This window comes from Candidatus Desulfosporosinus nitrosoreducens (assembly GCF_030954495.1).
Taxonomy (GTDB): domain Bacteria; phylum Bacillota; class Desulfitobacteriia; order Desulfitobacteriales; family Desulfitobacteriaceae; genus Desulfosporosinus; species Desulfosporosinus nitrosoreducens.
Genome location: NZ_JAVHUW010000043.1, coordinates 1 through 57,671, shown reverse-complemented (window position 1 = coordinate 57,671; position 57,671 = coordinate 1). Strand labels below are relative to the sequence as shown.

The window sequence follows — 57,671 nt, the reverse complement described above, 5'->3', positions numbered from 1 at the left end:
GCTGAGGTCAAAGGTTTTGGTGGTGATCGGCGGTTTGGTTAACGATGCGGTCAAGAATTATACCGGGGCCGACTATTGGGTTACGGATTGCGCCAGGGGAGCGGATCTCTGTATGCGGATCATGGACGGCTGCCCTCGTAAACAAGAGATTGCTTATTTATAAGAAAGGAATTAACTGAGTTGGGAACAATCATTGTAGCTTGTCAGACAATAAGGGATGAAGTAAACCTGGCAATATCCGAAACCGGGGTTAATTATCCTGTGCTTTGGATCGAATCCGGATTGCATAATTTTCCGGACCGCTTAGGCCGGAAGATCCAGAAGGTTATTGAGGGAATCGAAAATATTGAAACCATTCTCCTGGCTTTCGGCAATTGCGGCAACAGCCTCTTGGGCATAAAATCCTCGCAGGCTCAATTGATCATCCCCAGGGTGGATGACTGTATATCCCTGCTTTTAGGTTCCTACGAACGCAGGCAGAACCTGCACCAGGAAATTGGCACTTATTTTTTGACGAAAGGCTGGTTGGAAAACGAACAGAATTTATTGTCCGAATATGAACGCTGTATTTCCAGATATGGCCAGGATAAAGCTCTCAAGGTTATGAAGATGATGCTCAACAATTATCATCGTTTAATGGTGATTGATACCCAAGCCTATCAGTTTGAAGGGGTCCTGACAAAAACAAAGAATTTGGCGGATGCTTTAGGGCTGAATCACGAGAAAATTGCAGGATCACTGAGACTATTAAAAAAACTTTTTCTGGGTCAATGGGATGAAGAGTTTGCGATCATCCCCTGTGGTGAAGAGGTAACCTTAGAGCATTTGATTCTGAATAATGATGAGCTGCCCAATAACAATCAAGCGTTGTTCAGTTATTCTTAAGGAGATTAAAGGAATGAATATTTTGCTTTTCGGCGGATTCCTAGGTTCGGGCAAAACGTCGCTTATCCTGCAGGCGGCAAAACAGCTTGTTGAAACCGGAGAAGAGGGATTTTCGTCGCGGCAGTCGGAGAGCGGCAAACCGTCCCTGGTAATTATCGAGAACGAAGTGGGAGAAACGGGCATCGATGATAAAATTCTCCAAGCAGAAGGATTGAAAGTACGGGAGCTCTTTGCCGGCTGCATTTGCTGCACGCTGAACGCGGAGCTTGCCAAGTGTCTTCAGGAAATTCGCGAGGAATTGTCTCCTCACTGGGTGATTATTGAGACTACGGGCATGGCCTTCCCTGCTAAAGTCGTGGAAACGATCACTAAATATGTCCAGGGCATTGACAGTCTGAAAACCATTGTGGTGGCCGATGCCGAGCGCTGGGACGAACTTGTTGCCGTCATGCCCGGGTTGATCGAAGGGCAAATTTCTAAGGCAGACATTATCCTCTTAAACAAGACCGATTGTTTGGAACCCGGACAGGTTGACAACGTCGCCAAAAGCGTCAGGAAAATAAATTCCTCAGCCCGTTTCTACGCTATATCCGCGCAGCAGGGGGTTGATCCGCAAATTTGGCGGGAGGCGGTGGTGGGAAAATGAATGAAGGACAAGACGATCTCTTGCCGATGCATTCGCAGTTCCACTTGTCTGAAGACCCGGAGAAATATCCCGAGCCGGCTATCTTTTCGGAAACTCGTACTGTGGTGTTTCCGGCAATGGTACCCGCAGAGAGAGTTCAACAAGCTCTCACTCAATGGATCGCGGAGATTAGAGATTGGGCTAAGGGTAAGCGCTACTTAGTTGGACATCTTAAAATCTTTGTTGGCGGTCAGGAGAATTTATGGTTATCTTCTACGGGTAGGAGCATCAATCTTAAACCATCGTCCGGATGGAGTCATTGGCTCACAGACAAAATCAACTTAAATGTGACGGCGATTATTTTTGGTCCGTCGCAGGAAGTTTTGACTGAAGAGGCACAGCTCAGGCTCCAGGCAGGTTTTAAGAGGATAGAATCCGAGGCTGGAGGTGCTGAAGGATCGATTAAATAATGCTCTGAGTTCGGGAAAAGCATTATTTATCAACAGACGGTATAGTATGGGGGGAAACTATGAGAGAGTCAGAAATCCGGGAAATCCCGTTGCCTGAGATTACTTTAAATGAAGTGTTTCAAACAGAAGGGGCAGATTACAGTCAGCGTCCTCCGCATCCTAGGGCCGTGAAATTACACCGCCAAATGATAGAGGAAGCCGCAAGTTTAGTGCGGCCTGCTTCAATTTGGGTAGACGTTGATGTGACTGGTGCAGGTGTGGGAGAGCTTTTCCTGGAGGATGGTTTTAAGTTTTCCAGCAAGCTCCTTGCCAAGATAGCTGGAAAAGCAGAAAAGATGCTCTTAATTGCGATAACCATCGGTACCGAAATTGAGGATCGGTTGACCCGGTATAAGAAAGCGGGAAAATTATCCGAAGCTTATGCCTTAGATGCCTGCGCGACAACCTACATCACCAAGGTTAGTACGACAGCAGTGAGTCGGGTACAAGAGGCTTATCAGCGTGAAGGCCTGAAAACAACCTTTCCTATGGGTCCCGGACACTCCTATTGGAAGGGGCTTGAAGATATGAGGGTTATCTTTCATTTTCTTCGGGCGGAGAAAATCAGTATTTACCTAAGCGGCTCCAACCTCATCGTTCCAAGTAAATCGGTAGCGATGGTTATGGGAGTGGGCCGTGAACTTCCGGATTTTAAGGGAAAAACCCATTGCAATTTCTGTAACTTACAGGCCACCTGTTCCCTGAGCCAGGCAGTAATGTAAGGATATTTTCTTTTACTCCGTCATGTATACACGTGTTTATAAGGTATAAGAAGGCTGGAAATGGTCGTCGCTATCAATAACAGAACCAGGGGCGTTTACAAGAAGGCCTGACAAGATAGCGGGCATGCATGTCTTCAATCCAGTTCCGGTTATGGAATTAATAGAAATAGTTAAGGGCCTTTCAACCTCGCAAAAGACAATAGAAGCTCTCAAAGAAGTTGCCCAAATGAATAAGAGAGGAGTCGTAGTCAACGATACTCCCGGCTTTATCGTAAATCGGCTGTTAGTTCTGCTTTGTAATGAAGCCATAAAGATGATGGAAAGGGAGGTGGCCTCTTCGGAAGGCCCAATATGATTATGAAGGTGGAGAATAATTCCAGAAATAATCGGCATGTCTAAGATTCGTCAGCGTTGACGAATCTTAGACATGCCGATTATTTTCCTATTTTTTTCCTGATTTAAAAAATTCTTCACAAACCTTGGCTATTTTTATAAGATGTTAAGAAATGGCCCTGGATAAACCCGCGGCCTCCCTATAATAATGGTTATCTAAGTCTTTTTGCGATTAGATATGTGTCTGACGGCGGTTCCCAGAAGACCTGTTTCTCCTTTTAGTTCTGCCATCATTTCTTTATGTTGGCGTTCATTTTGCTCCAAATGACTTTTTGGGACTTCACCTATAATTTGGATGTTTCGGTACATGTTTTCTAAGGGCAACAAATTTTTCTTTATTTCTTTTTCCAAAGAATCGAAACGAGCTTCTTGTTTATAGAAACGAGTGTTTGATTGTTTCAAGGCTTCTAAAATTGCTTCTTCCACAAATTATCACACTCCATGTCTTTAGTATGCCATAGCCGGCCCGTATCGGGTTGGCAGTGAGATACAATATTTTAGAGAGGATGATTCATTAACTTTAGTTCAAAAATCTTTGGAATTATATTAATTATTTACTCTAAGTCAGACTATTTTTGAGTGGTCTGATTTTTGCGTTAGGCAAATACCAAGAAAAATCTAATAAGTTCAATACCCATCCGGAAGATAGCGATTAAGGTCTGATTGTTCGGCAGCAGCGATCAAATAGGGTGTGAGATGTGACAGCAAATTATAAATGCCCTAAAGATCAACAAACGCTATCCGTAAATATGCGCATGAAATTTATAAAATACAGGGGGCGGTAGCGTTTTTTCTTATAAATAAAGCACATATCGGACTGAATTTGAAAATCATCCAACAAAAGCAGCTTGACTTTAGAGTTTTCCTGTAGCCCCAAGGAGCCGATAAAGGCTTCAGGAATTATGGTAATTCCGAGATTTAATTCCACTAATTGCAGGGCGGTTTCATAGGTGTCGATGGTATAAAAGCGGTCCTTTGTTATGGAATCCCTCAAGGAGTTGATGATCGCTTCCCGGTAAATTCCTTGACGGCGCAGGATGATCCGCTCATCCGCCAGCTGGTTGAGCAAAATTTTATCTTGGTTCGCCAAAGGATGATTGCAGGATACAAGGGCGACGGAACCTACGTTGGAAAGCACTTTATATTGAATCGCTGAGGCTTCAAGGATGGACTTTATTCTGCTGTTCGTAGAAATTAAAGCAAAATCAACTTTGTCGTTAAGCAGGTATTCAATAATTTCCAAGGCGCCGTTTTCCATAATTTCAATTTGGATATCGGGGGAAACTTGGGCGAATTCCATGATTTTCTTAGGCACAATATCCAGCCTGGCCACAGAAACCACACCGAGCTTAATAAGTCCGGCGCCCGGATTGTTTATTTCAGAAATACCTGCTTCAAAATCCTTAACATCTGCAAGAATTGCTTTAGCTAAGGGTAAAACCTGTTTGCCTTCCGCAGTCAAAACGATTTTCCTGCCCTGCTTTTCAAATAGAGGAAAGCCGATTTCCTTTTGCAATTCTTTAATTTGCTCGCTTATGGTGGATTCACACATAAAAAGTCTGGCCGCGGTTTCTCTAATTGTTCCATAAGTAACTACGGATTCAAAATAGCGCAGCTGCCGTAGCTCCATCGTATCACATCCTTAATTGATCGTTATCACCGAACAATCATACCCCAATCGCTGATTATCACCTCAGATTACCTATAGTATAATTCGTTTAAAGAACATTGTGAATAGACGATCAAAGAACGGTTGGTTATCTGAGCTGAAGGAAATGGATGGTGCGCAATCCGATAACAGCCGGGCAGCCGGGCGGCAGGGTGCGGAGTGCCGGCAGTGTACGCAAGAGTCGTTGTATCAGCTGATTGCTTGAAAGATCTTACAAGGAGGGAATCCAATGGCGTGGAGGATAATTCCTTTGGAACTGGGCCGTCTCGCTGTCTTGCCCAAGATCTTGGTGTGGGATAAAAATTCGAACCATGAAGGGGAGACAGGGAGAATCCAAGTCCCCTTAATTGGCTGGCTGCTCCTCAATGAACAAACGGGAGAGAAGATCCTGGTTGACAGCGGAGGTGGCGAGGATGAGGAGTTTGGGACGAAATACCATAACCCGCTGACCTGTAACCCGGAAAATCATTTGGAAGCGGCTCTAAGGAAACACGCTACAACGGTCAATGAAATAAAGACCGTGATTTTGACGCATCTTCATTGGGATCATGCTTATGGAGTCTTAAAATTGCCTCAGGCTAAAGTAATAGTACAAAAAGCGGAACTGCAATACGCTGTGGCTCCGGATCATGAATTTATCAGGACCTATGAACTGGATCTTCCAGACCGGATTCCCTATTTCCTGCGCTACTTCAAGCAAATCCAAACGGTTTCCGGTGATGTGGAATTGACAGCCGGAATCAGGTTATTATTCCTGCCCGGGCATTCCGCAGGCTCACAGGGCGTGCTGATTGACACGAAGGAGGGCAGCTATATCATACCTGGCGACTTGGTCAATATTAAGAGGAATTGGGAAGAAAGCCTGCCCCCCGGAATTTACAATGATCTGGAGGCTTGTTACGCAAGTATGCAAAAGCTGCGGGAGATTGCCGATGAAAATAAGGCCAGAGTATTGTTTGACCACGATTTTGCAGCCTTTGAACAATTTGCACAGGTACGTTAGAGACGGTGAAGAGAAAATGGTCTTAAAGTTATAAAGTTATAAAGTTATAGAGTTATACCTGGTATTTCGCTGATAGGAACCTAGGATTACTATTGGCGGATTTATAGGACTAAGACGAGTTGTCTTATTAATTTATAGATTAGAAGTAAGCCTTGCTAAGTCAGCTCTCCTATTTGCCTGGCCGACAAAGATGAGAGCTCTGGTTAATGCGTAGTTCACCACGGTAAAGGATCAATCCGGGATTATCAACGCCAAAAATTTAATAAGGTGTGCTTATTCAAATGTACTGGAGGTTAGTTTATGAACATCCAAGCTGAAGGTAAAACAGTAGCCCAGATATCCCAGTACCTTAAACTGTCTAGTACGCATTATTTTGTAATTGTTTGCGCAGCCTTGGGTTTTTTTGTCGATTCCCTCGATTTGTATATCGTATCCTATGCCATGCCCTATATGGTTACTGAGTGGAAGATTGACGCGGTGACAAACGGGGTGTTAGCTTCAGCCAGTATTTGGGGAGCGTTAATTGGCTCGTTGTTATGGGGACCTATTTCAGACAAGATAGGACGAAAATGGTCGCTCTCTCTATCCATCTTGGGTTTTTCACTGCTTACCGGCGCAATTTATCTGACAACGAATACAACACAATTTATGGTGATCCGGTTTTTATCCGGCATCTTCCTGGGCGGCACGATACCGGTCGCAGGTGTGTTTGCCTCGGAAATCGCTCCCTTTGCGGTCCGGGGGAAATTAACGTCTGTGTTGGGGGTTTTTTATCCCGTCGGTTTATTGGGTGCTTCGCTGGTATCGCTTTTTATCGCGCCTGCTTTTGGCTGGAGGGCTATGTTTATCGTGGGCGCCTTGCCCGTCATCTTAGCGGTTGTCGCTGTCAAATTGCCCGAGTCGCCGCTTTGGCTGGCAGCCCGGGGGCGCCGGGAAGAGGCGGTTGCGGTATTAAAGCGGTTAGGCGCCGGTGAGGAAGACCTCGCTCGCTTAATCTTTGAAAAAGCAAGGGAGGCCCAAGAGAAAAAAAGGCAGAAAGTACCTGCGGCCTTGCTCTTTGGACCTAAATACGGAAAACGCTTTGCCTTTACAGCTTCTTTCTATTTCTTTACGAATTTAGCCTACTTTGGCTTTGCCATGTGGCTGCCTTCCCTTCTAAATACCGTCTATAAAATACCGAAGACGGAAACCTTCAAGCTCACTTTAGTAGTAGCCTGTGTGGCCATCTTAGGCAGGGCGTATTCGGCCTGGGCTGTGGAAAAGTTTGGACGCAAAGCGGTTGCTTATGTGGGTTATGGTATCGCCGGGGCCGCTTCGCTGATCCTGATCTTTGTCCATAATGTAACTCTTTTAGTGGCCATAATTATTATCATGCCTTTCTTCTATGAGCAAGGCGCAGGACTCACAGTATCCTGGGTTCCGGAATTCTATCCGCCTGAAATAAGGGCCACGGCCAATTCCTGGTCAAACTCTGCGGGAAAAATCAGTTCGGCCTTCGCTCCGATCCTCTTTGGCTTTATTATTTCAACGGGTGCAGTTTTTGGAATTTATTTAGTGATGGCGGGATGTTTCTGGCTCTTATGCCTGTTGTCTAAAACCATAGGTATTGAAACAAAAGGCAAAACACTGGAAGAAATTGAAGCAGCCTAGCCTTTTCCGCCTGGGCGCGGAGAAAAGCATTAACGCAATTCAGATAGAAGTTCAGTTGTTTCCGGGGGCATTGTGTAATGTCCCCGGGCTAAGCTAAAAAATTTGCCTTGTGCTATCTCTGCTTACTGCAGGCCCGGTAGGGTGTTGCGTAAATAACAATTTAAGATATTTGTAACGAAAGGATGACCTGAAAATGAAGAGGAAAGCTTTAACAGAGAAAATCGCCGTCATAGGCGTCGATGGTTTTGAGCCGAGGCTGGCTAAAAAGTTCCTGGACCAAGGTAAAATGCCCAATTTGCAAAAGTTCATAGACAGAGGTTCCTGCCGGGAAGATCTGGTTTTATTGGGGGCCATGCCTACCGTTACACCGACGCTCTGGACGACCTTGGCTACCGGCGCCTATCCGGGAACTCACGGCATTACCTGCTTCTTCGGACACAATCACGGTCATTTGGATAGTTTGGTCTATAATTTGGACTCCAGGCGTTCCAAAGCCGAACCCTTGTGGAATGTTTTGGCGGAAGAAGCCGGCAAAAAAACCTTAGTCTGGCATTGGCCGGGCAGCTCCTGGCCCGCCACCTCAGACAGTCCCAACCTTCACGTTGTTGACGGTACCCAGCCCCAGACCATTAATACGGGCATTGCCAGAGCGGATATTTCCAAAATTGTCGTTGCTTCAGAAAAGTTTGCGGAGGTGCAATTCCTGCCTAACACGGCCACGATCTCGCCTGGCGCCGGTTGTATTATTGAGGATGTGGAAAACTTAATGGAATCGGATGGCGAGGTCAGTTATTTAAGGGCAGCCATAACGAGCGGCGCCAAAGTGGTCAAAAATATTATTACTTGTGAAGAGGAAAACGAAATCAATGTCTTGGCCAAAATGATTGCCGATTCAGTCAAGTCACCGCTTAAAAACGCTGCGGGTTGGCTTAAAGCACCTGCCGGCGCCAAGGAATTTACGATTATTCTGGGCAAAGGCCTGGAACGCCGCCCGGCTTTGCTTTTGCCAAACGAACAAGGTGTTTATGATACGGTTCAGGTTTATAGATCCAAGAAAGACTCCGAGCCTCTTGTGACCATTGCAGGAGGAAAAGCGGTTTATGACGTGGTTGATACTATCAGGAATGATCAAGGGGAAACGGTCAAATGCAACAGAAACTACCATGTCTTAACGATTGATCCTGACGGTTCTCAAGTCACCATGCTGATCGGTTTGGCCTTGGATGTGAGCCGGGATGATTTATTTCACCCCAAGAGTTTGTACCAGGAAGTTATTGATAAGATCGGCTATGTTCCCACCAGGCCGGTAGTGAATGGCGCTAACGAAGCCCTTGTTGATAAAGTATTCATTCCGACCTGGGACCACTATTGTCAGTGGCAGGCCGATTGTTTGACCTATTTTATGAAACACAATAAGTATGATGTTATTTATTCTCATTTGCATAATGTGGATAATGGCGGTCATCTGTTCTGGCATTTTGCCAAGCACCAGGAGATGTGGAAGAACAATGAAGAAGCTTACCAGGGATTTATCGAGAGAATCTATACGCAAACCGATGACTATTTGGGACGCTTCCTGCCTTATTTAGATGAGGGCTGGACCATCATTATCACTTCGGATCATGGCCTGAGTTGTCAGGAAAATCACGGCGTGGAATTAGGTGAGGCAGGCGGGATTACGACGCCGGTCATGGAAGAACTTGGTTACGCCAAAATGCTCAGGGATGAAAACGGCAGGCGGACCCACGAATTTGATTGGGCCAAAACCAAAGCGGTGGCCAGCCGCGGCAATTATATTTATTTCAATTTAGTCGGACGGGATGAGCACGGAATTGTTGATCCTAAAGACCAATACGCTTTGGAGAGCCAAATTATTTCTGATTTGTATCAATACCGGGATCACAAAACCGGCAAACGCGTTGTGGCCCTGGCCCTGCGCAATAAGGATGCCGCCATACTTGGCCTGAGCGGACCGGAGTGCGGTGATATCGTCTATTTCAAAGAAGAATCTTTCAATGTGATTCACGCGGACTCCTTATCGACCCAAAACGGCTATGCGGATACTTCTCTCTCCCCGATTTTTGTGGCGGCCGGGCCGGGGATCAAGCCGGGTTATAAAACGGAACGGGTGATTCGTCAGGTAGATCTTGCGCCGACTATGGCTTTTCTGAGCGGCGTTCGTTTACCGGCTCAGTCTGAGGGCTCGCCTGTGCATCAAATTCTCACGGAAGAAATTTAACCTATTCTCAGACCTGTTTTCCGCCGTCTAAAGCGGGAGACAGGTATGACAGAAGCCTTTGGCATCCGAATTCGAGGGGGATGCGGACCGGCCAACCTGGGAGTCTCTTGGGGAAAATGAGATATAAGGAGAGTGTGCGCATGGAAAACGTACTGGAAAGGGAAATTGGGTCCCGTTTAGATAGTGTTCCTTTTGGCAAGTTCCATCTGTCTATCACGATCATCTTGGCCTTGGTCGGCTTTCTTGAGGCCTACGAATCAGCCGTTACCGGAGGACTCGTCGTCTCTGCGGGCCCGGCCTTGCATTTGACTCAGCTGCAGCTTCGCTGGCTCGTCATTGCGCCAACCATTTCGATTGTCATCTCTGTATTTGTCGGCTCTTTGATTTCCGATCGCATTAGCCGCAAAACGATATTACTGGTTGGAGTTACTTGGACTTGTTTCTTTGTGCTGGTAACTTCCTTCGTAAACTCAGGAATGGCGCTGATCGTGGTGCGGGTAATCAGTGGTTTTGGCTTTGGACTCGCCCTTCCGGCCGCTTATCCTATAGGAACGGAACTTTTGCCCGCCCGGCACCGCTCTACATTTGGCTGGATCTATGAAATATTTTTGGGTACAGGGTTTACCCTGACTTCCGTTATAGGTCTGATCTTTGCAAATGTGCAGCAGGGATGGCGCTTTCTGCCGGTCCCGGGAGCGATTATGTTTTTTTTCCTGCCCTTATTAATATATTACCGGATACCGGAATCACCTCGCTGGTTACTGAGCAGAGGAAAGAGCAAAGAAGCGATTAAGGTATTGAATACTATATTGGAAAAGGCAGGCTGCGCAGGGGCTTCTCTTTCCGAACCAACCAAAGCTGTTGCCGGCGGTGTGCCTGAAAAACGTGAAGAGGTGCCGGGGTTTGCCTCATTGTTTGCCAGAGGTCATGCCCAAAGGACGATTATCGCTATCTTGGTATACACCTGCGGGGCGGTTCCCTTTTACATTTTTTCAACCTTGTTCCCCGCTATTATGGTTGCCCATGGATTTGTCCTGGTTAAAAGCTTCGCTTTTGCCATAGTTCTCTTTGTAGTCACTATCCCCGGAAAATTTATCAATGGCATCCTCATGGAACGGTTAGGCCGGGTAATAACGATTGCTATTGCGCTGCTCTCGGGAGTCGTGGCAACAGGACTGATAATGCTTAGCAGTAACAGCGTTGTGCTTATCATCGCCGAAGTTATTTTAGGCCTGACGGTCCTCTCTTCCTGGCCGTCAATCAGAGTCTATATGACCGAGCAATTTCCCACGGCTTTGCGGGGACGCGGTTACTTTTTAGGGGAGTGTGTGGGCCGGTTTATAGGGGGGATTCCGATTCCCTTTATTTTAGCCGGATATGTCAAACAGCCCAACGTAATCTATAGCGTGGTGCTGGTATTTATAATAATCGGGGGTCTGACGCCGCTTTTGGCCGGTGTGGATACTCGCGGCCAGCTGGAGCTGGTTACTCCGGCAAATGAAAAAAGCATCTGATTTAGGGCGGTAGCCATGATTTTCTGAAGCTTTGGAGTGTCCCGCACCATCACTGATATTGCACAATAAACTTCAGGCCAGGGCCGGTGGTTTCATCCATTTGGCCTGGCGCAGAAAGGAAGGGTCATAGGTATGCCCTTGCAACCATTAAATTCCGGAAGTTTTGAAGAAAAAATCTACGACAACGGCGAACCGTGCCTTGTCATCTTTTCCAGAAAAACCTGTCATGTTTGCCAGGAAGTTGTTCCGGTTCTGGAAGAAATGCAACTCCAATATGCAGGTAAGTTCGGCTTCTATTATGTCGATGTGGAAGAGCAGACCACGTTATTCCAGAGATTTTCGCTCAAAGGGGTTCCTCAGATCCTGTTCTTCAAGGCAGGAGACTATCAGGGAAAACTCGTGGGCGCGGTTGAGGAAGAAAAAGTGGCGGATAAAATTGCCGGCGTCCTGAACGCCTGATTGTCAAGGCGGGTTAGGTTATGAGAATTAAGAAGGGAATAAGGATATGGCGAACTCATACTCGTACGATTTAATAATCCTTGGCGGTGGCCCGGCGGGACTTGCGGCGGCAATTTATGGGGGAAGAGCAAAATTGAAGACCCTGGTGATCAACAAAGGAACGGTAGGCGGTTTAGTCAATACTACCCGGGAAATTGTCAATTATCCCGGGTATGGGCTAATAAGCGGGGAAGAGCTCATGAAGGATTTCTGCAAGCACGCCGAATCCTTTGGGGTGGAATTTTTACGGGATGAGGCCGTCGGCAGCGATTATTCCCGGGAAGATAAGCTCATCCGCACGAAAAAGGGCAAGGTCTATGCGGCCAAGGCCGTCATTATTGCCTGCGGCAGTGAACCAAGACGTTTGAATATCCCGGGGGAAAAACGTCTCCAGGGCAGCGGTGTCGCCTACTGCGCCACCTGTGACGCGGAGTTCTTCGCGGGGGAAGACGTCGTTGTTGTCGGCAGCGGAGATCAAGCCCTTGAAGAAGGCATGTACATCACGAAATTTGCCCGCAAAGTCACTGTGGTTGTGCTGCATGAGGAAGGGATTCTCGATTGCAATAAAGTAAGCGCTGAAAGGGCCTTGCACAATGAAAAAATAGAGTTTGTCTGGAATTCCACGCTTGAGGAAGTCCTCGGCGAAGATCAGGTCGAAGGAGTTAGACTTAAGAACTTAAAAACAGGCGCTTCAACTGAACTGGCCTGCCAGGGTGTCTTTTTCTTTGTCGGTATGCTTCCCGCAACTCATTGCCTCAAAGACAGCGGTCTTGAGATGGATGAGCAGGGATACATTCCTGTCAAGGAAAGGATGGAAACAAACCTCGAAGGAGTGTATGCCGCCGGAGACAACCGGGTTAAATATTTGCGGCAAGTTGTCACGGCTGCCGCAGATGGAGCAACAGCCGCTGTCGCAGCCGAACGCTATATTGAAGAACTGAAGGCCTTTAACAGGGACGTTTTACACAGCGAGAAGCAGGTCCTCCTCCTTTTCTTCAACGCTCAAAAGCAGGAGAGTCTGACATTCGGCACGCTGTTAGAAGGAGTAAATCGGGAACTGAATGAGCCTTACAAGGTTGTGAAAGTGGATATGGCCACTAAGAAAAATCTGGCCAAGAACTATGGAATCGCAAGTGCGCCTGCTGTTGTCGTCCTGGATCAGGGAACAGAAGTCAAACGTCTGAAGTGTTCCATAGATGAAGAGACTTTAAAACTACAGTTGTTATAGGTAAAAGGATAAATAATAACTGATCAACATTTATTTAATGCAGTTACTTTAAGCCGACTCATATGACGATAATAGCACCTTTATTCAAAATCAGAATAAGGTGCTATTGTTGTAGCCATTTTTATCGGACTCTAATCGCACGGATTTTAGCTGATTCTGTCGTAGGCCGAGTACGAAGTAAAAAGGTTGAACTTCTAGCTAAAATCTTTGCCTATGTCTTCGGTCGTTTCCTTCGCGTTTATAACTTGTTAACACTTGTGGTCCGATGGAGATAGCTTTGCCCCCAATCGATTTTACCTTGATGAGTTCCGTCAAGGCCGCAAACCGCCTTTGCGAAATGCGCGGGAACATAGACAAACGTTCATCGCTTACAAGCGACGCAGGAGGTCTTGCTGCACAAAGCGGACGCTGTTGTACGGATGCTTGAGCGAGCGTTAAAGGCTGGATTCTCAGCGGAGATAAGGGCTATGAAATTTTGCCGCAGCAGGAATTAACTCAATTTAACAAAAGGTTTGCAATATTATTTCCGTCGACATAATTCAGCAATATATATAATAACATTGTGATAAATTTAATTTACATGCAAATTTATTTTTAACTAAATAATTACAGAGGGTTGTTATATGCTTAAAAATGATGCATACACGAATGATCTTGACAGTTTGGGATTTTTACTTAACAACCAGTCGGACGGAACGAAAAACCTGGAGATGATTCTGGAGATTATTCCTTCGGCCATCGCTTTGGTCAATATTGACGGTAAACTTACCTATGTAAATAGACGCGGGATGGAACTATACGGGATTAACTACACCGGATTTAATATGGATGAGCGCATTTCTAAGATAAAAGCATTGAAGCTTGAGGATGGCCGGCCTTTCCTCCTTGAAGAGATACCTGTGTACCGTTCTCTGAACTATGGTCAGGTCGTGCGCAACGTCGAGATGATCATCCGGAATGTGAACGGCACCAGATACCCGATTAATGTAAGCTCCGCCCCGCTGCGTGACAGTCAGGGCAATATCAGCGGGGCTGTCATCATTTTTGAGGATTTTAGCGAACGCAACAGCGCTAAGAAGGAGCTGGCAGAAAGCGAGAGAAAGTTTCGCACGATTGTTTCCACTGCCAACGAAGGTGTCTGGATGGTGGGCAATCAGCGGCAGACGATTTATGTCAACGATAAAATGGCGGAGATGTTGGGATATACCCCCCAAGAAATGCTTGCCTTGCCCTGGCAGGCAGTAATACCTGAGGGAGATCATATCGTTTCAGATCATAATTACCTGAAACGAAAGCAGGGTCAGAGTGACAGCTACGAATGGCAATTCAAACATAAAAACGGCAATCTCATCTGGGTATTGATAAACGCCGCGCCTTATTCGGATACCGCCGGAAATATCGGCTCCATCTCGCTTATCACGGATATTACCGCACGCAAACGCCACGAGCGGCAACAGGCATTGCTTGCGGAAATCACATGCGAGCTTGTCGGTCTCAACCCAAGCACGGAAACAATGGACCGCCTCTGCGCAAAGATTGGGCGGTATTTCGGTGCAGTCCGCTGCAGGTTTGCCGAACTCACCAAAGGCTTCGAATGTGCAATAGCCTCCTATGGTTGGAATGCCGGGGGTGCTCCTTCGCTGAGAGGGACTTACCGCCTGGGAGATTTCCTTTCAGATGAGCAACTGGCGAAGAATAACGCCGGTGAGTTGTCAATTGTCTGCGATACTCAGAGAGACCCGCGGGTGAGCGCCGGAATGTGTCGCGCCCTGGGTATCATGTCCTTCATCATTGTTCCGCTAAGCCGCGACGGGCGGCGGTACTACCGGCTCAGCATCATCGACAACAAACCGCGTGAGTGGCGTGACGACGAGGTTGCCCTGATGCAGGAGATCATCGACCGAATTTGGACATACCTGGAACGTGCCCGCACCGAGGAGGCGCTGCAGGAGAGTCAAGCGCAGCTTAAAGCTGAGCTGGAGGATACTAAGCTTCTGCAAAGCATTAGCACCAGGCTTCTCAGCGAAGATAACATCCAAGCCCTTTACGAAAAGATCATTGATGCAGCTATGGGAATAATGCGTTCTGAGTATGCCAGTATGCAAATGCTCTATCCTGAAGGCGGCTGTGGCGGGGAACTTCGGCTCCTGGCTTATCGCGGGTTCACTCCTCAAGCTGCTAGGTTCTGGGAATGGGTGGGTATGGATTCTGCAGGTTCAACTTGCGGCAAGGCCTTGCGTGACGGCAAACAAATTATCGTAGCGGATGTGGAGAACTGCGATTATATGCAGGGTACAGAGGATTTGACCATGTTTAGACAAACCGGCATTCGTGCCTGCCAGACGACGCCTTTAATCTCACGCCACGGCAAATTGGTGGGGATGATCTCAACGCATTGGCGCAGTCCCCACCAGCCCAGTGAGCGGGATTTAAGGCTGTGGGATATCCTTATCCGTCAGGCGGCGGATCTTATTGACCGCAAGCAGGCGGAAGAGGAGCTGCGCAAAGCTGACCGCAATAAGAATCAATTTATCAGCAGTCTGTCCCATGAACTGAGAAATCCATTGGCTTCCATGATGATGAGCCTTTCTCTTCTTAAAATGACAGATCCGGATTCACACCAGGCGATGCAGGCTCAAGAGGTTTTAGAGCGGCAAACGGTCCAATTATCCCGCCTCGTGGATGATCTGCTTGAGGTTACGCGTATAACTCAAAACAAGATAAAGCTGAAGAGGGATGACGTAGAGCTGGCCAATTTGATTTCCCGAACAATCAACGATTATCGTCCGATGTTTGCGGAAAAAGGCGTTGGTTTGGAATTTGCTCAGCTTGACGGGCCCATCTATTTGAAAGCTGACCCGGCCCGCTTAACGCAGGTTCTGGGAAACCTTCTGCATAACGCCTTGAAATTTACGGACCCAGGGGGCAAAACCCAGGTTGCTGTTGCTAAAGATGACGAAAAACATGAAGTTACGATTAAAGTGATTGACGATGGCTTTGGAATTAAACCGGACTTATTGAAGGAATTATTTCAGCCGTTTATTCAGGCGGATATATCCCTGGACCGCAGCAGCGGAGGGCTTGGTTTGGGATTGGCCATTGTTAAAGGCATGGTGGAACTGCATGGCGGAAGCGTCTCCGTCCATAGTGAAGGACTGGGACAAGGATCGGCATTTAGCATCTGCCTGCCCTTACCCGTGGATTATGAGAAGAAGCATGAAATAAAACGCCAAAAACAGAGCAAAGCCAATCGTTCTCAAAAGGTCCTCGTGATCGATGATATTAAGGATGTGGCTGAAATCATGTGCTCTCTTCTGGAGTATTTAGGTCACGAAGCGACATCAGCCCTGAATGGAATCAAGGGCTTAGCTAAAGCCAAAGACTTCGAACCGGATGTTATCTTCTGTGATATTGGTCTGCCGGGGATGAGCGGATATGACGTAGCCCGGATTATCCGCAAGGATGAGCGGCTTAAGGATATTTATCTGATTGCCTTGTCAGGATACGCCTCACAGGAAGATTTGGCGAAGAGCAAAGAAGCGGGTTTTAACCTCCATTTGGCAAAACCGGTTGATTTGGCCACCTTAGAACAAATATTGACCATTAATTTTACTCCTGAAAATAGAGAAACTATTGGAGCATAGTTATAACAGCAACGGCGGGTTTGAGGCAGCCAGCTTTTTAGGGAAGATTAAGCATCGTTTGAAGCGGTGCTTTTTCTATTTTTGCACCCTAATCATAAAAATACCCTCTGAAGGGTGAAAACTACTTTTCGTTAAAGGGTATAGGCATTGTTAAAACACACCCCATAAAATGGTCGTCTCAAACGCGTAAGTTTGGTGGAGACGGACTTGATTTAGCGACTAATAAATTGATTAATGGTCTTCATGAGGTCTCGATTGTAATTGAGCAATTCGTTTTTCCATTCTGAGATACCATTTCACAAAATCCTAACAAATATTTCAGCAAACCTTCAGCGTACGTTCAGCCTATCTTTTGGAAACGAAGATATAATTAGGTAAATCATAAAACAATTGAATTTAAGGAGTGTTGATTACGATGAAATTAACGAAAACAAGCAAAGTTGCTCTTGCCACAGCTGTCATTTCCCTCTTATCCTCTTCTGCGGTCTTTGCAGGAACCATGAATCAAACATCATCTCAAATTGCCGGAGGATTACATAGTCGTTTAGACAGCTTAGTGTCTTCAGGCACCTTAACCTCAGATCAAGAAACCGCCATTGAAAACGCCATGCCGCAAAAGTCCGCCGCTGACTCAAATGGACCGCAACAAGGAGCTAAAGACAATGGAATAAAAACAGTCCTGGATAAATTGGTTACGGCTGGAACGATTACTCAAGCTCAAGAAGATGCTATTTTAGCAAAATAAGACAGTCAACGTAAAAAGCGTCAGAACTATCTGTTCTAACGCTTTTTACGTTTGCGCAGAGTTACCGCTATGATTTATGGACTTAAAGTAAATTAAATAAAGGTAGTGTTCAGATACTTAATTAAATTGTAAATACTTGAAAGCTGTACTTCAGTATAATAAAAGAGGTAATTAGGTGATTAATACGATATTAAATTAATATACGTATTAAATCCAAGGAATATATTCAAAGGATAGTCTTAATTATGCTGAAAAAAAGTATAATCTTATTTTTTTGTACAGCAGCTCTGATAGTTAGTGTAATAGGTTGCTCCACTATTGCCTCCAAACCGAAGTCAACTCCAAGTGTCAAAGCTAGTCTTAATAATCATTCTAATACTGCTGTTGCTACGGCTCCTGACTGGGTCCATATGTTTGACGAGAAAAACGGTTATGGCGAGTCCTTTGACTGCCCTGTTATGGTTACTTCGAATAGCGGTGCTACCTGGATTGACGTAACACCCCAGACGAGCGGAAATGCTCCTGGGACAAAAGTATCTGGTTATTTCCTGGATGCACAAACCGGCTGGACCTTTCGACTTCAGCCGGAGAAAAGTGTCACTATCCTTGGCACACAGGATGGCGGCCAATCTTGGTCTCAACTTGCAACCGTACCGGTCAAATACGGTGATGGCGCTTTGTTCGTCGTCTTCTCTGATGCCCGGCATGGTTGGTTTGAAGAGACAAGCGCAGGGATAAACTCCCCGTTCTCTGGCGAACTGTTTGCAACAGGGGACGGTGGCAACACCTGGCAACGGGTGGCCTCAACCGAACAGGGCAACCTTCCCTTTGCTGGCTCACTCTCGGTCCAAAAAGATGGCACTATCTGGCTTATCGGCGCAGGCATCCGAAAGAGTACGAATGGCGATAAAACCTGGTCTCAAGTGAATCTGCCACTGTCGGCTGACCAGAAGCCGGAAGAAGTCTCCAAGCCGGTATTCTTTGAGAATAACGACGGCGTAATTATCATCCAACTTCAGGAGGGCGACTGTCTTCTGTACACCACTCACGACGCTGGTCGGACCTGGTCATTCCAGAGTAAGCTTCCTCCTGCATTACGTGGTTCCGGTGTGGTTTATGATTTCCTAAACAATCGAGAGGGATGGGCGATTAATAACGGCACTGGTCCTGATCCCTCCGCTAAAGCTCTCTTTGTCACGCGAGATGGTGGATATAGTTGGCAGACAGTCTCAATAAATATTGACCTGAAAAATAAATTTGTCAAAGAGATTGACTTCGTGAATAGTAAAGTTGGCTGGATAACCTATAATCAAAGCACCGGGTCAGGTTTGGCTAAAAGTATAAACGGCGGCATATCCTGGGAAGAGATTAAAACAGAAGGTGGTATTCTGAAATGATTTTCGGAATACCACTATTTTGAGTTTCCTTTCAGTGATTGAACCAAATCCTCACAAATATTACCTGAAGGAAAGATTCTTACACCAGCGAATACTAAAAGTAGGGCATTAATATCAATCATCGGGTAAAATTTGCATTAAGTCTATAAATAGAGCAAAAAGATACTTCAAGAGCGATGATTAAAAAGAAACTTAAAGAGACATGAGGAGAAAAAATAATAAGGTGAGTAAAATTAAAAAGGCCATAGCTGCTCTGGTTATGGCAAGTATGGCATTGACAATGGTCCCTCTTAACGTAGTTGCTTCAGGCACGGTTCCAACCCGACTGGCAGGTACAAGTGCTGAACAAACCGCAGTCAGCATTGCGGATCAAACCGGTTGGACCGGAACTGCAATTCTTGCTTCCTCAACTTCGTATGGTATGGTTGACGCCCTGACCTCGGGTCCGCTGGCCTACTATTTAAAGGCACCTATCCTTCTGACCGGAGCCGGAAACGTACTTGACTCTGCGACTAAAGACGAACTTGTTAAACTTGCCGTTACGAAGGTTTATGTGACCAGCGGAACGGCTGTGATCAGGCAAGGAGTCCTCGATGAGTTAAAAGCAATGAATATAACGGTTGTGCCCCTTGGCGGAGTTGACCGTTTTGAAACCTCGGCCAAGATCGCTCAGCTGATGGTTACCCTCGGCGCACCGGTGACGAAGGTTGCGGTTGCCTACGGCTGGTTAACCCAAGACGCGCTCTCAATTGCCGCGATTGCTTCCCAGGCGGGTCAGCCGATTCTTTTAACGAACAGTACTAAACTTCCTGATATTGTCCAGGAATTCTTGAAAGAAAATCCCGGCATCACGACGTCTGATGTTATTGGCGGAACTGGCGTCGTTAATAGTACTGTCTTGAATCAACTTCCAAATCCCACCCGCCATTCAGGAATCACGGCCTATGATACGAATGATCAAGTCATTAAAGACTTCGCCGGTTCCTTATTGTTTGACCAGGTATACTTGGCCAATGGGGTTACGGGTATTGATGCTCTTTCCGGTGCACCGCTGGCTGCTCAAACGAAGTCGGCGATAGTCCTCACCGACGGCGTTACGTCTCCTGCGGCAAGTGTTTTCGTGAAAAGCAGGATGTCTGTTAATAGTGTTGTCACTGCACTCGGAGGTGAAGCAGTAGTTGCCGAGAGTCAGCGCAGTCTGGTAAATACAGCGGATACAAGTGTGCAAAACGCCATCATGGCTGAAAAAATAGAGGATATAGCCAACCAAAATGATATTCCGCCCGCGTTGGTTAAAGCCATCGCCTGGATGGAGAGTGGCTGGAAACAATATAAATTAGATCCAACGACAGGGCAGCCTTTAACAGATCAACCGTTCATCTCTGCCGACGGCGGCATAGGCATTATGCAAATTTCGCCGGCCAATTATCCTGAATACGATGTCGCCAGGCTGAAAAGTGATGTGGATTATAATATTGACGCAGGCTGTAAAATCCTCAATAACAAGTTTCGGGCCTACCCTAAGATTGGCGACGGGAATCGCAACGTTTTAGAAAATTGGTATTTTGCCGTCTGGGCCTATAACGCTTGGACTAAACAAAATAACCCCAATTACTATACAGGTCAGGACGCCTATCAGGATAAGGTATTTAGCCTTCTCGGTCAAAAGTACAACAGTGCAATTACCTTCGCTCCGGGTGCAACAATTGTTCCCCAATCCCTGTTACCGCTTGCAGATCCGCCGAACCTCTCCAGCTGTTGGAGCACTCCGACTCCCATGCACAGCGGGGACCTGGCGTTTGATCCTGAGTCCTTGCTGACTAATGGAGATTACTGGTATAACTATCAAATCCCTCAGCAGCCCAGGGGCGATTACTATGTACAAGCTTTAGCGTTTTATGATACTCTTTATAATAGCCCCTTGGTCTCGTCAGGGGATAAGGGGACGGTCTCTCAGAAAATCCTTAACACCTACAACCAACTCTTGAATGCGGCGGATGCTTTGGTGTTGGATAATAAAGCTACTTCCTACGCTGTTGCGGCAAAATATTACTGGACCGTCCTACAAGGGCCGAACTTGGATTCCGCAATTAAGAACCGGGCTGGTTCCGGTTATCAGAATGCTTCAGCTAAAGCAAACCAGTCCTAAGCTTTAAACCTGTTTAGCTGCTGTAAAAGATTAACAAAAACCACTGATGCAAAGTGCTCAGTGGTTTTTTGTTTTACTATTAAGCAAGTAACGCTACTGCCAGCTGTACAGCAAGTGGAACAATAATTTGCAGAACAACGGTAGTTAGCCCTATAGCAAAACTGACTGCCTTCAGCATTAGCAGATTTCCGCAAAAGGCAACAAGCAATAGGAGACAGTAACAGTTCCCGGTAAAGTGACGATAAGCGACTTCTTTTCCTTTGATATCTCCTCATTGTTATGATGTATTGTGACTAAGAAATCAGACATATTTCATGTGTACGTGCTTAAGGTTGGAAAGGCAAGTTAAAGAATGAACAGGGATAATTGAACTATTAATCATAAAAAAAGCTTATATACGAATTGGAATATTCGCTTATTGAAATACTTCCTAAGACCCCAAATACCATTGAAATTTATTATGTCAAAGTGGTATAATCCAAGTAACCAAAAACTTGTAAGAATTGTTAAAAAATTTTCTCTATAATGAAAACCTTGAAATAGAGTTACTTGATAGAAGATTTTTTTGTATTAGGCATAAAGGCAAGAATTGTTTAATACAAAATATAGTTTTTACAATAGTATTTATTTATGAAGGGGAATGGTTTAATATGGAAAAGAGAAATATTGTAATTGGTGTTACCCCCGTAGATTTTAATGACAGTCCCGAATTGTTAAATGGCAAATATACCCTAGCAGTCGAAGGAGTTTGTGATCTTTATAATAAGATGGAGAATGAGTGGGCCGAACAACGCCATAAAATTCCGACCGTACCAATTTCGAACAAGTGTAATATGCAAAAAGCAATTTCAATTTCTATGACCAACAAGTGTGTCTCACTAGAGGCTTTAAGCATCCTGATGAGAATTGGCCGCAAACCTGTCTTAATGGCTCTGGCCAAAAAGAGTGAAATACCTCACGTTGCTTATAGGGTAAACAATAAAGTACTATTTAGTTATACATTATTGATTTTTGATACCTTAGAGGATGCAACGAATATGGCGAAATTCTATGTAGATCAAGCAAACAACCATTCAAGTGTGCTTGAAAGGTGTTCATACGCTGCAACTGGAGTGCTTTAGAGGGTTTGAACACATTATGAACTGCAATTTAATAAGAAGAAAGTTGAACTCAACAGCAAGTTATATCTTCAAGCAAGACAAATATAGAAAAATACTAAAGCATAAATTTTGTTCTGCGTAGTGCCTGTTCAGATGCTGCGCAGAACAAATAAGGAGAGATGAGCATGGCCACACGTCAAGTGTATTGGAACATTGAAGGAGAGCATTGGCTCTATTTATTTTTCATCATTGCACTTATTTTTTTCGTTTACGGTGTGTACAAAAGATTGTCACTTTGGAAATTAGGTCAGCCTGAGAATCGCTGGCAAGACGTATGGCAAGGCATAAAAGACATTATTGTCTATGGATTCGGGCACAAGCGAATCCTTAAAGATGCTTATCCGGGCATTATGCACTTTTCTATCTTTTGGGGATTTGTATTTTTAGCTTTTGCAACAGCAACTATTACACTTCAAGCAGATTTTGGTTTACAAATATTTCATGGCTGGCTTTACCTCTTTATAAAGCTGACGGCTAATTTTTTTGGCTTGCTGGCTATCTTGGGTATCATTGTTGCGGCCTATAGACGTTATATCCAAAGACCTGACCGCTTAGATAATAAAACAGATGATGCTATTATGTTAGGTTTAATATTTGCCATACTTCTCACCGGTTTTGTCATTGAAGGAGCCCGTATCGCGGCAACACCAGATCCTTGGGCCGGATGGGGATTTATAGGGCAATGGATATCTGTCCCTCTTAAAGCATCACTTAATCAAGCTCAGTTACTCTCCTTACATAGATTTTTATGGTGGTTCCATCTCCTCCTGGCAATGACTTTCATAGCGTATTTCCCTTATTCGAAGCTATTTCACGTAATATTAGGTCCTTTAAATATGTTTTTCCGTAAAAGAGGTCCCATCGGCATTCCTGAACTAATAGACTTTGAAGATGAAAGTATTGAAACCTTTGGGAAAAGTCAACTACGTGAATTTAGCTGGAAAACCCTGTTTAATACGGATGCTTGTTTACGTTGTGGACGCTGTCAGGATAACTGTCCGGCTTATTTAAGCGGAAAGCATTTAAATCCCAAAAAGATCATTCAAGATATGCGCGTTTTAATGGAAGAAGTGGGAACAGCCGTTAAAGCCTCGCAGAAATTAGCTTTGACCAAACAAACAGCGGCAGCTGAAACTGCCGCAGCAGAAGAGGCTGTTGAATTACCGGTACGTTCTCTAATAGGGGAAGTCATTCCTGAAGAAGATTTATGGTCTTGTACTACCTGTCGCTCTTGCGAACAGCAATGTCCGGTTTTTGTTGAACATGTTGATAAAACAATTGATATGAGACGCAATTTAGTTCTGATGGAAACCAGATTCCCGGCAGAGGCTCAATTAGCCTTTAGGAATATGGAAAATAACGGGAATCCTTGGGGTATAGGTTGGACTACCCGTGCCGACTACTTAACGGGATTAGGGGTTAAAACCTTTGAAGAAGATCCTAGTGCGGAATACTTATACTGGCCTGGCTGTTCGGGTGCTTTTGATGCGCGTAATCAAAAAGTATCTGCTGCCTTAGTAAAACTCTTAAAAACGGCTGGTGTGCATTTCGCAATCTTAGGTAACGCCGAAAAATGCTGCGGTGACTCAGCACGTAAATTAGGAAATGAATATTTGTTCTATACTTTAGCCTCAGAGAACATAGAAGTAATGAAGGGATATGGCGTCAAGAAAATCATTACTCAATGTCCGCACTGCTTCAATATCCTTAAAAATGAATACCCTCAATTGGGTGGGAATTTCGAAGTCCTTCATCATTCGACATTCTTGCTTGAACTTGTAAAAACAGGAAAACTAAAGCTTAACAATATTTCCGGCAAATCAATCACCTATCATGATTCTTGTTATTTAGGACGCTATAATCAGATCTATGAGCAACCGCGTGAATTGCTTAAAACTGTTGGTTTAGAGATAAAAGAAATGGCCCACACCGGTGAAAAGAGTTTCTGTTGTGGTGCCGGCGGCGGTCGAATGTGGCTTGAAGAACATGAAGGGGAACGTATTAACGTTATGCGCACAGACGAAGCAATCGCGGCTAAGACAGATTATGTTGGTACAGCTTGTCCTTTCTGTTTAACTATGATAGTTGACGGCATAGCTTCACGTGAAGTAGGGGAGACCTTAAGGGCTTTGGATATTTCGGAAATTTTAGAAAGTACTTTATAGAATAATAGCCAATTTTCGATGGGAACGATTGGAACGGGCAAAAAACGGCTAAAAAGACGATAAAACATAGCTATATCAATAGCTTGAGCCATTGGGTGTATTGATGACATTCAATGGCTTTTGTATTGGGGAACATATCGTCCTGATGCGATTTGATTTTTTCTTCTTCATTGTATCCAAAGGGGGTGTGTTTTTTCAGAATTATTGCTTTCCTGGTTAAATATTACGCTTATAATTATAATAACATCTATATTGTAAATTTATAACCATGTAGTGTTCGACTCATAGTCCGGATAATTTACTTGAGGCAGTTTATAGTTGTCATCGGGATATCCAACAGCACACGCATCAATGGCGTATTCACCGCATTGAATTCCTAATAGCTCGCAAAATTCTCTATTGTTTCCTAATTTTAAATGTACAAAAATTGATGCCAGTTTGAATCCGATTTTAAGTGAAGTTGCCTTCAACCACATATTATACATACAATAACTTAAACTTATTGACTGTTCAGTTTCATAAGTGAAAGGAAATCCCTTTCCCCTCCGTTCTGCTGCAATTATTAAGTAAGGTGCATTACCAAATAGATGCGTAATATCACCTGACTCAAGTTTTTTCATAAAAGAAGATGCCATAGCATTCTTTTCTTTCATTTCGGCAAAGTGCTTTGGAAAGGCAGCCTTAATTATAGTTTCAATCTTTGTCATTGCACTAGAGCCGGCAGGAATTACAATTATCTTTCGAAAATCTGTCTTTCCCTTAGCAGGGACAGAAGCAAACGGAGCAATTAAGCCAGCTCGAATTATTTGCTCAATAGCCTTTTTATCCGGTGGAATGTTACTGAATGCTCTTACTGAACGACGAGCTTTTAGAATATCTTCAAGTGCATCACTCTGTGTTTTACTAATGTTTTCAAACATAATTTCAGCTACTCCTTATTCTAAGCCTATAAGGCATGACTTATAGGCTTAGATATCATTTTATACTGCTAATTACCATTTACTTTCTATACGTGATGCTGATGCTGGGACTACGCCCTATTAGAATTTTTATTATATCCATTTTATCGATGGATAAGGAACGGCTCTGCCTTCTCTGGTTACAGATGTTGTAGGGAAACCAATTGCGCAAGCATCAAATCCATATTCCCTTGTTGGCACTCCTAAAATATCGCAGAAATCTTTATTATCACTTAATCTTCCTATTGCACTAACAAGTTCAAAACCTAATCCTAAAGCAGTTGCTTTAAGCCACATATTCTGCATCACATGAGATAATGACTTTTGTTCTATGGGCGGTATTCCATGACGTTCTGCCACAATAAGAAGATAAGGTGCTGTCCCTACACCAAGTGCTCCTTTTTCAACTTGCATCTTTAAGGAGGTAATGAAGGATTGCAGAGTAATGTTGTTCTTCGCCTCTTTCTCATGGGCTGATATTTCACTTTTAATAACATCACCTAGAATAGTTTTTATTTTATCCATTTGTAAACTGTTATTGGAAATAACAAAAAAATGTCTGAAATCTGTTTGTTTTGCTACTGCAAGTATTGCATAAGGTGCAAGTCTTCCGGCTTCAATTACTTCTTCAACTAGCTCTTTTGAGGGTACTTCTTTTGTAAAATTTCTTACGGACCTTCGAGTTCTCAACAGCATATCCAAAACTTCATTAACATTGTTCTTATCTAAATTGTTCATTTTTATCCTCCATTACATTTTTTATAAACACGTTGTTGATTAATAATCTATATGTATATTATAATATTTATATTGCTTCATGCAATAAACAACAATGTTTAAATTGTTAAGTAATAAACATTTACTAGAAAATTGTTAATTAAAATTAAAAATCTATAGAGAATGAGGAAATAATTCATGAAAAAAATATCTAATGATAGAAGAACAATACGTACTAAGAAGATGATTAGGTCTGCCTTAGCAGAGTTAATAGACGAGAAAGGATTTATCAATATATCAGTTACCGACTTAACTCAAAGGGCGGATATAAACAGAGGGACCTTCTATCTGCACTATGTTGACAAGTATGACTTGTTAGAGAAGATTGAAGATGAAATCATACAGGAAATTGAAGAAGAGACTAAGCACCTTGATTCAGTCAACATGATGAACATAGACACCACAAATGAACCTCTTCCATTTATGGTAAAGCTTTTTGAATATTTTAGAGAAAACTCAGTAATTATTAAATCTATTTTAGGTCCCAAAGGTGACCCTACTTTTGATAGAAAAATAAAAAAGTTTATTGAAACCAACTTGTTTGAAAAACAAAAGTCTAAAAGTTTTAACGTAGACCGGGCAGTAATTCCAGAAGAATATTTTAGACCATATATACTTTCGGCAGACTTAGGTGTTATTCAACATTGGCTTGAAAAAGGCATGAAAGAAACCCCCGATGAAATGGCACTGATACTTGCCAGAATGTCGTTACTCGGTCCATTAAGAGCATTAGGCATGTGCAAAGAGTTATAAAAATAAATTTATAGATATTTAGTTTTGAAAACATATGTTTAAAAACCACTTTTTATGGTCTATATAAGCCTTAGTTGAGGAAGTATAAAGGTTGAAAATTAAAGTATGAACTGTTGCTAGAATAAATTAGAGGGGTATATTAATACGCAAAATAAATTATTTCGCGTATTAATATCATTTTATTGTCACAACACATACAGAGACAGTCGTACCGCTGAAGAAGAAATAAATGAACAAGATTATTTTGAATAAGAATATATTAGCAAATTATACGAGCGGGATTAATTGATTGAAGGTATAGTCGTTTTAAGATATAATATGACTATTAAAAATATCAGAAAGCGGTGATACCGTGGAAGCAATCAGACCATCAGCAGATTTAAGGAATCATTATAGTGAAATTTCCAGGCAGTGCAGAGAATCAAGGGATGCAGTGATTATTACTGTAAATGGACGAGGAGATACGGCAGTTCTTGGATTGCAAGATTACTATCAGATGAAATCTGAACTGGAACTACTCAGAACACTTGCGGAAGCGGAAGATGATGTGAAACATGGAAGGGTAGCGCCAATTCAGGATTCGTTTGATAATCTTCGGGCTTCTTTACTGGAAAGGAAGAATGGATGAAGTATAAAATCTTACGAACGGATAAAGCAGAGGAACAGCTTCGTGAAATCATTTTTTATATTGCAGATGATTCAGGTGATGTTGATATTGCCCTAGGCTATTTGGATAAGATTGAAACTGCAATCAATCGTCTTCAGGATTTTCCAGAGTCAGGAAGTATTCCTAGATATTCGACTTTAAAAAAGCAAGGGTATAGAGTAATAATTGTTGATAGACATCTTGTGTTTTATAAGATAAACGAAGATGCTGAGTTAATTATTATATATGCCATCGTGGATGCTAGAAGAGAATATCGTAATTTAATATAAGAAGTATAAAAGGTGCATTCAGACAAAAATCCGGATGCTTTCATAACAAAAAGATGGTAAAGCGTAAAACAAAAAAGTATGACCGCCAAGGAACTAATAGGGGACATTATTGTCTACTCCAGGCACGTGGAGTCTCTTGCATGGATGTAGAGAATAAGCTAATATCCAAAGATTTAAGGATTTTAGGCAAAAATTAAATATTTTTTATGTTCCCTCAACCTAAAGGCTTGGGGGAATTTTGCTTTTTGTCCTTAAATTTTTTCTGCAAACAACTTGCATTTCATATCTAAAAGATATATATTAAATACATCTTTTAGATATATCTTTTAGATGCATGGAGTGAACTAAAGTGATGAATGAACTTTTTATTTTAGGTGAACTAATGGAAGAACCTCAAACCGGTTATGATCTGAGCAATGCCTTGCAAGTCTCTTTAGGCCGTCATCGCAAAGTCAGTTATGGCGTGATTTATCCCCTGCTGGAAAGATTAGAACAAGAGGGCCTTGTAGAAATCACTAACGCAGGAACGGAAGGGAAAAACAAGAAAGTCGTGACGATCACAGAAAAAGGTAAGGAGCGGTTTTTTGAACTGATGCAAATGCCTGTTCCCAACGGTGCTCACAATGCCGATATCTATTTAATAAAGCTTGACGTGATGCAGCATCTTGATCTCAATGAACAACTACAATTATTAGATCAATTCTATCAGGAGCAAAAAGACATCATCAAAGATACGCAAGATGCCCTGAAAAAGTTAGCGCAAGAAGATTCCAAAGATCACTGGTATGCCAACAAGAAGTTTGAATTACGGCTGCAGCAAGCCAATATCACCATTGAGTGGATTGTGAAATTTAAACAGGAACTAACTAAAGAATGGTGTTGAGAGTGACAAAAGAAATAAAAATAGCCTTGTTGATGGCTGCCAGTCTCTTTATGGAGATTTTGGACGGAACTATTGTAACCACCGCACTGCCTAAAATGGCTCAATATTTTCATACGGGTTCGGCAACTATTGCGTTGCTCGTTAGTGTGTATTTAATCACAGTTGCCGTTTTTATCCCCTTGAGCGGCTGGATGGCTAATCGGTTTGGCAAAAAGAGAATTTGGATTATTGCCGTTCTCCTCTTTACCTTCAGCTCCCTAGGCAACGCCTTAGCCCCTAACTTTTTCTTCCTTTTGCTCATGAGAATTGTCCAGGGAATTTCCGGCGCCTTGATGACACCGACGGCAAGACTGATTGTCTTAGAAAAGACGCCGGCTTCACAGTTGTTGAAAATGTTTAGTTATCTGATCTGGCCGGCCTTGATAGCCCCCGCAATAGCACCGGTGGTTGGCGGTTTTATTGTTACTTATTGGAGCTGGCAGTGGATTTTCCTGATTAATTTGCCCATAGGCCTAGTTATCGCCTTAATCGGTGTAAAATTAATCGCTGCCGACCCAATAAATAAAACAGCGGCTTTTGATCTTTTAGGGTTTGTAGAAATTGCCTTTGCCTCCGGTATCATTTTAGTTGGAGCAGAGCTGGCAACTCATGGCAGAGATTATTGGCTTAGTGCCTTAGGTTTAATCGTTTTAGGAGTAATCTTAGGTTTTATTGTCTTCAAGCACTTGAAAAACTCAGCCGCTCCCTTGTTTTCCCTTGATTCTTTAAAAATAACTTCTTTTAGAATTTGCCAGACAAGCGGTTCTGCTTTGTGGCTGTGTGTCGGAGCGTTGCCCTATGTACTAACTATTTTTTTGCAAACGGTTTTTCATTGGTCCGCGGTAAAAGCCGGGAGTTTTGTGATCTTTATTTTTATCGGCAATATTGGAATCAAACCTTTTACCAATACACTTATTAGTAAGCTGGGCTATCGCGGTGCGCTGTTGTCGTCATTTAGTCTGGTCTTTATTTCATCGATTGCTTTAGCCTTCATTAAAATTAATACTTGGCCTGTGTGGATCATGTTTCTGGCTTTCGTCTCAGGTGTAGGGCGTTCTTTGGCCTTAACCGCTTATAGTGGATTGAGTTTTTCTGAAATAGATCCTCAATACCGGAACAGTGCCAATACCCTGAACGCTGTCATGTCAACCTTAGCTCAAGGAATGGGAATATCACTGATTACGGTGGTTGTGAGTTTACTGCAGATTTTTTTCTCAATTACCGCCGCCTATGAATTAGGTTTTGTCTTTCTTGGTATCTTGATGATCTTCCCGGCCATTGAGGTACTGTGTCTGCCTGAAAATATTGGTCAGGCCACGATCAGTTAGGTTAACTTGCTTTATATGTAAAACACTGAATAAGTTCTTGGATCGTATTGGTGATGAGGCAGAAAAGTATCGAATGGTTTTCGCTAGAATAATTACTGTCCATAACGTAAGCGTTCACACCGGTCAATGCACTATCTAATCTGCCGGGAAGGTGCGTGTGTCTTTTGTCTCTTAATCCAGTATGAATTAATTATTTCAGAGGAGAGGATATGCTATGAAGAACAAAATAGCTTTAGTAACCGGAGGAAGCCGTGGCTTGGGCAAGAATATAGCCCTTAAACTTGCCCTGAAGGGTTTGGATGTAATTATCACCTACCACACTAAAAAAGAAGAGGCTTCACAGGTGGTGGAAGAAATCAAAAAAAGCGGTGGCAAGGCGGCTGCTTTACAATTAGATATAGGTGATGTACGGTCTTTCGCTTCCTTCTTTGAGCAGTTGGCCAAGGTGTTAAAACTAACCTTTGACGCGGACTCTTTTGATTATCTAATTAACAACGCGGGTATTGGCATGAATGTTCCTTTTAAAGACACCACCGAAGAACAGTTTGACCTGCTGCTGAATGTCCAGTTCAAGGGAGTCTATTTCTTTACCCAAAAAGCCTTAGACTACCTCAATGACGGCGGAGGCGTTATCAACATGTCAAGCAGGCTGGCGCAAGCCAGTATGCCGGGATATTCTGCCTATGCGTCGATGAAGGGAGCCATTGAAACCCTTACACGCTACCAAGCCAAGGAACTGAGTTCAAGAGGGATCAGAGTAAATGCAGTGGCCCCGGGTCCCATTGCCACTGATTTTGCAGGCGGTATTATCAGAGACAATGCTCAATATAATGCCAATGTAAAAGCAGCTGCGGCCCTTGGACGCGTAGGAGAGCCGGAGGATATTGGAGGAGTGGTGGCATTTCTTTGCACAGAAGATGCTCGCTGGATTACCGCCCAGCGAATTGAAGTATCCGGCGGAATGAACCTATAGAACTAGAATCACTGAACCGCACGGAATCCCGCCAGCAGTACGCTGATGCCATAGCGGAACTGCTCATCAAAGTCCCGGAACTCCATTCCCATATGGCGCACGGCTGCTTTGGTCTCTTCAACACCCCAACGGCTGAAGCGCGCTTCGTCGTCTGCAAAGGCGAGAACATAGTTGTTGAACATATTCATTGCCGCCAGGCAGTTGGCGTCGCTTACGCCCCAGGCTTGAATTAGCCTGAGTCCGTGTTGGATCAGTTCCAGCCGGTGGGGCGTATGGGGCGTGGATTCCATAAGTACTTGGACAGCGTTGCGTACTTTGAGCAGGGCTTCCCGGTACATTTGAGAAAATGAAAAAAGAGCCTTTTCAGTGTCCCCCGAACTGTCCTCAATCGTAATCGGCCTGCAGATTTCCTCGGCAAGCAGATCCAAAAGATCCTGCTTGTTTTTTATGTGCCAATACAGGGATGCGGCTTTGATATCCAGTTCCTTGGCGAGGGTGCGCATCGTCAGGTTCTCTAGTCCCGACTTATTTAAAATGGCGATAGAAGTCTGTATAATTTGCTCCTTCGAGATGCCCATGATGACCTCCTAAAATTTTTTGACAAAAAAATGCCTTGACACTAACAGTGTTAGGCGATATACTAACGCTGTTACTCGGACTAACAGCGTTAGTTGAATTGACGCTATTAACTTATCATAGACAGCCGTGAGAGTCAAACGCTGAATCTAAAAGAGCGCAGGACATGAACAAGCGGCGCTCAAAAGAACAAGCACAGTTTTGTCAGCAAAGAAGAATGGGAGGCAATCAGGATGTCGTTTATGAGAAATGCCAGAAAGAAGAGGGATATTCCGATAACAGGCTTTATGGCCAAATGGTACGACAAGAATACCCGTGGGTCAAGAATTTTGGAAATGAAAAGGTACGCCGATCTCGTCAGTGAGGCCACGGCAAAGGGAGCCCAGGTGCTGGAAGTAGCGCCCGGGCCGGGTTTTCTGGCGATTGAGCTTGCTAGGCGTGGGTTTGTCGTGACGGGCGTTGAACTGAGCGAGGATTTTGTCGCCATCGAAAAGAAAAACGCCCAAGCAGAGGGCGTAAGCGTAGAGTTTAAACAAGGCAACGCTTCTGATTTGCCATTGCCCGAGGGTAAATTTGATTTCGTGGTTTGTTCCGCCGCGTTTAAGAATTTCAGCAAGCCTTTAAAAGCCCTGGATGAGATGTACCGGGTTTTAAAACCCGGCGGTATCGCCCTCGTCCTGGACATGAATCGTGAAAACACGCCGGAGGACATTGAAGAGGAAATGCAGAATTACCCGGACATGAAAGGATTTGACCGCTTTTTTGTCAAGTTTTCCTTTAAGACATTTTTACGCAATGGAGCCTATTCGCAAAAAGAGTTTCAAGATATGATCGCTGAGACCCGGTTCGCTCGATCGGAGATAAAAAAATATGGCATCGGTTTTCAGGTCTGGCTGTATAAATAATTTTTGGCTGGCCTATCCTCTGCTGGGCGCCCGGCTGGGATCAAGCAAATCCATAAGGTAAGCTCGAAAAAGAGAACTAATTCATGGTAGAATAAGAACATGAATTAGTTGAGCGGTGATTTTGATGCCGACCAAGTGGAATTGCAGGGAGCTTTTCAGAGAATAATGCCGCTGGCTCCGGATTGCCGGAATCATTGCTTTCCTAGGTAAATTATTTGCCATCTATCCGAAGGAGGTGTTGATACTGATGCACTATGACGAAACAAACTACCTGAAAGAGCAGTATGCCGACGCTGGGAATTACAACCGGCGCGTTTGGCTTGCGAGCCGGTTTTCCACCAACAGCAGGGACTTTGCGGCCTGGGTCTTTGATCAGATCGAATTTCCCCCCAAGGCGCGGGTTCTGGAGCTCGGCTGTGGCCCGGGTTACCTTTGGCTAAGAAATACCGATCGGCTCCCGGCAGAGGCTGCGATCGTTCTGAGCGACTTTTCCGCGGGAATGCTCGAAGCGGCGAAAGCCGGACTTAAGGATTATTCAGAGGCTTTTGACTTTGCGGTCGTTGACGCCCAGGAGATCCCTTTTGCTAACCATGCTTTCGATATTGTCGTGGCTAATCATATGCTCTACCACGTACCTGACCGTAAAAAGGCTCTCGCGGAGATCCGCCGCGTCCTCAAGCCCGGGGGTACTTTGTACGCTACGACCATTGGGTTGGGCAACTTCCGCGAGATCCGTGAATTGTTCCGCAACTTTTTCAACCTGCCGCCTTCTCCGGGGGAAACCGTTGCCGGCAAATTTGGTTTGGAGAACGGCTACGGGCAGCTGAGCGGCTTTTTTGAGCATATTCAGCTGGAGAAGTATGCGGATCATCTTGAGGTGACCGAAGCGCAGCCGATTATCGATTACCTCATGTCGTCGGGCAGTCCGCGCCTGGCAGCGTTTATGACCCCGGAACGCATCAGCAGCTTTAAAGATTATTTGGATCGTCTGATCGAAAGTGAAGGGCATATCTATGTGACTAAGGAATCCGGCCTCTTTATTGCCCGCTGAGATCAGTGTTTTTGGAACGTTAAAGGGAGCACTGCAGAGGGTGTTCTTCAGACCTCTTGAACAGCCAAACAGGATGAAACGCCTAAGCTGGTAATTTTTCTGGCCAAGCCCGACCAGCTCTCGGGCTTGATCACGCTCTTTCAATTTGAGAACGGAACCTATGATGATATGACTGCGCCCATGGTTGCAGGCTGTAGTTCGGTTGTGCAGCTGCCTTTGCATGAAGCATTTTAAAAAGGTGTAACCCTGAATTGATAGGGGTTACACCTTTCTATAAGAGCACTTAATATCTTCCACGTCTGTAATCTCTCATAATACTATAACTTAGAGCTTTTTCTTTGGCATATTCAGTCATATTAACAGGTTTCACGTTTGACCGGTTTCCATCAGTGTCAACAATTGTAGAATTAGATGATTGCTCATTTAACAAATCTCTTGCGTTGCTGTTTAAAGAAACTTTAGGTTCATCAGCTTCATTTAGGTTAAGATAACCTCCATTTTTTAAAACGGTATATGCAAATTTAAATTCAGGAGGCAAAAAATATAAATTCTCAATCGTTACAGGTTTACCCTCTCCAGGAAGGTTTTTTAGTTTACCACGTTCAATAGCTTCTTGAATTTTTCGTTCAGAAACAATATCTACAAACTTATCCAATTGTTTCACCTCACAAATGCCTTCAAATATTTAGCATTAATAATAGTATAAACTGAACCAATACTCAATTCCAGCTAGCAGTAAATTAACTCTAAGTACTTTAATTAATCAAAGCTAAATAAATGAAACGGTACACTAGGTCTCCGGCGGATTGTGGTTAATGTTGTCGCTCTCTTGGCTAGATTGCCTTTCCTGCTTCATAAGCTTTTGCTAAAAGTTCTTTATTATTAGCTGCTGCATTGGGGGCATTGCCGCCCGTTTGTAAAATAGTATTCACTACATTTAAGCCAAACATCTTAAACATAGCTTCAGTGGTTTGAAAGGATGTCTGAAAAGCCTGTGCGGTTGGATTTCCTTGAGAATATACCATGATCAGGTTTTTAGCAGCATACCTGGGCTTGTGGTTTTCATCGAACAAGCCGCAGAGTCTATCCCATAACAGTTTCGTTTGAGCTGTAACCTGCCAAAGATATATGGGCGAGCCGAAAACCACAACATCGGCATCAACAATATGTTTAAACATGTTCTGGAAATCGTCTTGCATGACGCACTGTCCTGTCTTGCGACAAACCAAGCAGCCTTGGCAGGGCTTGATATTCATATCATAAAGGTTAAATACAGTTGTTTCGGCACCGGCCTCTTGCGCTCCCTGAATAACTTCCCGCACAAGGGTGGCCGTGTTGCCGTTTTTTCTTGGACTTCCTATAAAAGCGACTACTTTTTTCATACTGTAACTCCCCCCATTAAAATAATATGTACGATCATTATATCATAATAAAAATCCGGTCTGTATATTATTCAAAGACTAATACATAATCATCTTCGTAAGTTGACGATTTACCATCTTCCAGAAAGACTAGCAGATCAGCCATCCTTACGCTGGAAAATCGGTGTATAATTAAAACGGTAATAGCACAGGTCTGTCTTTACGAAGATTAAAAATAATATAATATATAACATTTAAGGAGGTAATCATTATAAGAGCAAATGGGAAGACAGTCTTAATAACAGGTGGACTTAGCGCTTGCGGAGCGCTTTTATAAGGCCGGAAATAAAGTGATCATTCAACCCCGGTGCAACCTTGCTTTTGTCGTTTGTTCATTGCCTAACCTTATTAATTCTTTAACAATTTGTTCATACCTTTCACATCAATAAGCGCTGCACTAGGAGTATAGTTCATTATGAACTCAAGAATTTTAAGGAGGAATCGACATGGCTGGATTTGGACTTCTGAGCGGTGGTCTTATGGGACTGGGGCTACTTAGCATGGCTATACATTTAATATTATGGGTCGTAATAATTGTAGTCATCGTAAGAATATTCCGTGGCCATAGGGATAGCTGCCACGCTCACGGTCTCACAAGACAAACAGACAATGCGCTGGAAATTCTTCGCACCAGATATGCGAAAGGCGAGATTGATGTTGAGGAATTTAAGAGAAGAAAACAAGATCTAATGTCCTGATGGGGTTAAGGCGTTGACTAAGAAGATGAAACTATTCTTGTCAACGCCTTTTGTTTTAAGTGAAGTTCTTAAATGCCTGCATTGAACGGTCAGTTATCGCCTTCGTGATCTCTCGCGTCAGCGATACTCCCTGCGCCGCTTCAATGAGTGTCTTTCGGCCCATGCTGAACGCCCAGCAATCCCAGATGAGAGGTCGAAAACCTATCGCCTTCGCGAGCCGTTTTAATTCGTCAATATCAAGATTGATATATTTACGGTAACCAGTGACGACGGCATCGACGCATTGCAGATCCCCTCGTAAGCCGGCAGCCCAGAGAAGAAACCCAAGAGAAAAGATGCGTGGCCCCCGTCCAGCTCCGGACCAGTCGATAACTGCCCAATTCCCAACCTCCACTTTGATCATGTTTGAAGGGACGAAGTCCGGATGGATAAGGGCTTGCGGCATATCATGGAGATCATCAAGCTGCCTGAGTTCGTTTAGTAATGTTTCATAGTGTGAGCGCTCTTCAATTGACACATTTTGCTCTGAGCTGAGGACAAATGATTGTGCGGCCTCGATTTCTTCTCGTGGACCTCCCTGAACGGCTAAATGGTGCCAAGCCCCACCTTTTCGTGACATAGCACCTGAAGCTAGGGGTAACGTGTGTAGGCGGCCAAGCAAAATACCGGCAAAATAAAAGGCTTTAGCGCTGCCTTTCGGCTTAGTCCCAGCGACAAAATCAGTTATCAGGACTGGTTGTTCTTCGTGCATGAAGACTGAATCGGGCAGAGCGCATCGTTCGGCGGGGTAATTATGCTGTTCTAAGTAACTAAGAATCTCCGCATCGCCCTGAATTTGCTCTAGTGGCATGGCTTTAGGGAACAGCCGTGCTAACCAGCTTGGTCCATCATGCCGGTCGATGCGAAAGATTCCTAAATCGAGTTTCGTCGCTTGGGCGATTCTAATTCCATAAAGACTTTCAAGGTGTGAAGGAAGGCTTTCTATTCCCCAACGAGTGTACATTCTCTCCCTGAACTCGTTAATACTCATGAATAAGTGTCCTTTCAGGTACAACTAATATTTTTTACAGCAAGGATAACCATCTGCCGAAGCGGGGGCTTGTTGGGAGGGCTATTACTACTTGCGCTTTAATCCAAATGTGCCATTAGGTTGCTTGAACTTAGCTTCAGAGCAAGCTCCGCGTTCATCCAATACGAATTGAATCTCAAAACCAGATAACCCCTTAATACTAAATTCCGTCTCATTGCTAGGAAGCAATTCATAGGTAGGCTGACCAGGAACAGTTGCAGTCAGTGTGGCTTGATTGCGCAGCGCAACGCTGACGGTTACACCGGCAAGATCGTATTCCCCAACATATTTCTCTAATAGTTCCTGACTTAGAAATTTCGCTGCCGTTTTCCGCACAAACTCAATCGGCTCAAGCAAGAGTTCAAATTGAACGGTTAGATGAGAAATTTTCCCCCGAAGATCGCTATGAAATTGAACCTTGAAATTTTGGCTGAAGTCACCTTCGCTGAAGGTTACCTCGTTGAACGCAAAGGAAAAGACATCATAGTGATAGTGTTCAAGTACCAGTCGTTTGGCAAGAGCATGGTAGCCAATATAGAGATGATCTCCCTGCGCTGTTATCGAGATGACACCATAAGCCGGATGCTCGAATTCCCCCACATAGGCAGATTGCTCGTGAGAGGGCTTCGTGTCAAGAACGCGATTCTCATCCACTTGCCCTTTATTTTTACTCTGTGAAGTAATGAGCTTGCCAATCTTGTCTTTCAGGAATGTGTTCCAATCTATCTTGGGAAGTTCCAGAAATGTATCGAGTATAGTATAAGCTGCAGCCGTAGGGAATACACTATGCTCCTGGTTACTCAGAATTACAATCCCCATATTTTCCCGGGGAACCATTGCGACCAGGGCAGTGAACCCATCGATGTTTCCGCCATGCTGAACAAGGTGATGCCCTCTGTATACTTCGGTGAACCAACCCAAACCATAACTGGGAAAAAGAATTCGTCCGTCTTGTGATGGTCCTGTCGAAATGTGGGGAGAGTGCATTTGTTTAAGGTTATTTTCGCTAATCAGCTGATTCGATTGAAAATTCCCGTTATTGAGATGAAGCCTAACCCATTGTGCCATTTCCCGAACTGAGGAATTTATAGAGCCTGCAGGTCCTATTGAGTCGATGTTAGCAAATGACGTTTCTTTGATCGTTTGCTTAACAACCTTGTAAGGTTTGGCAAAATTATTATCATGTTGAAGTTCATTGACGGAGAAGTTGGTTCGTTTCATACCCAATGGGTCAAGGATTCGTGTTCGGACAAAGGTCTCCCAACTTTGCTTGGATATTTTTTCAACCACGTAGCCGAGAGTCAGGTACATCATGTTTTGATATTGGAAGGTAGTTCGGAACGGCTTAGAGAAAGCAAGGTGAGATAGACGAAGTACTATCTCTGCACGGGAGAGCGGTGCCTTATACCAGACTAAGTCATGCCGTGGAAGGCCTACACGGTGTGTAGCGAGATCTCTTAGTGTTGCATTTTCACTGGCATATTGATCCTGTAATTTGAACTCTGGAACATAAGTTGCGACAGGTTTGTCCCAATCCAGCTTCCCGTCGTCAACCAGTATACCGACGGACATTGTTGTGAATGCTTTTGTACTCGATCCGATAGCAAATAGCGTATCAGGAGTGACAGGCAGTTCATGCTCTATGTCCCGTTTGCCGAAGCCTTCCAGAAAAATTATGTCATCATCTTTGACCACGGCCACGGCTGTGCCCGGAATGTGGAACTCGTCCAGGCTGGATTTTATGTACTCTTGAATCGTTTCTAATACTTTCTCAGGTGAAACACTTTTGGTTTCTTTTAAGGAGTCATTGTCCATGAAAGCACCTCCAGACCTTTATCTTAAAATAATTATATGGATAATAGCTCAAAAATAAACAAGCCATACCGCTGGTATAGCAGTTAATTATGCGATTATCTTAAGAAGAGGAACGGGATGGTATTGAAAACGGGTCAACTGGCTTAGTAACGGCTTACTTTCGAGCCGGATGAAAAGGCTGGATATCCAAGGCCAGCTATTCCCAAGATTGCAGGGTTAAGCACTGCCAAACAGAAGAATGAAAGAAGGAAGGAAAAAATGAGACCTAAGTCAATTGATGAATATATTGGGCAATTTCCCCCTGATATTCAGGAAATACTTGAGATGTTAAGAAAAGTCATAAAAGAGGCTGCACCAGATGCCAATGAAAAGATAAGCTATCAAATGCCCGCTTTCGATTTGCACGGAATTTTAGTGTATTTTGCTGCTTGCAAAAATCACATCGGCTTTTATCCAACTGCAAGTGGGATTGAGGCGTTTAAACAGGAGTTAATGGCATATAAGAGCTCTAAAGGAGCAGTGCAATTTCCAATAAAAAAGCCTATACCTTATGGCTTAATCAGTAAAATAGTTGAATTTAGAGCTGCTGAGAACATGAGGAAGGCAACTGACAAACTGCATAAAAAGAGAGGATAAAAAGGTTTACAGCCGGGTGAATATAGGGATACACTATCCGCAATTTACCGAGCGGTGTATTACTCTTGGGGAAACTTTAGGGGTGTACCGGGATTGGAAAGTAGCGAAAGGCTGTACTTCCGCCTACTCTCCGAACCGGATTGCGGCGGGTATCAAGAAAAAATCTGTCCTTAGCCAGGAGCAAGGATGCCCAGCGTGAGGCACCCAAGGAGTTGCTATTCTTTGGGATCATATCCGATAACAGTCCAAATGCCTTTTTCATTTTGCTCTACAAGCCGTTTGAGATAAACTTGTTTAACAGGTCCGGCGTTTACTTTGACCACAGCTTCAGCTTCAGTTTTTTCACTTAAAACGAAAGCGGAATCAGGAACTTCGTTTTGATTCATTTTACCGCTGCCAAGTCCCGTATTGACAAAGACGGAAGCAACAAACACCGGATCGAGCTGCCAAGGGCTATGCCCGGCATCGACTTGAGCCTGGTCGTTTTTAACGATTTCCATATCCGCATTGACATTAACTCTTGCCTGGTTTGGCTGTTCTTCGTTAGGCTGAGCTGTATTTGTTTTGGGGGCCGGTTTATTGTCCCCGGCAACCTTTGAGGTCTCAGCTGATGTTTGCATTGCATTCGCTGCAGTTTTGGTCTGGACTGCATCAGGTCCAATCCTGTGAAACCATAAGATCCCTCCGACGAGTAAAACCCCCACGCCTAATAGAGTCATACTTGACCATAATTTTTTCATGTTGTTCTCCTTCTTTTGTGATGATGTTTAAGGAATTTACCTTCTATATCTAATAACGTTCAAACTCCCAAAACGTCACGAAATTTCCGAAAGAAAAATGAAAAAATAGTTCCAGTCATTTTAACTGGGAATTTTCCTGATTATTGGTTTAACCAATGAACCGGAAAATGAGCAAAAAACTATAGGTATCTTCATGGATTGACAAGCACATGGTGATCATCTACAGGTTTTTTTATGGAGTGCAAAACTATGTTCTACTAATATAGAAATAATGTATAGCTCCTAACGGTGTCAATCATTATTAAGCATCTCAGAATGGACAACGTTGTCCATTCTGAGACATAGCCTAGCAGTTTGTTACTCTTGATAGTTTCAACCCTAAGGGCAAGGTAACGTCGGCCTTCGGCCCTCCCGTTTCACCTCGCCATCAAAGCAGCTTTCCTTGATTTCCTGCGTTATAGATTGGTTTTGATAACTAACGGGAAGTATTAGTCACCTTTGAGATATCCGCATATGTTTCAGGAGAATAGCAAGAAGCCTGAGTCCCTCTACAGTTAAAACGTTAAAAACCGGACTGAAAAAATACACTTTTTTCAGTCCGGTTTTTTATACAGTCAAAAAATACTACTCCATTGCCTACTTTCCTTCTGCATAAGTACAACCAACGAATCTGCTCTCGCCGGTTTCTCTAGGTGATTTATCAGGGGTGTTCGCAATTTTTTTAAGGCCCTAAAATTCTAAGTTTTTAAACGAAAAACCAAGATATTGACAATGTGACCACGCAGTCATATAATGAAAAGCATCATGTGACCACGTGGTCATAAATAAAAAATTTTTGCCAATACTATAACTGCCGGTTCGCTGAAGGAGGACGAAAGGCATGCCGAAAACTACGTTTTATAATTTAAGCAAGGAGAAACGAGAGCGCATCTTTGACGCTGCCGTGAAGGAGTTCTCAATTCGGAGTTTCAGCCAAGCATCCCTTAACCAGATCATCAAGAATGCGGGAATACCTAAAGGCAGTTTCTATCAATATTTTAATAATAAAGAAGACCTTTATCTCTATATGCTGGAGGAAGCCGGGAAGGAAAAGACAGAACTGCTCAGCCAGGCAAAAGGGATAGACCCGGAGGCAGACGTTTTTGAAGTGATTAAGCAGAGAACCAGAGAATTCCTGGAGCGAGGGAGTGTAAAACCGGGATATCTGGAGATAGCGATGCTGATGGAAATGGATAACAGTGAATTTATTGGGAAAATCCGCAAATCCTCCGCTGCAAGGTATGTGAAAATGCTTGAGCGGGATAAAGAGCGCGGCCTTTTCAAACCGGAAGTTGATTCTGAACTTGTTATCAATTTGATTTCCACATTCGGTTTAAATGACTATTTCAGGAACGGATGCGATAAGGAAAGGTATTTGAAGAACCTGAGCGATGCTATCGAAATTATTAAGGGAGGCATTGCTCTGTTTAAGGATTGACGGACTGACAGATTGCTGGATAAGTTGAGGGATCGCCAGGATGACCCGGCTGGTTCGACATTGCGAATAACATCGAAAGGGGAATAGATATGAACTCCTATGTGCTTGGCTTTCAGGAGATTGATCAAACAAAGCTTGCCAGTGTCGGTGGTAAGGGTGCGAATCTCGGGGAACTGTCCAAAATAGAGGGGATAAGTGTACCGGAAGGTTTTTGTGTCACCACGGAAGCCTATCAAAAGACCATGGGGCAAACACCGGAGTTGCCTGAGCTCCTGGAGCAGCTTTCTCACCTTAAAGTGGAGGAGCGGGAAAGAGTCGCTGTCATCAGCGGCAAGATCCGCTGTGCCATCGAAGGAACGGCCATTCCGGAGGAGATTGCCGCAGCGGTAGCCCGTCAGCTGGAGTACCTGGGGAACGAGGAGGCCTATGCCGTGCGCTCCAGCGCCACGGCGGAGGATCTGCCCACGGCCTCCTTTGCCGGTCAGCAGGACACTTATCTGAATATCAGCGGCCAGGAAGCTATCTTGAAGCATATCAGCAAATGCTGGGCCTCGCTCTTTACGGAGCGGGCGGTGATTTACCGGCTGCAGAACGGCTTTGCTCACGATAAGATCCATCTCTCCGTTGTCATCCAGAAAATGGTTTTCCCGGAGGCGGCGGGGATCATGTTCACGGCCGATCCTATTACGTCGAACAGGAACGTGGTATCCATCGACGCCGGCTTCGGGCTCGGTGAAGCCCTGGTCTCCGGTCTGGTCAACCCGGATATTTACAAAGTACGTGACGGCAGAATCCTTGAGAAGAAGATAGCTGCGAAGAAGCTGGCCATCTATGCCTTAAAAGAAGGTGGCACGGAGGAACGGAGGATCGAGGCCGGGCTTGAGAACAGGCAGACGCTGACGGATGAACAGATTTTACAGCTCGAAGGTTTGGGCAGAAGGATTGAGGCTTATTTTGGCCGTCCCCAGGATATTGAATGGTGTTTGTACGCCAATAAATTCTTTATCGTCCAGAGCCGCCCCATCACTACTCTCTACCCCATACCGGAGGAGCAGGATGGGAAGAACCACGTGTATATGTCTTTCAGCCATCAGCAGATGATGACCGACGCCATGAAACCCTTGGGCTTATCCTTTTTTGAGCTGTTATCGTACGAGTTTCCCTTGATTCAAGTCGGCGGCAGGTTTTTCTTCGATATCGCCCACGATTTGGCTTCTCCCACGGGACAAAAGATCGTACTCATGGCCGCGGGCAAAATGGACCCGCTCATGCATAACGCCATCAAGAATATTATCAAGCGGAAAGACTTTATGAAATCATTGGCCCGCGGTAAAAAAGCCTTCAGTATGGGTTCAGGGTATTTCACCTGGTCGCTGCCCCTTCAGTTTATTAAGATATACCGCAGCAACGATGCAGCCGTCGTTCAAACCCTAATGTCCCGGAATGAGGCCTCTGTTCGGGAGCTGCGGCAGAGGATTGCCAACCTCTCCGGAGACGAACTGTTTGCTTTCATTATAGAAGCCAATAAGCAGTTAAAAAAAGATATGTCCGGTCCCCAAAGCATGGGAGCGGTTTTTGCCGGGATATATGCGGTGAGTTGGCTCAATAAGAAAATGGCAAAGTGGCTGGGCGAAAAGAGCGCGGCAGATTCCCTTTCCCAGTCGGTAGCCAACAATGTCACTTCGGAAATGGGGCTGGCGCTGTTGGATGTAGCAGACGTTGTCCGGCACTATCCGGCAGTGATGGAGTACTTTCAACAGGCCAAGAATGAGACTTTTTTTGAGGACTTGGCCACCTTGGCAGGCGGCGATGCTGTCAGCAAATCTCTGCGGGCCTATCTGGAAAAATACGGCATGCGCTGTTCCGGTGAGATCGATATCACCCGGCCCCGTTTCAGCGAACAGCCCACCGCCCTCGTTTCCATGATTCTCAGCAACATCAAAAACTTTGCGCCGGATGCTCATAATACCTTATTTGAGCGAGGCCTGGAGGAAGCGAAACAAAAGGAACAGGATCTTCTGAAGCGTTTGCAACAGCTGCCCGGCGGCAAACAAAAGGCCAAAAAGACGAAGAGGATGATCAGCGTTTTGCGCAATTTCACCGGTTATCGGGAATACCCGAAGTACGTGATGATTGAGCGTTACTGGATCATCAAGCAGGCCCTGCTGAAGGAGGCCGCTCGGCTCGTGTCCAAGGGGGTTGTCCGGGAGCAGGAGGATATCTACTATCTGTCCTTTGAGGAACTCCGGGAGGCCGTTCGTACCAACCGGCTGGATTACAGCCTCGTCACGAAGCGCAAAGAGGAATACGAGGTCTACGAGAAGCTGACGCCGCCGCGGATAATGACCTCCGAGGGCGAAGTGATATCCGGCGCATACGATAGCGGTAAGATCCCCCAAGGTGCCTTGGCGGGCATACCTGCTTCCTCCGGAATTGTGGAGGGCCGGGCGCGGGTCATTTTAAGAATGGAAGATGCCGCTATAGAGGAAGGTGATATTTTGATCACCACCTTTACCGATCCCAGTTGGACACCGCTGTTTGTCTCTATCAAAGGCTTAGTGACGGAGGTGGGCGGAATGATGACCCACGGTTCTGTCGTTGCCAGGGAGTACGGCCTGCCTGCGGTCGTGGGCGTGGAAAACGCCACGAAGCTGATCAAAGACGGACAGCGAATTCGGGTCAATGGAGCGGAAGGGTATGTGGAACTCCTCTAACCGGTGCAACGGACAGATGGCATTATTTTTGTGGCCTTGGGAATAACTGGCCTGGCAAAGTAAAGAACTGAAACACTGGGGGCATCCCTGCCGAAAGGCAGGGATGCTCAGTCATTGGGTCTAAAGTGCTGTTGCCCTGCAGACAAGCCGGCTGATGCCTTAACTATGACCAAGACCTGCCCTTTTGCGTGGGACGGCCTCGTCTCTTCGTTCCATCTGGGGATGGACGTTGACAGGCCACAGTATTTGATTTGACTTCCGTGACGAAGGGCTTATTCGGCAGGCAAGGGCGGGGGCAGAGTTCAGAACTGGAATATTTCTCAAAAGAGAGGCTAATTTCTAATCCGCTTAAGCTGAGACGATGAACAAAGGATTCTTGATCAGTTAAGTTAATTTATATGCTATAATTATGGCAACTTAGCTTGAAGCGGAAGAGGAGTCCAATATGCCGGCTGTAACAAATCCTGTGATTGTGCAAAGTGATCGCTCTGTTCTACTGGAAGTAAATAATCCCCTTTATGAAGAGGCTCGGGACACTTTGGCCATTTTTGCCGAGTTGGAAAAAAGCCCGGAGTATCTTCATACTTATCGGATTACTCCGTTATCATTATGGAATGCCGCCTCCAGCGGTGCCAGTGTGGCCAGCGTTTTGAAAGGTTTGGAACGCTACAGTAAGTTTCCTTTGCCTGACTCAGTACGAACGGAAATACAGCAACTTATGGGCCGTTACGGTTTAGTAAAGTTGGTTCGAGAAGGGGAAAAGCTCTTACTTACTGCCGAAGATCCGGTGATTCTCCTGGAGATTGTCCGTCATAAAGAGGTCAAGTTATTGTTGGCCTTCGATGAACAGGCCAGGAGTAATGAAGTGCCTAAATTCCCATTATTACAAGTCGGGATCAATCCGGAAGCACGAGGACAATTAAAACAGCTTCTGATAAAACTCTCTTATCCTGTTGAGGATTTGGCGGGCTATAGCGAAGGTGCACCGTTGCCCATTGCCTGGCGTACTGAAAACAAAAAAGGAGAGGCATTTTCCCTGCGGGCATATCAGCAAGAGGCCGTAGCCTCATTTCATCAACAAGGTTCCGTCCGGGGAGGGAGCGGCGTTTTGGTGTTGCCTTGTGGTGCCGGTAAGACAGTGATCGGCATGGGAGTGATGATGGAATTGCAGTGTGAGACGCTGATCCTTACAACAAATAATAGTGCCGTTAAACAGTGGCTGCGTGAATTGGCTGATAAAACTACCTTAGATACAACTCAAATGGGGGAGTACACGGGTGAGAAAAAGGAGATCTGTCCGGTTACGGTAGCGACTTACCAAATTCTCACGCATCGGTCGCGGACGGATGGAGACTTTGATCACTTTCACATATTCAATGAAAAGAACTGGGGATTAATAATTTATGATGAAGTGCATCTCTTACCTGCGCCGATCTTTCGGGCTGCTGCTGATTTGCAGGCCAAACGCCGCCTTGGTTTAACAGCGACGCTCGTACGGGAAGACGGTAAAGAAGATGACGTATTTACTCTGATCGGCCCGAAAAAAGTGGATGTCCCTTGGAAGGTCTTAGAATCTCAAGGCTGGATTGCTACGGCTGAATGTTTGGAATGGCGAATTCCTATGAGTAAAGACCGTCGCATGGATTATGCCCTGGCGGAGGATAGAGAGAAATTCCGCATGGCGGCAGAAAACCCACGTAAGTTACAGATAATTTCCGACTTAATGAAGCGTCATAAAGAGGATTTGGTATTGGTTATTGGTCAATATATTCGCCAGCTTGAAATGTTTGCCCGGGAGTTAGCTGCTCCCTTAATTACGGGGAAAACCCCGCAGAGGGAGCGTGAGCGACTTTATGAAGAATTTCGCAGCGGGCGGCTGCATTGTTTAGTGGTATCTAAAGTGGCCAACTTTGCCATAGATTTGCCGGATGCCAATGTTGCCATACAGGTATCAGGAACCTTTGGCTCCCGACAGGAAGAAGCACAAAGACTTGGACGCATTCTTCGCCCCAAGCAGGGAGAAGGCAAAGCCTATTTCTACAGCCTGGTTTCTAAAGATACCAAGGAACAGGAGTTTGCAATGCATCGTCAGCTCTTTTTAACTGAGCAAGGGTACGCTTATAAAATCGTAATTGAGGAGGACGTTGAACGATGAAGAAGCAATTGCCTCCTGCCGATCAGCCTAAAACGGCAAAATGGAGGCCGGTTTTTGGAGAAAAATATCCTTCCGGTTTTAAACCGCCCACTCAGGAAAATCAGGCGGAGGAGAATCTGCCCCAAACGAAATCGGGCTGGTCTCAAACGCTTGATCAAAATAACCAAAAAACACCACCATCAGAGTCGAGAGCAAAAACTCAAAGAAATGAGGCTCCGGTTACAAGACTTAAACCAAAGGCTTGGCCGGACTATTTTGCCCAAATGGGTCCTGTAGAGCGGATTCTTTTTGCCTATATAGCTTTTCTGCAACCGGAGGATGAAGGCATTGAGTATTTCAGCGCTTACAATTCTGAAAGCTTTCGCTATTTAGACAAGGATTTGCCGGGGTTAAGCTATCAGGACAGTGTCAGGTTGCTGTCAAAATGGGCGAAGATCGGCTTTTTCTCAAGTGGCCGTTACTCCCAGACATATAATCTTAAAGAAGAAGCCGCCCAAGCCTTTTGGCGCTTTATCGACAAACAAGCTGACAGCGGACTTTTTGACTTGGAACCGCAGCAATTGTTTTGTGCGGATTTATCATCCACCTTAGATAATTTATTTAATGTTCTTGTGTTGATTGAGCAGGGAGAGGTGCTTGTCACCCGTGCCCATGAAATCAACAAACACTCTTTAAAAAGAGTGCTGGCAGCGTTGAGCAAACCGGCCGGGGCTGATGAAAGCTTTGATCCGGAAAGCTACTTCTTTTGGATTCTCGGAATTGCAAAGATATTTCATTTATTTATGCTTAGAGGGGATCGGTTAGCGCTGACGAAAGAAGGACGGGTCTTACCGGAAACGATTAAAGTAGAGAATTTTCTCAGCGAGTTATGCACAGTACATGTCTATTCCCTTAAGAATAAAGGACTTTTTCTGTTGCTTCCCGTGTTAAGCCGCTGTACTACTTGGACAAGCTGGGGGCATACGATAAGCACTTTAATTTCGGATGAGAATGTTTGTAATTTGTTAATCTTAGAAACAGTGATCAGCTTTCTTAATCCGATGCGCTATTTGGGTTTGCTGGAATGGGGAAAGTATGAAAACGATATTTTAGTAAGAGTCACTGCGTTAGGTCAATTAGCAATTTCAAAATTGTACCAGGACAAAAATCTTGAGGGTTGTAAGGCTGAAATCAAGACAGTGACAGACCAAGTTTATCCCATGAGTGGACCCAATACCGCCTATGTTCAACCAAATTTCGAAATCTTGCTGCCGCGTTCCGCTTCTTGGCACGTCCGCTGGGAGTTGAGCCGATTTGCTGTACTGGAGCAGCAGGATCAGATGCTTAGATTCCGTTTGGATAAGACGTATTTAATGAATGCCTTGAAACGGGGCCTGCCGGCTGATGAAGTAGTTTCAGCTCTAAAAAAATTAAGCACCTATCCTTTGCCTGAAAATCTTGTATTAACTTTACAACAATGGCTTGAATCTTTTGGCCAAGTTAAATTCCTTCAGCTCAGTCTCCTGGAATGCTCATCGCCGGAGCAAGCGGCCTCTATTGCTTCATCCCGTAAATATCGGGAATATGTATTGGGCCTGTATAACTCAACCACAGTTATTGTCAGAGAGATTGAGAAGCTGCGAAGGCTCCTTGAAAAACAAGGAATATACCCTTCCCCGGGAATCCTTGACGGAGAGAGCGTCGCAAACCGGCAACTGGAAAGTAAATCACCTTAATAGTAATGTTAATCAATCATACCCTTAGAAAGAATTCAAGGGTATGATGGTCAGCGGATTCCTTTCTTCTGACCATAGAAATAGTTTAAGGTTTGTTTAAAAGAGGACTTAGAAGGTTAGAGTTAAAATTCATACCTATAAAGCCGCATCCATCCTCGATAGCTTGTGCTTCAGCAACGTTGCGAATAAGCGGTTGATTGTTGTGGGTTAAAGGCATATGACAAAAGGATTTGAACCTTCGTGGTTTAAATCCTTTTATTTTCAGGGTAATCGAGCTAATTAGATCCCCCGTTAATTCACAGCTTTTAAACTTGAACAATACACATAACTTCAACGGAAGCCCCACCTGGCAGTTGATTCGTACCGATTGCCATTCGAGTATGTTTGCCTCTTTCACCGAAAACCTCCAGGAATAAACTCGAAGCGCCATTAATGACCAGTGGCTGATCTGTGAAATCTTCTGTACTGCGTACAAATCCCACTACTTGTATAAACTTTTTTATTTTATTTAATTCCCCCAGGTAATTCTTTAATGCTTCTAAACAATTTACAGCTGCAATACGAGCTGCATATTGCCCCTCTTCAAGTGTCACTTCTGCTCCCAAACGTCCCCAACTGACTAAATTGCCATTTAACTTTGGGGTATGTCCGCAAACATAAAGTAATTCACCCGTTTGCACAACTGTTGTGTACATTCCCTCGGGCTCTGAAGGAGCATTTAATTCTAAGTTATATTTTTCTTTAAGAATCGTTTCTGGAATCATCTTAATCCCTCCGTACTTTCCGGTGTCCGGATAGCAGATCTGTTTTGGACTTTGCTTTTAATGATTGCAATATAATGTTTTTACGGTGGGGCAATAAGCTAGCCAATCGCTGACGTTTGGAACAGACAATATTCCCTTTGCGGATAGTCGCGTGTTAATACTCTAACTGCAATCCTGTCCCGGCTTCTTCCTGGTTGCATACTTCCGCCAAGGCGATTTTTGCTTTCAAACTGGTGCAGTGACAGGCCCGAATGGTCTGCGGGGCAACTTTTTCAAGAAATTCTTTAGTTCTTTCCATCTGCATACGAGACGGGTTGATCAGGTGAAGACCGCCGATAATGTCAATAACTCTTTCATCCTGGCAGACTTTCTGCGCATACTCCGTGATATTACATATCCCCGCATGAGAACAGCCTGTTATAATAACCAACCCTTTGCCGCTTTTGTAGACAAGGGCTGAATCATCCAAGATATAATCGTCCTTACCTTCGCCATTCCTGTATACTTTCCCCAAAGGAGTCAGATTTTCAAAATCATTGTTTCGTTCAATTTCTCCTAAAAATACTAAATTATCTGTAAACCATAAAGGTTCTTTACTGAGTTTCAGTTGAAAATTACGAGCTATTTCAGTTTCGGGAATTCCGCAGCCTATTTCACCCCAAGGGCTATCGATTTTAGACAAAAAACATTCAGGATGGGCAATTAAAATTGGTTTATCTTTTAAGTTGTTTATTTCATTACTGCGATAATAAGCAATTAAACTTTTCAGGCCTCCCGTATGATCTGTATGTCCGTGGGAAAGAACCAAATAGTCAAGGACAGAAAAGTCAATATTCATCTTTTGGGAATTCTGCAGGAAAACACTTGTATGACCGGTATCGAAAAGAATGCGTTTTCCGTCTGTTTCAAGGTAGAAAGAAAGTCCAGGTTCCGCCAGAAAGTACCGGTCGCTGAAACTGGGGTTATTGGCTAAAGCCGTGTTGTTATCAAGCAAAACTGTCAACTTCAAGTTATCACCCTCTTTATGAATGATTTTGATTTTATAAGTAGTTATTGAGATAGCTGCTATAATCTGATTTATTAAGAATACACTGAAAATTTATAGTTCTCATTAGTATTCTTAGATAATTAGGGTTAATGGTTTTTATCCTGATAAGGTAAAATTAATTGATCAATAAAATGCCCCGGCTATCTATGCCTTGAAAGAAGGGGTATGGAGAAGCGGAGGATGGAATCGAGGCCTATTTTGCCGTCCCCAGGACATCGAATGGTGCCCTATACACCAAATTCTTGGAGGATTCCGCTATAGAAGCAGGCGATATTGGGGCCGCTACTAAAAGCTCTTCCATGAGGAAAGCTGGAGCATAATTACAAAAAATCTCAAGTGTAGAAAATATGTTACATATTATGACAAATTATGCGCCGAGATTGTGGTAGAATCTTTTACAAGAAGATTTAATGAATAGTTATTCCGATTACTAAACAAGGATATTTTGAAGCATGCATTGTATTTTGGGCGCTTGATGCATGTGGAATAAGTAGCGCAACCGGCCTAGTTTATAAATTAAAGTTTATAAACTAGGTTTTTTCATTGTAGATTACTTTACAATGTAGATTATTTCACAATAAGTAATGCTTTGAATTGCTTGGCCGGATGGCCTAAGAATGTAGGCTTGAATTAAAAAAAACCACATGTGTGAGATAGGATAATTAGAATGAAAGTATTGATTCGAAAACATATAAGCAGATCAACGTTACTTGTTTTCGTGTTCCTCATGCTTTTTTCTACCGCTCAGTATGTTTCCGCAGCTCCAATCCAGAAAAATGTTCTGGTAATCCATCCCTATACTGCGGAATTTCCCGCTCATCAAGCCTTTAACACCGGATTGAAGACAAAATTTGCGGAAGACAAGAGATATGGAATTGATTTTTCCTATGAATATCTTGATATGCAGAAATTTTCGCACAGTGAAGCCTACCTGGAAGCTCTGGCCAGCTATTTTAAACTAAAACAAGAATACTCAAATTGGCAACCGGATGTCATTGTGGCCTCCGATGTCCTAGCGCCTTTCCTCATGAAATATGGATCTGAGATATTTAACAATGTGCCGATTATTATGACTTGGGCCGCTGATGTCAATCCCCCAGCCAATTTGCCGGCAGATTATGTAGTGCTGCCGGCCGTTGCGGATTTTGCTGATAACATCCGGTTGATTCTTGAGACGCAAAGAAAAGTGAAGAAGATATATATAGTGATTGGGGATTCCGAAAATGAAAAGATCACCCTCAGCCAAATCCAAAAGGAGTCGGAACCCTTTAGCAGTCAAGTTGAATTGGTTTATTTGAATAAACTGCCTTACCTGCGGATGCTGGAGAGATTGCAGCAGGCCGGGGATGATTCCGCAATTTTGTTCGTTCGCTGGGTTAGGGATGTTGCCGGAGAATCCTTCGTACCTTTCCAAGTTCTAAGTACGATTACGAAAAAGGTGAGCATCCCCGTTTACGGAACACAAATGCAGTATTTGGGAAGCGGGATAATCGGCGGCTATGTCTACAATAATGACCTGACAGGACGGAATGTTGCCGAAATAGCCCTTCGAATTTTTGACGGGGAAAAACCGGCTCAATTAACAAGGACCAACATTAGGGCTAATGAGTATGCTTTTGATTGGCGGGCTTTAGAACGATGGAACATTGCTGAAAGCAAGCTTCCGTCTGAAGCAAGAATTGAGTACAGAGAGAACGATTTTTGGAGCACCTATAAGCTATACATAATTATTGGCGGGATCATTATTTTTGGGGAAACGGTTCTTATTGTCGGGTTTATAACCAGTCACCGCAAACGCAGGAAAGCGGAAAATGAATTGCTGAAGTTCAACAATTCCCTCGAAAAATTAGTCGATGAACGTACGCGTGAATTACAAACAGCCAAAGAAGTACTGGAAGATTTAAATCAACGCTTAGAGTTTACGGCCAGGGTTGATGCCTTAACCGGGTTGTATAACCGTCGTCACATAGAAGAACGTTTAAAGGAAGACTATGAAATCTTTATCAGAACCGGACGAGAGTTTTCGGTAATGCTGGCAGATATCGATTTCTTCAAGCGGGTCAATGATGAGTACGGCCATGATGCGGGAGATTCTGTGTTGAAAACACTGTCCAATACTATCCGGGCAATGGTCAGAGATTATGATGTGATCGCTCGTTGGGGGGGAGAGGAGTTTCTGTTGTTGTTTCCGGGTTTGACCAATGCGGACGCGGCAGAACGGGCGGAGGTCATTCGGAAGGCTATCGAAGAATATAATCATACTTATAACGGAAGGAAATTGCTTGTGACCTTGACTATCGGAGTTGCCACTATCGGCCGGAAGGATACTATTGACGACCTTATTAAAAGGGCGGACGATGCCCTTTATCAAGGAAAGAATACGGGAAAAAATAAAGTGGTTATCGCTCCCAAGAAATAAGGACAATTTCAGCAAATTATTGAAGCTATGTAAAAGTGGAAAAATTGATTTCATAATCTGTAACTCTTTGGAATACCCGGCAGATAGAATAAAGATATTTAAGAACGTAAATATCCCCGTTATATGTTTAGGAGACAATCTGATAACGAATAACCGATAACTATTGTTTAATTGAATTATTTTACAAATCGTCCTAAAATGATATTAGGTATTAAAGTTAAAGGATGGAAGCACATTCAGTAACATTTCTCATAACCCAGGAATTAGACTGGCATATTTGGACCACATCCCCGATCCCAATGCCCTGCCAGTTGCGTCTTGCTTAACGCAGGAAGAAATAACCGCCTTGACAAAATCTAACCAGCAGTCAAATAGCGGGATTCCCTCCAGAAAGCCGTTGCTGATGCGGCAAATGAAGTTGAGGAGTCTCAAAATCGACAATGTTGTCGAAACTCCTGTGTACGGGTTGTCGCACTCCTGGGCCCGGTCATATATTTTGGAAATAAAGCGTTGAAAGGCAGGCAATAGTATGAGCGATTTGCCCTCAGACCAGACGCTGCCTGTTCATAGCGGCCATCTTGGACAAGATTGCTGTAACTGGTACAAAAGCCAATGCACCTCCATTTTTGAAAAAGAGAGGTGCATTGGCTTTTGTGGGGCGAAAAATTAGGAGTCTGCCATGGAGACAGACATTTGATTTAATAAAGTTGCCATATTTGTAAGATCGTCGGTAGTTACAGTACCATTTTTGACTTCATCGAGAAAAGCTCGTATTGCATCAGCAGAGCTTGATGACGATGTATCTGTAGAACCTGATGAAGAACTTCCACTATTGACTGGAGGTGCCGGTGGTGGGCCTGATGGCTTCTGATTCAATGTCGTTTGCATAGTTGTGATGTCATCGGCAGTTACCGTTCCGTTTTTTACTTTATCCAGGAAAGTTCCGATTGGATCTGTAGAACTGTCAGCAGAACTGGTGCTGGAGCTGGTTGTGGAACTCATTTGTTGAGACACTCGATTTAATAGGGTTGCTATATTTGTAAGATCATCGCTGGTTACAGTTCCATTTTTGATCTTATTAAGGAAAGTTCCCATGGTATTGGTAGTGTCTGATGGTGACGGAGTTTGATTCAATATTGTTTGCATCGCTGTGATATCATCGGCAGTAACCGTACCATTTTTAACTTTATCCAGAAAGGCTCCTATAGGATCTGTTGAGCTATTGGAAGAATTTGTGGCAAAATCATAAGAAATATTACTGTTGTCTGCTGATGTTAAAGAAGTTAGTTGAAAAGTATCACCGTCAATATTATTTTGAGCATTTTGGGTATTTTCGTTACTTAGCAAAGAGGCAAGTGAAGAAGCAGCTGAGTCATCATTATTAGTGCTGACTTTTTTGGCTATTTTGTTTTGGGTAAGCCATGTATCGTAGTAATTGGAAACAGATGATATGGAATTCATTAATTTACCCTCCTTTTTAATTCTCTATGTTTATATCGGATGAATCTATTTGAAAGATTCAGTCAATTGGCTGAAAGTATGCTGAAAATCAGCTGAAAGTTTACTGAAAATGAGCATGACAATGAAATGATTCAACGATACGGAAGAATTCAGCGCTCCAAGTATTCAGCTCTTTTAACAACAAGAATTGATTTAATATTTAATTCCTTTGGCCTTCTAAAAAATATAGCATTACACTGTTAAGCGCAGTATAATGTTTTAAACAGTATACTTTGGACGAAAATTGCATTCCCGAAAGGAGGAACCTAAAGTCCAAAAGGCATGGACGGTATACACCGGCTTTTCGGTAGTTAGCAGCTTAACAAGAGGCGGACGATATTGGAGGGAAGAAAAATGAAAGATAGTCTTCAGCACACGGCTCAGCAGCATTGGCATAAATTAGATAACGAACAAAGGAGAATATTATTACCGGCTAAAGACATTCTCAAGAGATTGGATATAGCACGCGGAATGGTATTGGCCGACGTCGGCTGCGGAATAGGTTATTTTGCTCTTCCGGCTGCAAATATGCTGGGAGAAGAGGGCAAAGTCTTTGCTCTGGACGTCTCAGATACTATGTTGGAGGAATTATCGAAACGGGTCATGGCAGAAGGGCTTAGCAACGTTATACCCATGAAAATCGAACATGAAAAAAATCCTTTGGAAACCAATTCAGTAGACATTGCGCTTTTAGCCTTCGTCCTTCACGAAGTTAACGATCCTAAGACTACTTTGAGCGAAGTTCACCGTGTTCTCCTGCCTAAAGGGCGGCTGGCCATTCTGGAGTGGGACAAAAAAGAAACGCCTGTCGGGCCGCCTGTAAATCATCGCATAGATAGGGCTTATGTTTTAGACATGCTGGCTGAAACGGATTTTGTTGATATCCGGGAAATCGCTATTGGAGAAAACTACTATGGTATTTTGGCTGCGAAAAATTAGCAAGAGATTAGTCTTTAAAGAGATGTTAGACTTGGCTCTTCAAGGTGAAAATAAGACAGAAGAACAACAAATCATGACCAACCACAATAGGTCATGATTTGTTTTGTTAACAGTGTCACCTCGGAAATGAGGCTAACGCTGTCGGATGCAGCACCAACAGATGGCTTTGTATGAAGAACGGACGCCAAAAACAGCGTCCGTTCTTGTATGCGAGTTGGTTTCACGAGAACAAGAAAAACTCCTCATTTTGTAAAGGTGGTTATCTCAGGTGATTGTTCAACAATGCAGAATCCAACATACCCGTCGTTTTCTAATTTGCTCAAAAACTTCCCGGGCTTTTGAGGTTTTGCAAATATTGACACCTGGTATTCCTTTCTCAATTCACAAGCCCTTTGATAGCATGTCAAGACCGGCTCGGATGCGAACATATTCACCGTCCTTCGCCCGCCCCCAAAAGCTGGAGTGAAGCAGTTTAAATTATTAGACATGGAAAATAATGTTGACTATTATAACTACAAGCGTAATAATGATTACATAAGTAAACAAAAGATCCTGGAGGAAAACTATGTCTGAGACACCAAAAATATCTGAGGCTGGGTGTATCAAGTCAGAGCACCAATCTTTTAGCAACCGGGTTTTTGACAGGGCCTTTAAACCGCTGCTGGTTACCTTTCTTCAGGAAGAGGAACTATCTAAGGCTGATATGAAGAATTAAAACACATCCCTGAGGAAAGGAAGAGGTGATAATGCTAACAATTTATCCGGCTTGTCTTAACTTCTTTGATTGGGTCTGGAGTACCTCTCTAAAGGTAAGTTTCCTGGTAATTCTTCTCATGCTTGTGAAATTAGTGATGAAGAAGCGAATCGGAGCACGTTTGCATTACTTGTTATGGATTGCTGTTTTTGTCAGTTTGCTTGTACCCTGGGTTCCGCAAAGTTCATTTAGCATTTACAATCTCACCAACTTGAATCTGACAAAACCGGCTTCACTCCATGAAAGGACGGAAACACCTTCACGCTCTGCCACAGCAGGCCTTGGAAGCAGCGGGCAGGAAAAGGCCGATAGCATAGAGCAAATTGCCGCGGCTCCGACGCCGAGTGTATTACATAATAAGAGCGAAGTCCATAATCCAATAGCCAGCTACCAGTTTATGCATGGATTTTTATTTTCCCTTTGGCTTATAGGTGTTGCTGTTTTGTTCATGATTATTGGCTTAATGAATAGAAGATTTGCGAAAAGTATTCAAGGTCTGCCTGTAGTTGATACCAATTTAGTCTCTGCTTATATCAGGGCCAAGAACAACCTGAACATTAAAGCCGAACTTCCTTTAATTAAAACTAAGATGATCACCAGTCCATCGCTCTGCGGATTTTTCCGTCCCAGACTTTTAGTTCCTGTTGGCATTCTGGAGGAATTCAACCCTGAGCAGCTTAACCATGTGTTTATGCATGAGTTAACTCACTTCAAGTCTAAAGACATATTGGTAAACTGGCTGACACAAGGGTTGCTTATACTCCATTGGTTTAACCCTCTGCTTTGGTACGCATTTATAAAATTGCGGGAAGATCAAGAAATAGCTTGTGATTATTTGACTCTTGAAAAGATGGGGATTGACGATCCTAAGGAGTATGCCTTTACACTGATCAAGCTAGCGGAAAACAACTTGAAAGTATCAAGAATTGTAAATCTAGCAAGTTTGTTGGGTAAACGGTCACAGATAAGGAGAAGAATTGGAATGGTAAAGGTTTTTCATAAAGTACCGTTAAAGTGGACTTTGTTAGTTATTTCAGTAGTAGCTGTTCTGCTATTTGTAACTTTGACCAATCCTAAGGTGAGCAAATCCGCCGCAGTTGGCAAAGTGGCCGCTGTGACAAATAGTAAATCAGACGAAGCCACAACTCAGTCTGATCAATCCTCTGCCGCGTCCAAGGGAGGCTTTAATTACCGGCAATATTTGTCCTTCACCCCTTTACTTCCGAGCTACACTGCCGGCTACCAGCTTACCTCTTCGCAGATTAGCTGCAGCCAAAACATGCCTCCGGACAATACTTCCGGTGTAGGATACTTAGCCGCCTATGGCAGCCACGCAGCATTTACCATCTCAGAAGGGCCTCCCAAAGGGATGGACCCTAATGTTTCTGATCACTCTACAAAGACCCAAATCCAAATAGGTGATTTGCCGGCAACATTATACGTGAGAGAGATTGGAGATGCCTTTATTCAATTTACAAAAGATAGTGTGGAGTATACTGCCAACAATATAATCGGCGGGGGCATTTCAATCGAAGAATTGAAGAAAATCTGTGCCAGTATAGCAGTTCCGGCTAAAAATCCGCCTACAAATATTTATATAGGAAAAGAGGGCACTTCGGCAACAGATGGCTTAAGCTTTAAGACTCTCCAAGCGGGGGATGTCGTCGTTCCGCGGGGCTATAAATTCGATATGCAACATTCCATGGTCTATATTCAAGGGGACAAAAAGTCAGAAACCTTTTCGTTATACTATACGAATACGCAAGGGACAGCAACACCTTTCATTAATGTACAGATGATCAAAGGAGATCACCCGTATGGGTTCGCTCCAGTGTCAACGCCGGACTCAACATTTGATACAAAACAAATTGAGGGAATTGAGGTTAAACTGCGCAAAAACTATAATGATCGTCTGCCGGCTGCTGTGTTTCAAATTAGCAGCGGTTTAAGATTTGAAATTGCTTCGACGGAATCGCAAGCGATGATAGAGACTATGGTGAAATCGATTTTGCAAGCTTATTCAAAGCTATAGCTTGATCAAAGTCTGGACTTAATATTATAGAACGATATTTGATGAGCAGAGCTCATGGCTGACTAAGATTAAGCCTATTTATCTATCCGCTGACTAATCCGCTCTAAGACTCCCGCTTCGGCAAGCGGTGAGTTAAGAGCGGCTAAGTCCCTGGATAAGTGCGACTAAGATTCAGATGGAGTTAAAACTCCACCTGAATCAAGTCGTCTTTATACGATTAAAATTTCTTTTTTGCCACTAGACCCTGTATCGGTTTCGCTGTACAGGGGTTATTTTGTCAAAGCATTGGTCGTAGGACTTATTTCCTTTTTTTAAAAACAAATAGAGGATAATGATAATTTGTGCATAAAAATGCGAAAGTAATAAAGCCCCGAGGCGACAGGAAATAAGTCCTACGACC

The 57,671-nt window shown here is 44.0% G+C and carries 49 protein-coding genes, 2 pseudogenes and 1 riboswitch (1 of these 52 running past the window's edge); of the genes and pseudogenes, 38 read left to right on the top strand and 13 right to left on the bottom strand.

The window, feature by feature from the left end; all coding sequences use genetic code 11:
* From REC12_RS08105 to REC12_RS08080, 6 genes are all read left to right on the top strand, one after another.
* Positions 1 to 163: the 3' end of a cobalamin B12-binding domain-containing protein gene (locus REC12_RS08105; protein ID WP_308893443.1), read on the top strand. It extends 524 nt beyond the left edge of the window; the window shows 163 of its 687 coding nt (coding positions 525-687); its start codon lies beyond the left edge, outside the window; it ends in the stop codon at positions 161 to 163.
* A gap of 17 nt (positions 164 to 180) precedes the next feature.
* Positions 181 to 885: a DUF1638 domain-containing protein gene (locus tag REC12_RS08100; protein WP_308893442.1), complete on the top strand. Its 705-nt coding sequence runs from the start codon at positions 181 to 183 to the stop codon at positions 883 to 885.
* Between the two features lie 13 nt (positions 886 to 898).
* Positions 899 to 1,531: a GTP-binding protein gene (locus tag REC12_RS08095; protein ID WP_308893441.1), complete on the top strand. Its 633-nt coding sequence runs from the start codon at positions 899 to 901 to the stop codon at positions 1,529 to 1,531.
* Positions 1,528 to 1,980, top strand: coding sequence for a hypothetical protein (locus REC12_RS08090; protein WP_308893439.1), 453 nt, complete (start codon positions 1,528 to 1,530; stop codon positions 1,978 to 1,980). Before REC12_RS08095 ends, REC12_RS08090 begins: the two co-directional genes overlap by 4 nt.
* Positions 1,981 to 2,039: 59 nt before the next feature.
* Positions 2,040 to 2,741: a Vitamin B12 dependent methionine synthase activation subunit gene (locus tag REC12_RS08085; RefSeq protein WP_308893437.1), complete on the top strand. Its 702-nt coding sequence runs from the start codon at positions 2,040 to 2,042 to the stop codon at positions 2,739 to 2,741.
* A 76-nt stretch (positions 2,742 to 2,817) separates the two neighbouring features.
* A complete protein-coding gene (locus REC12_RS08080) occupies positions 2,818 to 3,096 on the top strand; it encodes a 3-hydroxyacyl-CoA dehydrogenase NAD-binding domain-containing protein (protein WP_308893577.1) in 279 nt (92 codons plus the stop codon).
* A 194-nt stretch (positions 3,097 to 3,290) separates the two neighbouring features.
* On the opposite strand, the gene REC12_RS08075 is transcribed toward REC12_RS08080, so the two are convergent.
* Positions 3,291 to 3,560 carry a hypothetical protein gene (locus tag REC12_RS08075; RefSeq protein ID WP_308893435.1) on the bottom strand — a complete coding sequence of 90 codons (270 nt, stop codon included), beginning with the start codon at positions 3,558 to 3,560 and terminating at the stop codon, positions 3,291 to 3,293.
* A gap of 301 nt (positions 3,561 to 3,861) precedes the next feature.
* The gene (locus REC12_RS08070) at positions 3,862 to 4,764 is read right to left on the bottom strand and encodes a LysR family transcriptional regulator (protein ID WP_308893433.1); all 903 of its coding nucleotides are present in this window, start codon (positions 4,762 to 4,764) and stop codon (positions 3,862 to 3,864) included.
* 268 nt (positions 4,765 to 5,032) lie between these two features.
* Here REC12_RS08070 and REC12_RS08065 point away from each other — a divergent pair, with 268 nt between their 5' ends.
* The 13 genes and pseudogenes from REC12_RS08065 (at position 5,033) to REC12_RS08005 (ending at position 24,195) form a co-directional block, all read left to right on the top strand.
* Positions 5,033 to 5,806, top strand: coding sequence for an N-acyl homoserine lactonase family protein (locus REC12_RS08065; RefSeq protein WP_308893432.1), 774 nt, complete (start codon positions 5,033 to 5,035; stop codon positions 5,804 to 5,806).
* A gap of 300 nt (positions 5,807 to 6,106) precedes the next feature.
* Positions 6,107 to 7,456 (top strand): MFS transporter, encoded by a 1,350-nt coding sequence (locus REC12_RS08060; RefSeq protein WP_308893430.1) that lies wholly within the window; start codon positions 6,107 to 6,109, stop codon positions 7,454 to 7,456.
* Positions 7,457 to 7,649: 193 nt separating this feature from the next.
* On the top strand, positions 7,650 to 9,695 hold the full coding sequence (locus REC12_RS08055; protein ID WP_308893428.1) for an alkaline phosphatase family protein: 2,046 nt from the start codon (positions 7,650 to 7,652) through the stop codon (positions 9,693 to 9,695).
* A gap of 140 nt (positions 9,696 to 9,835) precedes the next feature.
* Positions 9,836 to 11,209, top strand: coding sequence for an MFS transporter (locus REC12_RS08050; RefSeq protein ID WP_308893426.1), 1,374 nt, complete (start codon positions 9,836 to 9,838; stop codon positions 11,207 to 11,209).
* 132 nt (positions 11,210 to 11,341) lie between these two features.
* On the top strand, positions 11,342 to 11,668 hold the full coding sequence (locus REC12_RS08045; RefSeq protein WP_308893424.1) for a thioredoxin family protein: 327 nt from the start codon (positions 11,342 to 11,344) through the stop codon (positions 11,666 to 11,668).
* A gap of 46 nt (positions 11,669 to 11,714) precedes the next feature.
* Positions 11,715 to 12,935, top strand: coding sequence for an FAD-dependent oxidoreductase (locus tag REC12_RS08040; protein ID WP_308893422.1), 1,221 nt, complete (start codon positions 11,715 to 11,717; stop codon positions 12,933 to 12,935).
* Positions 12,936 to 13,078: 143 nt separating this feature from the next.
* A pseudogene (locus tag REC12_RS08035) lies at positions 13,079 to 13,393 on the top strand (IS4 family transposase); the annotation flags it as partial.
* 165 nt (positions 13,394 to 13,558) lie between these two features.
* Positions 13,559 to 16,579 (top strand): PAS domain S-box protein, encoded by a 3,021-nt coding sequence (locus REC12_RS08030; RefSeq protein WP_308893421.1) that lies wholly within the window; start codon positions 13,559 to 13,561, stop codon positions 16,577 to 16,579.
* Between the two features lie 415 nt (positions 16,580 to 16,994).
* On the top strand, positions 16,995 to 17,324 hold the full coding sequence (locus REC12_RS08025) for a hypothetical protein (protein ID WP_308893420.1): 330 nt from the start codon (positions 16,995 to 16,997) through the stop codon (positions 17,322 to 17,324).
* Positions 17,325 to 17,569: 245 nt separating this feature from the next.
* Complete coding sequence (locus REC12_RS08020; protein WP_308893419.1) at positions 17,570 to 18,721, top strand: WD40/YVTN/BNR-like repeat-containing protein; 1,152 nt, start codon at positions 17,570 to 17,572, stop codon at positions 18,719 to 18,721.
* A gap of 223 nt (positions 18,722 to 18,944) precedes the next feature.
* Positions 18,945 to 20,870: a cell wall-binding repeat-containing protein gene (locus REC12_RS08015; protein WP_308893417.1), complete on the top strand. Its 1,926-nt coding sequence runs from the start codon at positions 18,945 to 18,947 to the stop codon at positions 20,868 to 20,870.
* Between the two features lie 650 nt (positions 20,871 to 21,520).
* The gene (locus REC12_RS08010) at positions 21,521 to 21,991 is read left to right on the top strand and encodes a ubiquitin carboxyl-terminal hydrolase family protein (RefSeq protein WP_308893416.1); all 471 of its coding nucleotides are present in this window, start codon (positions 21,521 to 21,523) and stop codon (positions 21,989 to 21,991) included.
* Positions 21,992 to 22,155: 164 nt separating this feature from the next.
* A complete protein-coding gene (locus tag REC12_RS08005) occupies positions 22,156 to 24,195 on the top strand; it encodes a heterodisulfide reductase-related iron-sulfur binding cluster (protein WP_308893414.1) in 2,040 nt (679 codons plus the stop codon).
* Positions 24,196 to 24,455: 260 nt separating this feature from the next.
* Here REC12_RS08005 and REC12_RS08000 read toward each other — a convergent pair whose 3' ends face one another.
* Positions 24,456 to 25,115, bottom strand: a complete 660-nt coding sequence (locus REC12_RS08000; RefSeq protein WP_308893412.1) for a nitroreductase family protein — start codon at positions 25,113 to 25,115, stop codon at positions 24,456 to 24,458.
* Positions 25,116 to 25,247: 132 nt separating this feature from the next.
* Complete coding sequence (locus tag REC12_RS07995; protein ID WP_308893410.1) at positions 25,248 to 25,892, bottom strand: nitroreductase family protein; 645 nt, start codon at positions 25,890 to 25,892, stop codon at positions 25,248 to 25,250.
* 177 nt (positions 25,893 to 26,069) lie between these two features.
* Between REC12_RS07995 and REC12_RS07990 the strand changes: the two genes are divergently transcribed.
* From REC12_RS07990 to REC12_RS07965, 6 genes are all read left to right on the top strand, one after another.
* Positions 26,070 to 26,684, top strand: a complete 615-nt coding sequence (locus REC12_RS07990; protein ID WP_308893409.1) for a TetR/AcrR family transcriptional regulator — start codon at positions 26,070 to 26,072, stop codon at positions 26,682 to 26,684.
* Positions 26,685 to 27,036: 352 nt separating this feature from the next.
* Positions 27,037 to 27,312, top strand: a complete 276-nt coding sequence (locus tag REC12_RS07985; RefSeq protein WP_308893408.1) for a type II toxin-antitoxin system Phd/YefM family antitoxin — start codon at positions 27,037 to 27,039, stop codon at positions 27,310 to 27,312.
* Positions 27,309 to 27,620, top strand: a complete 312-nt coding sequence (locus REC12_RS07980) for a type II toxin-antitoxin system RelE/ParE family toxin (protein ID WP_308893407.1) — start codon at positions 27,309 to 27,311, stop codon at positions 27,618 to 27,620. The genes REC12_RS07985 and REC12_RS07980 overlap by 4 nt, the downstream gene beginning before the upstream one ends.
* Before the next feature lie 352 nt (positions 27,621 to 27,972).
* Positions 27,973 to 28,503 (top strand): PadR family transcriptional regulator, encoded by a 531-nt coding sequence (locus REC12_RS07975; RefSeq protein WP_308893575.1) that lies wholly within the window; start codon positions 27,973 to 27,975, stop codon positions 28,501 to 28,503.
* 2 nt (positions 28,504 to 28,505) lie between these two features.
* The gene (locus REC12_RS07970; RefSeq protein WP_308893406.1) at positions 28,506 to 29,870 is read left to right on the top strand and encodes an MFS transporter; all 1,365 of its coding nucleotides are present in this window, start codon (positions 28,506 to 28,508) and stop codon (positions 29,868 to 29,870) included.
* 214 nt (positions 29,871 to 30,084) lie between these two features.
* A complete protein-coding gene (locus tag REC12_RS07965) occupies positions 30,085 to 30,843 on the top strand; it encodes an SDR family oxidoreductase (protein ID WP_308893404.1) in 759 nt (252 codons plus the stop codon).
* Positions 30,844 to 30,851: 8 nt separating this feature from the next.
* Here REC12_RS07965 and REC12_RS07960 read toward each other — a convergent pair whose 3' ends face one another.
* On the bottom strand, positions 30,852 to 31,421 hold the full coding sequence (locus REC12_RS07960; protein WP_308893403.1) for a TetR/AcrR family transcriptional regulator C-terminal domain-containing protein: 570 nt from the start codon (positions 31,419 to 31,421) through the stop codon (positions 30,852 to 30,854).
* Between the two features lie 231 nt (positions 31,422 to 31,652).
* Between REC12_RS07960 and REC12_RS07955 the strand changes: the two genes are divergently transcribed.
* From REC12_RS07955 to REC12_RS26460, 3 genes and pseudogenes are all read left to right on the top strand, one after another.
* Positions 31,653 to 32,324 carry a class I SAM-dependent methyltransferase gene (locus tag REC12_RS07955; protein ID WP_308893402.1) on the top strand — a complete coding sequence of 224 codons (672 nt, stop codon included), beginning with the start codon at positions 31,653 to 31,655 and terminating at the stop codon, positions 32,322 to 32,324.
* A gap of 247 nt (positions 32,325 to 32,571) precedes the next feature.
* Positions 32,572 to 33,375 (top strand): class I SAM-dependent methyltransferase, encoded by an 804-nt coding sequence (locus REC12_RS07950; RefSeq protein ID WP_308893574.1) that lies wholly within the window; start codon positions 32,572 to 32,574, stop codon positions 33,373 to 33,375.
* Positions 33,376 to 33,456: 81 nt separating this feature from the next.
* A pseudogene (locus REC12_RS26460) lies at positions 33,457 to 33,609 on the top strand (DUF169 domain-containing protein); the annotation flags it as partial.
* Between the two features lie 49 nt (positions 33,610 to 33,658).
* On the opposite strand, the gene REC12_RS07945 reads toward REC12_RS26460, so the two are convergent.
* Both REC12_RS07945 and REC12_RS07940 read right to left on the bottom strand, forming a co-directional pair.
* Positions 33,659 to 34,039, bottom strand: a complete 381-nt coding sequence (locus tag REC12_RS07945; protein ID WP_308893401.1) for a DnaJ family domain-containing protein — start codon at positions 34,037 to 34,039, stop codon at positions 33,659 to 33,661.
* 169 nt (positions 34,040 to 34,208) lie between these two features.
* Positions 34,209 to 34,757, bottom strand: coding sequence for a flavodoxin family protein (locus REC12_RS07940; RefSeq protein ID WP_308893399.1), 549 nt, complete (start codon positions 34,755 to 34,757; stop codon positions 34,209 to 34,211).
* Positions 34,758 to 35,242: 485 nt separating this feature from the next.
* Between REC12_RS07940 and REC12_RS07935 the strand changes: the two genes are divergently transcribed.
* Positions 35,243 to 35,494 (top strand): SHOCT domain-containing protein, encoded by a 252-nt coding sequence (locus REC12_RS07935; RefSeq protein ID WP_308893397.1) that lies wholly within the window; start codon positions 35,243 to 35,245, stop codon positions 35,492 to 35,494.
* 55 nt (positions 35,495 to 35,549) lie between these two features.
* Here the strand turns inward: REC12_RS07935 and REC12_RS07930 are convergent, their stop codons facing one another.
* Together REC12_RS07930 and REC12_RS07925 are read right to left on the bottom strand one after the other, a co-directional pair.
* Positions 35,550 to 36,524, bottom strand: coding sequence for a phosphotransferase enzyme family protein (locus REC12_RS07930; protein ID WP_308893396.1), 975 nt, complete (start codon positions 36,522 to 36,524; stop codon positions 35,550 to 35,552).
* An 87-nt stretch (positions 36,525 to 36,611) separates the two neighbouring features.
* Positions 36,612 to 38,378, bottom strand: coding sequence for a serine hydrolase (locus tag REC12_RS07925; RefSeq protein WP_308893394.1), 1,767 nt, complete (start codon positions 38,376 to 38,378; stop codon positions 36,612 to 36,614).
* Positions 38,379 to 38,636: 258 nt separating this feature from the next.
* On the opposite strand from REC12_RS07925, the gene REC12_RS07920 reads away from it, so the two are divergent.
* Positions 38,637 to 39,014 (top strand): iron chaperone, encoded by a 378-nt coding sequence (locus REC12_RS07920; protein WP_308893393.1) that lies wholly within the window; start codon positions 38,637 to 38,639, stop codon positions 39,012 to 39,014.
* 215 nt (positions 39,015 to 39,229) lie between these two features.
* Here REC12_RS07920 and REC12_RS07915 read toward each other — a convergent pair whose 3' ends face one another.
* Positions 39,230 to 39,754 carry a hypothetical protein gene (locus REC12_RS07915; RefSeq protein WP_308893392.1) on the bottom strand — a complete coding sequence of 175 codons (525 nt, stop codon included), beginning with the start codon at positions 39,752 to 39,754 and terminating at the stop codon, positions 39,230 to 39,232.
* Positions 39,755 to 40,634: 880 nt separating this feature from the next.
* On the opposite strand from REC12_RS07915, the gene REC12_RS07910 reads away from it, so the two are divergent.
* The 4 genes from REC12_RS07910 (at position 40,635) to REC12_RS07895 (ending at position 47,815) form a co-directional block, all read left to right on the top strand.
* Entirely contained in the window at positions 40,635 to 41,231 is a 597-nt protein-coding gene (locus REC12_RS07910) for a TetR/AcrR family transcriptional regulator (protein WP_308893391.1), read from the top strand.
* Positions 41,232 to 41,320: 89 nt separating this feature from the next.
* Entirely contained in the window at positions 41,321 to 43,945 is a 2,625-nt protein-coding gene (gene ppsA / locus REC12_RS07905) for a phosphoenolpyruvate synthase (RefSeq protein ID WP_308893390.1), read from the top strand.
* A gap of 445 nt (positions 43,946 to 44,390) precedes the next feature.
* A complete protein-coding gene (locus REC12_RS07900) occupies positions 44,391 to 46,100 on the top strand; it encodes a DNA repair helicase XPB (protein ID WP_308893388.1) in 1,710 nt (569 codons plus the stop codon).
* On the top strand, positions 46,097 to 47,815 hold the full coding sequence (locus REC12_RS07895) for a helicase-associated domain-containing protein (protein ID WP_308893387.1): 1,719 nt from the start codon (positions 46,097 to 46,099) through the stop codon (positions 47,813 to 47,815). Before REC12_RS07900 ends, REC12_RS07895 begins: the two co-directional genes overlap by 4 nt.
* A 305-nt stretch (positions 47,816 to 48,120) precedes the next feature.
* Here REC12_RS07895 and REC12_RS07890 read toward each other — a convergent pair whose 3' ends face one another.
* Together REC12_RS07890 and REC12_RS07885 are read right to left on the bottom strand one after the other, a co-directional pair.
* The gene (locus REC12_RS07890) at positions 48,121 to 48,579 is read right to left on the bottom strand and encodes a RidA family protein (RefSeq protein WP_308893386.1); all 459 of its coding nucleotides are present in this window, start codon (positions 48,577 to 48,579) and stop codon (positions 48,121 to 48,123) included.
* A 154-nt stretch (positions 48,580 to 48,733) separates the two neighbouring features.
* Positions 48,734 to 49,588 (bottom strand): MBL fold metallo-hydrolase, encoded by an 855-nt coding sequence (locus REC12_RS07885; RefSeq protein ID WP_308893384.1) that lies wholly within the window; start codon positions 49,586 to 49,588, stop codon positions 48,734 to 48,736.
* A gap of 468 nt (positions 49,589 to 50,056) precedes the next feature.
* Positions 50,057 to 50,141: riboswitch (cyclic di-GMP riboswitch) on the top strand.
* Between the two features lie 153 nt (positions 50,142 to 50,294).
* Here REC12_RS07885 and REC12_RS07880 point away from each other — a divergent pair.
* Positions 50,295 to 52,046 (top strand): diguanylate cyclase, encoded by a 1,752-nt coding sequence (locus REC12_RS07880; protein WP_308893383.1) that lies wholly within the window; start codon positions 50,295 to 50,297, stop codon positions 52,044 to 52,046.
* Positions 52,047 to 52,712: 666 nt separating this feature from the next.
* Here the strand turns inward: REC12_RS07880 and REC12_RS07875 are convergent.
* Complete coding sequence (locus REC12_RS07875) at positions 52,713 to 53,507, bottom strand: hypothetical protein (protein ID WP_308893382.1); 795 nt, start codon at positions 53,505 to 53,507, stop codon at positions 52,713 to 52,715.
* 393 nt (positions 53,508 to 53,900) lie between these two features.
* Here REC12_RS07875 and REC12_RS07870 point away from each other — a divergent pair, with 393 nt between their 5' ends.
* The 3 genes from REC12_RS07870 (at position 53,901) to REC12_RS07860 (ending at position 57,271) form a co-directional block, all read left to right on the top strand.
* Complete coding sequence (locus REC12_RS07870; protein WP_308893381.1) at positions 53,901 to 54,485, top strand: class I SAM-dependent methyltransferase; 585 nt, start codon at positions 53,901 to 53,903, stop codon at positions 54,483 to 54,485.
* A gap of 565 nt (positions 54,486 to 55,050) precedes the next feature.
* Entirely contained in the window at positions 55,051 to 55,200 is a 150-nt protein-coding gene (locus REC12_RS07865; protein WP_308893380.1) for a hypothetical protein, read from the top strand.
* 31 nt (positions 55,201 to 55,231) lie between these two features.
* Positions 55,232 to 57,271 (top strand): M56 family metallopeptidase, encoded by a 2,040-nt coding sequence (locus REC12_RS07860; protein ID WP_308893378.1) that lies wholly within the window; start codon positions 55,232 to 55,234, stop codon positions 57,269 to 57,271.
* Positions 57,272 to 57,671 lie beyond the last annotated feature (400 nt).

Bases quoted from the DNA above. Each gene is read 5' to 3' on its own strand.
- REC12_RS07900 (WP_308893388.1), top strand. From the start codon at position 44,391: ATGCCGGCTGTAACAAATCCTGTGATTGTGCAAAGTGATCGCTCTGTT.
- REC12_RS08060 (WP_308893430.1), top strand. From the start codon at position 6,107: ATGAACATCCAAGCTGAAGGTAAAACAGTAGCCCAGATATCCCAGTAC.
- REC12_RS07940 (WP_308893399.1), bottom strand. From the start codon at position 34,757: ATGAAAAAAGTAGTCGCTTTTATAGGAAGTCCAAGAAAAAACGGCAAC.
- REC12_RS07895 (WP_308893387.1), top strand. From the start codon at position 46,097: ATGAAGAAGCAATTGCCTCCTGCCGATCAGCCTAAAACGGCAAAATGG.
- REC12_RS08020 (WP_308893419.1), top strand. From the start codon at position 17,570: ATGCTGAAAAAAAGTATAATCTTATTTTTTTGTACAGCAGCTCTGATA.
- REC12_RS07975 (WP_308893575.1), top strand. From the start codon at position 27,973: ATGAATGAACTTTTTATTTTAGGTGAACTAATGGAAGAACCTCAAACC.
- REC12_RS07955 (WP_308893402.1), top strand. From the start codon at position 31,653: ATGTCGTTTATGAGAAATGCCAGAAAGAAGAGGGATATTCCGATAACA.
- REC12_RS07875 (WP_308893382.1), bottom strand. From the start codon at position 53,507: ATGAATTCCATATCATCTGTTTCCAATTACTACGATACATGGCTTACC.
- REC12_RS08090 (WP_308893439.1), top strand. From the start codon at position 1,528: ATGAATGAAGGACAAGACGATCTCTTGCCGATGCATTCGCAGTTCCAC.
- REC12_RS07965 (WP_308893404.1), top strand. From the start codon at position 30,085: ATGAAGAACAAAATAGCTTTAGTAACCGGAGGAAGCCGTGGCTTGGGC.
- REC12_RS08095 (WP_308893441.1), top strand. From the start codon at position 899: ATGAATATTTTGCTTTTCGGCGGATTCCTAGGTTCGGGCAAAACGTCG.
- REC12_RS08085 (WP_308893437.1), top strand. From the start codon at position 2,040: ATGAGAGAGTCAGAAATCCGGGAAATCCCGTTGCCTGAGATTACTTTA.
- REC12_RS08030 (WP_308893421.1), top strand. From the start codon at position 13,559: ATGCTTAAAAATGATGCATACACGAATGATCTTGACAGTTTGGGATTT.
- REC12_RS07925 (WP_308893394.1), bottom strand. From the start codon at position 38,378: ATGGACAATGACTCCTTAAAAGAAACCAAAAGTGTTTCACCTGAGAAA.
- REC12_RS08000 (WP_308893412.1), bottom strand. From the start codon at position 25,115: ATGTTTGAAAACATTAGTAAAACACAGAGTGATGCACTTGAAGATATT.
- REC12_RS07915 (WP_308893392.1), bottom strand. From the start codon at position 39,754: ATGAAAAAATTATGGTCAAGTATGACTCTATTAGGCGTGGGGGTTTTA.
- REC12_RS08065 (WP_308893432.1), top strand. From the start codon at position 5,033: ATGGCGTGGAGGATAATTCCTTTGGAACTGGGCCGTCTCGCTGTCTTG.
- REC12_RS07960 (WP_308893403.1), bottom strand. From the start codon at position 31,421: ATGGGCATCTCGAAGGAGCAAATTATACAGACTTCTATCGCCATTTTA.
- REC12_RS07995 (WP_308893410.1), bottom strand. From the start codon at position 25,892: ATGAACAATTTAGATAAGAACAATGTTAATGAAGTTTTGGATATGCTG.
- REC12_RS08040 (WP_308893422.1), top strand. From the start codon at position 11,715: ATGGCGAACTCATACTCGTACGATTTAATAATCCTTGGCGGTGGCCCG.
- REC12_RS07935 (WP_308893397.1), top strand. From the start codon at position 35,243: ATGGCTGGATTTGGACTTCTGAGCGGTGGTCTTATGGGACTGGGGCTA.
- REC12_RS07880 (WP_308893383.1), top strand. From the start codon at position 50,295: ATGAAAGTATTGATTCGAAAACATATAAGCAGATCAACGTTACTTGTT.
- REC12_RS07980 (WP_308893407.1), top strand. From the start codon at position 27,309: ATGAAGTATAAAATCTTACGAACGGATAAAGCAGAGGAACAGCTTCGT.
- REC12_RS07930 (WP_308893396.1), bottom strand. From the start codon at position 36,524: ATGAGTATTAACGAGTTCAGGGAGAGAATGTACACTCGTTGGGGAATA.
- REC12_RS07920 (WP_308893393.1), top strand. From the start codon at position 38,637: ATGAGACCTAAGTCAATTGATGAATATATTGGGCAATTTCCCCCTGAT.
- REC12_RS08055 (WP_308893428.1), top strand. From the start codon at position 7,650: ATGAAGAGGAAAGCTTTAACAGAGAAAATCGCCGTCATAGGCGTCGAT.
- REC12_RS07890 (WP_308893386.1), bottom strand. From the start codon at position 48,579: ATGATTCCAGAAACGATTCTTAAAGAAAAATATAACTTAGAATTAAAT.
- REC12_RS07990 (WP_308893409.1), top strand. From the start codon at position 26,070: ATGAAAAAAATATCTAATGATAGAAGAACAATACGTACTAAGAAGATG.
- REC12_RS08010 (WP_308893416.1), top strand. From the start codon at position 21,521: ATGGAAAAGAGAAATATTGTAATTGGTGTTACCCCCGTAGATTTTAAT.
- REC12_RS07870 (WP_308893381.1), top strand. From the start codon at position 53,901: ATGAAAGATAGTCTTCAGCACACGGCTCAGCAGCATTGGCATAAATTA.
- REC12_RS08070 (WP_308893433.1), bottom strand. From the start codon at position 4,764: ATGGAGCTACGGCAGCTGCGCTATTTTGAATCCGTAGTTACTTATGGA.
- REC12_RS07910 (WP_308893391.1), top strand. From the start codon at position 40,635: ATGCCGAAAACTACGTTTTATAATTTAAGCAAGGAGAAACGAGAGCGC.
- REC12_RS07860 (WP_308893378.1), top strand. From the start codon at position 55,232: ATGCTAACAATTTATCCGGCTTGTCTTAACTTCTTTGATTGGGTCTGG.
- REC12_RS07865 (WP_308893380.1), top strand. From the start codon at position 55,051: ATGTCTGAGACACCAAAAATATCTGAGGCTGGGTGTATCAAGTCAGAG.
- REC12_RS08025 (WP_308893420.1), top strand. From the start codon at position 16,995: ATGAAATTAACGAAAACAAGCAAAGTTGCTCTTGCCACAGCTGTCATT.
- REC12_RS08005 (WP_308893414.1), top strand. From the start codon at position 22,156: ATGGCCACACGTCAAGTGTATTGGAACATTGAAGGAGAGCATTGGCTC.
- REC12_RS08045 (WP_308893424.1), top strand. From the start codon at position 11,342: ATGCCCTTGCAACCATTAAATTCCGGAAGTTTTGAAGAAAAAATCTAC.
- ppsA (WP_308893390.1), top strand. From the start codon at position 41,321: ATGAACTCCTATGTGCTTGGCTTTCAGGAGATTGATCAAACAAAGCTT.
- REC12_RS08050 (WP_308893426.1), top strand. From the start codon at position 9,836: ATGGAAAACGTACTGGAAAGGGAAATTGGGTCCCGTTTAGATAGTGTT.
- REC12_RS07950 (WP_308893574.1), top strand. From the start codon at position 32,572: ATGCACTATGACGAAACAAACTACCTGAAAGAGCAGTATGCCGACGCT.